We start from the raw sequence: 57,045 nt of genomic DNA, 5'->3' as shown, positions 1-57,045 counted from the left end.
GAAATGCAGAGCTTGCCAAGGATCTAGCTATGGCTAATTGCTGCTGGTGCAGCGTCTGGTTAGCCCCGCTATTGTTGGCAATCGTGTTTGCGACTATTTGGTTACCCAGCTTGTTGTACTGTTTCATGAGCCTCTGTGGGGAAGGCGGATTTTTTGATGGTTTTCTAAATGCAATCCGTGTAGGGGCGTTTCGTATGAATGCCTCCCCTGCATGTCCATCAGGGTCGCGCTGATTAACAGGATCATTCAGACAGTACACATAGCTATTACTCCCACCCTCTCCAAACGGGCTGAAGTTGTCCGGTGACAGAAAGCGCATGAGCACAGGGCTGAACGCACGATACCCATTGCCCAGCAGATAACTCGCCAACTCAACGGCAAGCCGCTCGCCATTGAAACCAAGCACTGTCCTTCTCGATGACCGTTCGGAATATCCGTATGCCATATAGACCTGTACCAAAATCATCGCCTCGCTTCAGGTAGGTGAGCCAGTTGCAGGCTCCTCAAACACAATTTTTCAGCCACAAGCAACTGCAACGCAACTGACAAAAATGCCAGCCAAGCGCGATGCATGTGCGAGCTGGCTTGCCAGCGATGGGCTGCGCAGCAGCCCCACGCTTGGGTTACCATACCGCCCTTTCCCCGCTTGCCCGACTCGACACCCACAGGTCATCCATGCGTCTGTTTCATACCTCCGACTGGCACCTGGGCCAAAGCCTGCACGGCCAGGAACGCGACTTCGAACACGCCTGCTTCCTCGACTGGTTGCTCGGCCAGCTGCGCCTGCGCCAGCCGGATGCGCTGCTGATCGCGGGCGATATCTTCGACACGGTCAACCCGCCGGTCAAAGCCCAGGAACGCCTCTACGACTTCATCGTCCGAGCCCACGAACAGCAGCCCAAGCTGGATATCGTGATGATCGCCGGCAACCACGACTCGGGCTCGCGCATCGAGTTGCCCGCCGCCTTGATGCGCCGCCTGCGTACCCATGCGCTGGGCCGTGTGCATTGGCTGGACGAAGGCCAGCTGGATGCCGAGCGCCTGTTGATTCCGCTGACCAATGGCCGTGGCAAGGTCGCGGCCTGGTGCCTGGCCCTGCCCTTCCTGCGCCCGGCCGAAGTGACTGGCCCGCACCTGGGTGACGACTACCTGCAAGGCATTACTCAGGTACACCAGCAACTGATCGCCGCTGCGCAAAAAAAACGCAAGAAAGACCAGGCGCTGATAGCCATCAGCCATGCGCACATGGCCGGTGGGGCGGTGTCGGAGGACTCCGAGCGCAGCCTGATCATCGGCAACGCCGAGGCGCTGCCGGCCAAGCTGTTCGACAAGGCCATCAGCTACGTTGCCCTGGGCCACCTGCACAAGCCGCAGAAGGTCAACCGCGAAGAACGTATCCGCTACAGCGGCTCGCCGATCCCGCTGTCGTTTGCCGAAATCAACTACCCGCACCAGGTGCTGGAAGTGGAGCTGGACGGCAGCGGCCTGGTCAGCGTCGAGCCGCGCCCGGTACCGCGCGCCGTGGCCCTGCAACGGGTTGGCCCGGCACCGTTGGGCGAACTGCTGCAGCAACTGGCTGACCTGCCGGTAGTCGACCTGCTCGAAGACCCCAACCGCCAGCCCTGGCTAGAAGTGCGGGTGATACTGGACGAGCCGCAACCCGACCTGCGCCAGCAGATCGAAACCGCCCTGGAAGGCAAAGCCGTGCGACTGATCCGCATCAGCGCCGAATACGCCGGCCGTACCCACGCCGAAGACGATGACCTGGCCTTTGTCGAACTGGCCCAGATGACCCCGCAAGACCTGTTCAGCCGCGCCTGGGAACAGGCCTACGGCAACCCCGCCGACGAACAGGCCCTGGCCGACTTTGCCCTGCTGTTGCAGGACGTGCAGCAGGAAGAAGAGCAGCCATGAAGATTCTCGCCATCCGCCTGAAAAACCTGGCATCGCTGGCCGGCCCGATAGACATCGATTTCACCGCAGAACCCTTGGCCAGTGCCGGCCTGTTCGCCATCACCGGGCCGACCGGGGCCGGCAAAAGCACCCTACTCGACGCCCTGTGCCTGGCGCTGTTCGGCACCGTGCCCCGGCTCAATGACATCGGCCGCGAGGCCAAGGTGCCGGACGCCGAGGGCGAAATACCCACGTCCGACCCACGCAACCTGCTGCGCCGCGGCACCGGCAGCGGCTTTGCCGAAGTTGATTTCGTCGGCATCGATGGCCGCCGCTACCGCGCCCGCTGGGAAGCCAACCGCGCCCGCGACAAAGCCAACGGCAAACTTCAGCTGAGCCGTCAGAGTTTCTATGACCTGGACAGCGAGCAAGTGCTGGCTAGCGCCAAGAACGAGTACAAGCAACTCATCGAAGCCCGCCTCGGACTGAACTTCGAGCAGTTCACCCGCGCCGTGATGCTGGCCCAGAGCGAGTTCGGGGCCTTCCTCAAGGCTGACGACAAAGAGCGCAGCGAACTGCTGGAAAAGCTCACCAACACCGCCATCTACACCCGCTTGGGCCAACGCGCCTTCAGCAAGGCCCGTGAAGCCGGTGAAGCCCACAACGCCCTGAAGGACCGTGCCAGCCACCTGCTGCCAATGGCCGCTGAAGCCCGCGCCGAGCTAGACCAGCGCCTGGTGCAAGCGCAGCAGCAGTTCAAGGCCGACCAGGCCGACGAGCGTCAGCTGGAGCAGCAGCGCAACTGGTTGAATGAACAACGCCAACTGCAGGCCCAGTACACCGAAGCCGGCACCGCGCTGCAGGCCGCCGAGCAGGACTGGCAGCAACTGGCCGAACCTCGCCTGGACCTCGTTCGCCTGGAGCGTTTGGCGCCGCAGCGTCACCAGTTCCATCGCCAGCAAACGCTGACCGCTCAACTGGCGCCAGTCGCAGCGACGATCGCTGAACAGCAACAGCAACAAACTGAGTTGCTACGGCGTACCCGTGAACTTGAACAGGCACTGGACAATGCCCGCCAAGCGCTGGCCGACAACCAGGCCCGGCACGGTGAAAACGCCCCGCGCCTGCGCCAGGCCTTTGCCGCCCAGGACAACCTGGCCCGCCTGGACCAGGAACTGGCCGCGCAGCGCAGCAGCAGCGAACAGGCCGCACAGCACGTTGCCGACGGCCAGCAACAGTTACAGCAGCTGGAGCACAACCAGCAACGCAGCGTGCAGCAACTGGCCCAGATCGACACCGCGCTCGCCGACAGCCAGCACCTGGCGGGCCTGGCCGATGCCTGGCATGCCTACCTGCCGCAACTGAAGCAGGTGATGCTGATCGGCGGCCGTCTGGCCAAGGGCCGTGAGGAACTGCCTGGCCTGCAAGCTTTGGCCAGCCAGGCCAATGCGCACTTGCAGGCCGAACGCGACACCTACGACCTGCTGTTCCGCGAAGCCAAGGCCGAACCGCACGCCCTGGCGGAACAGATCGACCTGCTGGGCGGCATGCTGCAGGACAACCGCAAGCAGCATCGCGCCGTTGAACAGCTGTCGCGCCTGCATGGCCGCGAAATGGAGCTGCGCCAGCAGCTGGACGCCGTGCGCGAGCGGCAACAGCAAGCCATGCAGCAGCGCCAGCAGCTGATTACCGAGGGCACCGCCGCCAAGGCCGAGCTGGAAGCCGCCGGACAGGCACTTGACCTTACCCGTCAGCTGCTGGAGCGCCAGCGTCTGGCGCGCAATACCAGCGTTGAAGAACTGCGTGGCCAGTTGCGCGATGGCGAACCCTGCCCGGTATGCGGCAGCGCCGAGCACCCGTTCCATCAACCCGAAGCACTGCTGCAAAGCCTGGGACGTCACGACCAGGCCGAGGTGGCCGCCGCGCAGAAGCAGGTGGAAACCCTCAACAGCAAACTGGTGGAGCTGCGCACCCAGTTGGGTGTGGTCAACGCCCAGCTCAAAGACTATCAGCAGCAACAACTGCAACTGGGCGAGCAACTGCAGACTCAAGTAGCCGAGGTGCAGGCACATAGCCTGTGGCCTGCTCTCGCCCCGCAGGACGACAAGGCCCGCAGCACCTGGCTCGACAGCCAGTTGCGACGCCTGGACGAAGAAATCGGCCAGGACGAGAAGCGTCAGAGCGCCCTGCTCGCCCTGCAAAAAGAGGCAGCCCGCCTCAATCAGCAACTGCAGGCCGCCCACGAAGCGCAACAGCAGGCCCAGCGCCACCTGGAGCAACAGCACCAGGCTCTGGCCAACGACGAGCAGCAACTGCAGCAAGGCCTCGACGACCTGGCCGGCGTATTGCCCGAAGAAGCCGTCAAGGCCTTGAGCGACGACCCGGCCAATGCCTTCCTTGCCCTGGACCAACAGATCGCCCAGCGCCTGCAACAACTGGAGCAACGCAAGGACGAACTGGAGGAACAGCAAGCCCGTCAGGCCCAACTGGACAAGCTGCGCGACCAGCAACAGGCACGTATACAAGGCCAGCAGCAGTTGCTGCAGACACTGACCGCCCTCGACGAGCAACGCCAGCAGGCCAAGGCCTCCCTCGGCGAACTGCTTGGCGAACACACCAGTGCCGAAGCCTGGCAGCAGCACATGGACACCACGCTGGAACAGGCCCGCGCCCTCGACGCCGACACCGCCCAACGCCTGCAAGCGTTGCGCACCCAGGGCGTGCAGCTGGCCAGCGAACTCAAAGCCAACATCCAGCAGCAACAGGCACTGGACACCGAGTGCCAGCAGTTGCAGGGCCAGATCAGCCAGTGGCGCAGCGAGCACCCGGAGCTGGATGACGACGGGCTGGATCGCCTGCTGGCCATGGATGACACGCACGTCCATGAATTGCGCCAACGCCTGCAAGGCGCGGAAAAGGCCATCGAACAAGGCCGCGTACTGCTGCAGGAACGTGCGCAACGCCTGCAACAGCACGCCGCGCACATGACCGTGGACACTTCGGCCGAAGCTCTGGAGCAAGCCCTGACCGCGCTGCGCGAACGCCTGGCCAACCACGAACAGCAGTGCGCCGAACTGCGCGCCCAGCAGGCCGACGACCAGCGTCGCCAGCAGGCCCATCAGGCACTGGCGGCCGAAATCGAACAGGCTCATCAGCAGTGGCAACGCTGGGCTCGCCTGAACGCGTTGATCGGTTCGGCCTCGGGCGATGTGTTCCGCAAGATTGCCCAAGGCTACAACCTCGACTTGCTGCTGCACCACGCCAACGCCCAGCTGCGTCAGCTAGCCCGCCGTTACCGCCTCAAGCGTGGCGGCAGCGCCCTCGGCCTGCTGGTGCTGGACACCGAGATGGGCGATGAGCTGCGCTCGGTACACTCGCTGTCGGGCGGGGAAACCTTCCTGGTGTCGCTGGCCCTGGCCTTGGGCCTGGCATCGATGGCCTCCAGTACCCTGCGCATCGAATCGCTGTTCATCGACGAAGGCTTCGGCAGCCTGGACCCCGAGTCGCTGCAACTGGCGATGGACGCGCTCGACGGCCTGCAGGCCCAAGGCCGCAAGGTGGCAGTGATCTCCCATGTGCAGGAAATGCACGAGCGCATTCCGGTACAGATCCAGGTGCGTCGCCAGGGCAATGGCCTGAGTGACGTGGAGGTGTGCGGGTGATCCTCTACTCGTTCCGCCGCTGCCCTTGGGCCATGCGTGCGCGCCTGGCCCTGCGCTATGCCGGCTGCGAGTTAGAAATCTGCGAGGTGGCGATGAAGAACAAGCCGGCAGAGCTGCTGGCCTTGTCGCCCAAGGGCACGGTGCCGGTGCTGGATACCGGTGCCGGGGTGCTCGAAGAGAGCCTGGACATCATGCGCTGGGCGCTGGCACAAAACGACCCGCAGGACTGGCGCTTGCAGGCAGCCCCTGCGGCGGCGCAGGTGGCTGACGGGCTGATTGCGCGGAACGACAGCACGTTCAAGGCGCAGGTAAACCTGTACAAGTATGCCGAACGTTACCCGGAGCATTCCCGCGAGCATTACCGTCAGCAGGCCGAAGCCTGGCTGGCGGAGCTTGAAGGCTTGCTTGAAGGCCGGCCTTACCTGTTGGCTGATCACCCGAGCCTTGCCGATGCCGCGTTGCTGCCCCTGATGCGCCAGTTTGCCGGGGTCGAACCGCAGTGGTTCGCCGAGGCGGCTTATCCGCGGGTGCGGAGCTGGCTGGAGGGGTGGCTGGCTTCGGAGTTGTTCAAGGCAATCATGGTTCGCTGAACAACCAATCGGCTGAAAATGGGGTACAGAGACCTCACATAGGCCGAATCAGTGATGCTGCTTGCTGCTGAGGGCCGCATGGAAGTTCGCGCTCTGGCGCAGGTACTGCTCGGTGTAGCTGTGAGTGACAGCAGCCTTGCCGCTGCTGTCGGCATGGGCATGGGCCGGCAGTACGACCGAAGCGGAAATGGCGGATGCGGCAATGACCGGGAAGAGATTGAAGTTCATCTGGGCTGACCTCGACGGCGGTGGTTTGACGGTGGCCCGTTTGGGCCTTGGGTCAAACTTACGCCGCCGAGGCCGAACGCAAAAATTCATTGCGGCAGTATCGATTATCACGCCGATCGATATCACTCGATGAACTTGAGGTCCGATGGGGCATCCTGTTTCAACGTCTGCACCGTCTCCAGCAGCTTGCCACTGCGCGGATCGCGACGTATCACCACGATCTGGTTGCTCTTCTGGTTGGCCACCAGCAGGAAGTTGTCACTCGGAGCGAGGGCAAATTCCCTGGGGTGATCGCCTTCCACAGAACGACGTTGCAGGAAGGTCAGCTGACCGTCCTGCTTGCCTACGCTGAACACCACGATCTCGTTGGCGGTGCCGCGGTTGCTGACGTACAGGAAACGACCGTCCGCCGAAAGGTGCAGGCCGCCCGCCGCCTTGGCCGCAGCTTCTTGCTGTTCGGTCAGCGGCAGGCGCTGGCGTTCGAGTAGGGCATCGTCCTTGACGTCGAACATCACCACTTCACCGCTCATTTCCAGCGTCAGGTAGGCATGCCGGCCCTTGGCGTCGAACAGCAGGTGGCGTGGCCCGCTGCCGGGTGGCAGGTCTACCGAGGCCGGAATGGCTGGGCTCAACGGCTGGTCCGGGCTGGCACCGTCGTAGCGGTAGATGAACACCTTGTCTGCGCCCAGGTCGCTGGCATACAGATGCTGGCCGTTGGGCGACAACACCAGCGAATGCACATGGGCCCCTGCCTGGCGTTCGGGGTTGACGCCACTTGGCTTGTGCCGTAGTTGCTGCACAACCTGCTTGAGCTTACCGTCCTTGGCCACCGAGATTACCACCAGGCTGCCACCCGGGTCGGGGTTGACCGCATAGTTGGCCACAAACAGGAAACGCTGGTCACGGCTGATACTGGCGTGCGTCGGCTCGTCGCCTTTGCTGGCCACCTGATTGAGCGGTTTGATCTCGCCCTTGGCACTGACAGTGAAACTGCTAGCGTGGCCACCCGGGGTTTCATTGACCGCGAACAGCAGGCGCTGATCGGCGGACAGCACCAGCCATGAGGGGCTTACGCTTTTCACCACCTGCTGCGGCGTGGGGTCGATGTGGCCGCGCTTGTCGTCGAACTGGTAGCGGTAGATACCCTGGCTGGCGCCATCGGTGTAACTGCCCACCAGCAAGGTAGCGGCGTGGGCGTGAATAGTCAGGCTCATCAGGCTAGCGGTCAGCAGGCTCGTCCAGATCCGGTTCATCTTGGTCGTCGTCCGGGGCACGAAAGGCACTCATACAGACTAGCCGATGCTCGCCATCGGCATCGTTGAGTTGCCATTCATCACCCGTCGCGATGGCGGCGGCGACTTGCTCGGGAGTGAAGGACCAGCGGCGCAGCTGACGGCCGTCCATGCATTCGACGGTGAGGCCGGATTCGTCGGCGGTGAAGTCGAAGGCGTGCAGGCCATCGATCAGGAGCATGTCGCAGGTTTGCAGGGCGGTGGCGAGGGGGGACATGGGGGTACCTGTGAGAGATGTGGCGCCATTATAACCCCGAGGCTGCTTTGCGGCCCCGTTCAATCAATGGGCGAAAATCGAGCCACCCTCCTTGCCCACCATTTTCTCCGGCTTGATCAGGAACCGCGCCAGCGCCGGCAGCAGCCACAACGCGCCAAACATGTTCCACAGCAACATGAAGGTCAGCATCAGCCCCATGTCCGCCTGGAACTTGATCGCCGAGAAGATCCAGGTGCACACGCCAATGGCCAGGCACAAGCCGGTGAACAACACGGCTTTACCGGTCGAACGCAGGGTCTGGTAATAGGCCTCCTGCAACGGCAGCCCGGCACGCAGGAAGCTTTCCAGGCGGCTGTAGATGTAGATGCCGTAGTCCACGCCAATACCCACACCCAGCGCCACCACCGGCAGGGTCGCCACTTTCACCCCGATGCCCATGTAGGCCATCAGCGCGTTGCCCAGCACCGAGGTCAACACCAAGGGCAACACAATGCACAGGGTGGCGGCAAACGAGCGGAAGGTGATCAGGCACATCACCGCCACACAGATGTAAACCAGGATCAGGATGGTCAGCTCGGCCGACTTGATCACTTCGTTGGTCGCCGCTTCAATCCCGGCGTTACCCGCCGCCAGCAGGAACTGAAGGCCTTCCTTGTTGTGGCTGTCGGCAAACGCCTTTGCTACGGCAGTGACCCGCTCCAGGGTCTCGGCCTTGTGGTCGTTGAGGAACACCAGCACCGGCGCCAGCGAGCAGTCGCCGTTGTACAGGCCATCGGCACGGGCAATGGAGTTGTTGAGGATGTCCGGGTTGCGCGACAGGGTCTCCCATTTCAGGCTGCCCTCGTTCATGCCCTTGATCACCTGCTTGGACACGGTCACCAGGGAAATCGCCGACTGCACGCCCGGGGTGTTCTGCATGGTCCACATCAGCTCGTCGATCGGTGCCATGGTCGAGTGGATCGAGCACTGCTCCGGCGGGGTCTTGACCATGATCACCAGCACGTCGGAGCTGGTGGAATAGTTGCTGATGATGAAGCTGTTGTCCTGGTTGTAGCGCGAATCGGGGCGAAGCTCTGGCGCGCCCTGGTCGAGGTCACCGATTTTCAGGTTCTGGCTGTACCACAGGCCACCGGCAAAGGCGACCAGCGCCAGCACCACCGACACCGGCGCCACCTTGGCACTGGCAAAGTTCGACAGCAGACGCCAGAACGGGTGTTCGCGGGTGGCGTCCTTCTTGCTGCGTTCGATGGCCTTCTTGCTGATGCCAACGTAGGAAATGGCCACCGGCAGCAGGATCAGGTTGGTGAACACGATCACCGCCACGCCGATGGAGGCGCCGATGGCCAGCTCGCGGATCACGCCAATGTCGATGATCAGCAGGGTGATGAAGCCTACGGCGTCGGCGAGGATGGCGATCATCCCCGGCAGGAACAGCTGGCGGAAGGTGCGACGCGCCGCCGTGAGGGCGTTATCCGCGTCGCTCGACTGCAAGGCAATGCCATTGATCTTCTGCACCCCGTGGGAAATGCCGATGGCGAAAATCAGGAACGGCACCAGCATCGAGTACGGGTCCAGGCCAAAGCCCACCGCATGCATCAGCCCCAGCTGCCACACCACTGCCACCAGGGTGGTGATGAGCACGGCGATGGTGCTGCGGATGCACCAGGTGAACCAGTACAACAGCACCCAAGTGATCGCCAGAGCAACGCCGAAGAACATTGCCACCATCACCAGGCCGTCGATCAGGTCGCCAACTTTCTTGGCGAAGCCGACGATGTGCACCTTCACGTTGGGGTTCTGGGCCTGGAACTTGTCACGGATCTTTTCTTCCAGCAGGTGCGAGAACTGCTGGTAGTCCAGCTTCACCTGCTTGCCCGGGTCTTGCGGGTCGGGGTAGCTCTCCAGCAGTGGCACGTCGACGATGCTGGACTTGAAGTTGTTGCCCACCAGCCGCCCCACCTGGCCGGACTTGAGCACGTTGTCGCGCAGGGTGTCGAGGCTGTCCTGCGAACCGTTGTAGGTGTTGGGGATCACCTCGCCACCGGAAAAGCCCTCTTCGGTAACCTCGCTCCAGCGCACGCTGGGGCTCCACAGCGATTTGAGCCCGGCACGGTCGACACCCGGGATGTAGAACACCTCGTCATGGACCTGGCGCAGGGTCTCCATGTAGTCCTTGTCGAAGATGTCGCCGTTCACTGCCTCGACCGAGATGCGCACGGTGTTGCCGAGGTTGGCCAGGTCGTTGCGGTGCTCCATCATCTGCTCGATGAACGGGTGCTGCAGCGGGATCATCTTCTCGAAGCTGGTGGAGGGGCGAATCTGCGTGGCCTGCCAGAACAGGAAAATGCTCACCAGTACGCACAGGGCGATGACCACGGGGCGGTGGTTGAAGATCAAGCGTTCAAGCAGCGTGGCCTTGTCCTGGTGGTGCGGGTGCATGGTAATGCTCTCCCTGCTGGTCATCGGCTTGCCCCCTCGGCCCCTTGGGCATCCGCCAGGTGTACACCGCCCTGCCCTACCAGCAGCAGGCCACCGTTGGCCAGGCCGCTGACGCCGGCCAGGGCGATACGGTCGGCACGGTTGTACACGCTGAAGGTCTGGCCGCCATCGGTGCTGCGCAGCACGCTGCCGCCGTTGCCGACCAGCACCAAGGTGCCATCATCGAGAAGCGTAGCGCTTGCCAGGCCGAATTCGAGGTTGCCGCGCGCGGCCTTGAGTTCGATCGGCTGCCAGCTGTCACCAAAATCGGTGGAACGGAACAGGTTGCCGCGCAGGCCGTAGGCCAGCAGGGTGTGCGGCTTGGCGGTGCCAATCACGCCGAACAGCGAGCCCTCGTACGGGCCTTCGACCTTGGCCCAGGTCTGGCCGTAGTCAGCGGAGCGGAACATGCCGCCCTGCTCGCCCACGATGAACAGGCCGGCATCACGCACTCGGGTAATGCCGTTCAGGTGAAGCTGGTCGGGGTTGTCCAGGCGCTCGGCCACGTCCTGCCAGTGCTGTCCGCCGTCGGTGGTTTCCAGCAAGGCGCCGTAGGCCCCCACGGCAAAGCCGTGCCGGGCGTCGAGGAAAGCGATATCGAGCAAGGGCGCTTCGCGGGCGAGGTCTTCAAACTGCTTGTTCCAGGTGGCCCCGCCGTCGCTGCTGGCGAGGATTTGCGAATCGTGGCCGACGGCCCAGCCGCGTTTGTCGTCGAGGAAGAACACGGCGGTGAGCAGTTGCCGGGTGGGCACGCGGGCCTGGGTCCAGGTGCTGCCCTGGTCGTCGGAGAACAGGATGTGACCCCGATCGCCCACCACCACCAGGCGTTTGCCGGCATGGGTGGCGCCGATCAACAGGCTTTGGCTAGCCTTGGCAGATTCGGTGGAGTATTCGTCGGCGGCGGCGGCCTGGACGCTGTCGGCCCACACCCCCAATGCCAGTGCCAGCACTGCGCTGGCTGCCCATGGCCAGGCACCGCGCCTGGCTGGCGCCTGTAGCTGTTCCCTCATGACTGCCCCCTGTTGTGTTCTTCTTGGTGGGTCAATGCACTGCAGGCACTGCGAAAAGCCTGATCTAGAGGCCTGCAATAGCTTGAGGGGATCGTAGCGGGGATGTTTGCGGGATTACAACGGGCGGGGTGTTATGTTTTGTTGTCGGCTTTGAACAGCTGGGGCCGCTGTGCGGCCCCAGGATCAACCAGGCTTACGCCAGGCTCTTGCTCACCACTTCATACACATCACTGGACAGCTCACCGGAAGCCAGAATCCGCTCTAGCTCGCCCTTCATCAGGGCCTGACGCGCAGCGTCATACTTGCGCCAGCGGGTCAGCGGTGCCAGTTGCCGCGAAGCAATCTGCGGGTTCAGTGCATTCAGCTCGATCACCAGGTCCGCCAGGAAGCGATACCCCGAGCCATCCGCCGCATGGAAGTTGACCAGGTTCTGCCCGGCAAAGGCACCCACCAGCGCACGGACCTTATTTGGGTTCTTCAGGGTGAACGCCGGGTGCTGCATCAGCGCCTTGACCCGCGCCAGCCCGCCCGGCAGCGCGCTGGCCGCCTGCACGCTGAACCACTGGTCCATGACCAGCGGGTTGTCCTTGAAGTGCTCGGCGAAGGTGTCCAGCGCCTTAGCGCGTTCGGCCTCGAACGGTGAGTTGACCAGCACCGCCAACGCCGTCAGGCGCTCGGTCATGTTGTCGCACTGGTCGAACTGCTCCAGGGTCGCTTCCAGCACTTGCGGCTTGCCACTCTGCATCAGGTACGACAGGGCGATGTTCTGCAGGCTGCGGCGTGCAAAGTGTTCGGCAGAGGCCACGTAAGCGGTGCTGCGCGATACTTCACGGTTGGCCTGGTAACGCGCCCACAGGGCGTCGAACAGCTGATCGGCGATCTGCTGGCGGGCGAACTCGCGGGCAGCGTGGATGGCGTCCACGTCGGCGACCTGGCTGATCTCGGTAAGGTACGCCTCACCCGGCAGCGAAAGCATTTCGGCCACCATGGCCGGGTCCAGCGCTTCGTTGCCCAACACGGTGCCCAGGGCGATGATCAGTCGCTGGTCGAGCTTGAGCGCTTCACCACGCTGGTGCTGGCCAATCAGCTCTTGCAGCACCTGCACCGACAGCTGCTGGCCCGCCTCCCAGCGGTTGAAGCCGTCGCTGTCGTGCTGCATCAGGAACATCAGCTGGTCGCGGTCATACGGGAAGCTCAGCTTCACCGGGGCGCTGAAGCCACGCAGCAGCGAGGGCAGCGGCTTGGCCGGAATGCCCTGGAAGGTGAAGGTTTGCTCGGCCTCGATCACCGACAGCACACGGCTGGTACCGCCAGCAGCCGCTTCACCGACAAGGCGCAGCGGCAGGTCATTGCCTTCGGCGTCCAACAGGCCCAGCTCCACCGGGATCACGAACGGCAGTTTTTCGGCCTTGTCCGGGGTTTGCGGGCAGCTCTGGCGGAAGGTCAGGCTGTAGGTCTGCGCAGCAGCGTCATAGGCTTCACTGACCTCCAGGCGAGGAGTGCCGGCCTGGCTGTACCAACGCTTGAACTGGGTGAAGTCGACACCATTGGCGTCTTCCATGGCCTTGATGAAGTCGTCGGTGGTCACCGCCTGGCCATCATGGCGTTCGAAGTACAGGTCGCTGCCCTTGCGGAAACCTTCGGCGCCCAGCAGGGTGCGGACCATGCGCACGACTTCGGCGCCCTTCTCGTACACGGTCAGGGTGTAGAAGTTGGAGATTTCGATGAAGCTGTCCGGGCGCACCGGGTGGGCCATGGGACCGGCGTCTTCGGCGAACTGGTGGGTACGCAGGTAGGCGACGTCTTCGATACGCTTGACCGTGCGCGAGTTCATGTCGGCACTGAACTCGGCATCGCGGAACACCGTAAAGCCTTCTTTGAGCGACAGCTGGAACCAGTCACGGCAGGTGACGCGGTTGCCCGACCAGTTGTGGAAGTACTCGTGGGCGACCACGCCTTCGACGCGCTGGTGCGCGGCATCGGTGGCGGTTTCGGCACGGGCCAGCACACAGCTGGAGTTGAAGATGTTCAGGCCCTTGTTTTCCATGGCGCCCATGTTGAAGTCGTTGACCGCAACAATCATGAAGATGTCCAGGTCGTACTCGCGGCCATAGACTTCTTCGTCCCAGCGCATGGACTTTTTCAGGCTGACCATGGCGTGGTCGCACTTGTCGATGTTCTCGGGCTCGACGTAGATGCGCAGGGTCACGTCCCGGCCAGACTGGCGGGTGAAGGTGTCCTCGACGCACCACAGGTCACCGGCTACCAGCGCGAACAGGTAGGCAGGCTTCATGAACGGGTCTTCCCAGGTCGCCCAGTGGCGGCCATCTTCTGCCGGCCCGCTGCCGATCGGGTTACCGTTGGACAACAGCACCGGGTAACGATGCTGCTCGGCGATCACCGTGGTGGTGAAGGTGCTCATGACGTCCGGGCGGTCGAGGTAGTAGGTGATCTTGCGGAAGCCCTCGGCCTCGCACTGGGTGCAGAACATCTTGCCCGACTTGTACAGGCCTTCCAGCGCGGTGTTGCTTTCGGGGTGGATCTTCACCGTGGTGTCGAGGGTGAAGCGCTCGGCCTTGGGGTGCACGGTCAGGCTGTCGACGTCCAGCTGATAGTCAGCCGCGTGCAGTTCCTGGTCATCCAGCGAAGCGCGCAGCAACTCCAGTTGCTGGCCATCAAGCACCAGTGGCGGCAGCCCGGCACCACGCGCCGGGTTGCGGCGCATCACCAGTTGCGCGTGAACCAGGGTGTGGTCCTCGAACAGCTCGAAGGTCAGGTGCGTCTCGTCGATCAGGTACTCGGGCGCCTGGTAATCCTTCAGGTAGATCACTTGCGGTTGTTCGGTACGCATGTAGAGGTCCTTTTACTGGAGCACGGCCAGCTGGTAGGCCGTGTACTTGCGAATATTGATCACACCGGTATCGAAGATCAGGTACTGGCCCTTGATGCCCAGCAGCGTGCCTTCGGCCACCGGGTCTTTGTCGAGGTTGAAGCTGACGATCTTTTTCGGGTAGGCCTCGACCGGGTAGTTCATCTGCACCACTTCGGCGTCGGGTAGCGACTGAATCGCCTGCAAGCCGAAACGCGCTTGCAGCTCACTCAAACCGTCGGCACAGGCATCGAAAATCTGGTCCCGAATGGCCGGCAGGTCGAGCACTTCGGCATCGCCCTTGAGCAGCGCACGCCAGTTGGTGCGGTCCGGCACCTGGCTGCGCAGCACGTCTTCGACCAGGCCGGATTGCTGGCGGGTGGCCACGCGCATGATCGGCAGGGCCTGGCTGGCACCCTGGTCGAGCCAGCGGGTGGGCAACTGGGTGGCACGGGTGATGCCGACCTTGATCCCCGACGAGTTGGCCAGGTAGACCACGTGGTCGGTCATGCAGAACTGTTCGCCCCAGGACGGTTCGCGGCAGGTGCCGGCGTCGTAGTGGCATTTTTCCGGGGCCATGATGCACACGTCACACTGGGCCAGCTTGGTCATGCACGGGTAGCAGTAACCCTGGCTGAAGCTGGTCTTGGTGCGCTTGCCGCAATGGCTGCAATGAATGGTGCCGAGGTATTCCAAACGCAGGCGCTGGCCGATCAACGGGTTGACCGCCACCTGCGTGTCATCCAGGCGGAAGCTGTATTGCACCACCGGTGCCTGCAGGCTTACCGCCATTTTGCTCAACGAGCCACGAGCGAGTTCGATCAATGTACCGAGTCCGACTTGAACAGAATGTTGGGGATCGGCGCGGACTTGGACGCACACTCCTGCGGGCCCATGTAGCCGGTGCGCTGGTCTTCAGGCAGGTTCTTGATCTCCCAGGCGATAACGGCCTGCAGCGACAGCTCTTTCTGCTCGGCAGTGAGCTTGCGGCCATCCGACCATTTGCCGATTTCCACGGCCAGTTTCAGGCTTTCGTAGATTTCCGGGGTAATGTTTTCGATCATTTGCGCGAAAGTGGACATAGTGTCTCCTGATTCAAGCCGACAGTTTACGCCGGGCCAGCGCCCCACCCAAGAGCCCGGTCAGGCATCCGATGAGCAGCCCGCCCACGTGGGCGGCGTTGGCGATCTGGCCAAGGCCAAGGGTGCCGACCACGCCGGTAAGGCATACCACCAGCCAGATCAGCATCATCACCAGCACGCCCTTGGGCAGGTTGAAGTAACGGTTGGGCGCCAGCCACTGGAACAACCACACATGCCCGAGCAGGCCATACAGCACGCCGGACAGGCCGCCGAACAGGCTCGGCCCGCTGGTGTAGTGCTGGGCCAGGTTGGACACCAGGCTGAACAGCAGGGTCAGGCCCAGCAACATCCACGGGCCCTGGCGCAGTTCGATGCGTTTGCCCAGCTCCCAGTACCACAGGCTGTTCATGGCCAGGTGCAGCACGCCGAAGTGCAGCAGCATGGGCGAGACCAGGCGCCACCACTGGCCTGCGTCCAGGGTTTGCGCCAGCGGGCTGAAGTACAGGTAATCGCCCTGGACGCGGAAGTCGAGGAAGGTGAACCAGCTGATGGTCGTGAAGTTGTCGCCCAGGCTGGTCAGGCCGGCGACGATGAAGCACAGCAGCAAGGTGATCGTCGTGACTTTGCAAGCTTTGGCCTGTTCCGTCAGGGAGGGCTGTGGTGGGGCATTCGCGGCGGTTCGGCGCCCCGACAAGCCCGCTCCCACAGGTTCCTCTGCTGCCTGGATGTCGGCGTTGCCATCCGGGTAGCGCTGGTAGAGTTGCAGCACGTCTTCGGCGAGGGTGTCGGGGGCCCAGAGCACCTGGGCATCACCCTCCTCGCTCACCCGATGCGGCACCTGCAGGCGCTGCAACAGGTGGACGAAGCCGCTGAGGTCGACCGACAGCGGCAGGCGCATCACTTCGATAATGTTCATTGGTTGGCCTGTGGGCGGTCGACGTCGACCCAGACGAACTTGTGCGGGTCGATGCGGGTTTCATCATCCAGCCGGTAGGCGACCAGCTTGCCGTAGAGCACAGCGCTGTAGTCCAGGCAGGCCAGGTTGGCGCGGATTGGCGCCGGGCGGCCGCTGCGCCAGTAGTGGCCGACGAACAGCAGGGGCTCGTCTTCGTCGTAGCGCAACAAGGCGTTCTTCTGACTGTGGCTGAGCGGGGTGCTGGCCACCTCTTCGGGCAGGGCATCGGGCTGGAACACGATGTCACCGTAGGTTTGCGGGTCTTCCTCCCAGAACTTGGTGCGGAAGAAGGCGCGGGTCAGGCCATCGCCGCCCGTCAGGGTCAGGCCGTCCGGCAGGCGCATGTCGGTGCCGCGCAGCAGGCGGTTGCACACGGTAGCGGCAAAGCTGTTGCTCACCGCCGAGGCCTGGATGAAGTGTTCATCGATGCGCCCGTCGGGGTACTGCTGGTGCAACGGCTCGATCAGTCGCGGGTCCCAGCAGGCATGCACCAGGCGGAAGCGCCCGGCATCGACGAACAGTGGAAGCGCGTAGAACCAGTTCACGAAGTCGTGCCAGTCGCCGGGGTGGTGGGCGAACTGGGTGAGGGTTTCGTCGATCAGCCGTGCGTGGCGTGGCGTGTGCTCGCGTACATAAGCCTTGCCGCTGCCGGGCAGCGCCGGGGTCACCCAGCCCAGGGCGTTGTACTCGTGGTTGCCCATGATGCACAACGCCTGGCCGGCCTCGACCATGTCGTGGACGATATGCAGCGCCTCGCGGATGCGTGGCCCACGGTCGACGATATCGCCCAGGAACAGCGCCATGCGCCGCGGGTGGCGCCACACGCCGGCCACGCGCTTGTAACCGAGGGCGTCGAGCAGGCGTTCAAGGGTCAGCGCACAACCGTGCACGTCACCGATGATGTCGAAACTTCGCGCCGGATCGAACATCAGTCGTCCCTGCTCCCCAGGCGGCTGCCCCAACCGAGCTTGGTGCGGCAGACCTCGTAGTAGTTGTGGTCCAGCGGGTGGATCAGGCGCAGCTTCTGCGGCTTCTTGCTGACCGTGATGGTGTCGCCGGGGGCGCAGGTGAAGTGGTTCTGGCCGTCACAGGACACTTGTGGGTAGATCTGCAGGTCCTTCGACACCACGATCTTCAGCTCGCTGTTGCCATCGACCACGATCGGCCGGCCCGATAGGGTGTGCGGGTACATCGGCACGATGACGATGGCATCGAGCTTGGGGTGCATAATCGGGCCGCCGGCCGACAGCGCATAGGCGGTGGAGCCGGTGGGGGTGGCGACGATCAGGCCGTCGGCCTTCTGGCTGCAGACGAACTGACCGTCGATGTAGATCTCGAACTCGATCATGCGCGTGGACTTGCCCGGGTGCAGCACCACGTCGTTCAGCGCATCGCCCTGGCCAATGGCTTCGTGGTGGCGGCGCACTTCGGCCTGCAGCAGGAAGCGGTTTTCCACCAGGTAGTGGCCGTCGAGCACCTCGGCGACTTTGTCTTCCAGTTCGTCGGGGCGGATGTCGGTGAGAAAGCCCAGGTTGCCACGGTTGATGCCCAGCACCGGAATGTTGTGACGGGCCAGGGCGCGGGCAGCGCCCAGCAGGCTGCCGTCGCCGCCGACCACGATGACCAGATCGCAGACTTCGCCCAGCAGCTTGCGGGTGGAGGTTTGCAGGCCATGGCCGGGCAGCACTTCGGCGATGGTGTCCTCGAGGATCACGTGCAGGTGGCGCTCGAGGAGGAATTTTTTCAGTCGGCGAATGGTGTCGAGCACCTGCGAGCTGCCAAGGCGACCGATGATACCGATATTGCGAAATTGCTCCATGGGGCTCCTGCGAGGCTCTGCGGCGGGTGACGATGGGCCGATTATGGGCGAAACCACCGGGTAGCGGCAAACCGGCTATGCTCGCTGGATGATGCCATTCGCCCTGCTCCACGACCTGCCCCGGCAATTGCGCCGCCCTGCCGTGCGCGACCTGGCCTGGGCCATGCTGTCGCCGCCCCTGCTCAGCGCCCCGCCCTGCCCCCAGCGCCACCCGCTGGCGGGCAGCCTGTGGGCGCAGCAGCCGCAGCACCTTGAACAGTGGTTGCGCGCGCTGGATGAAGATGACCGGCCATTGCAAGACTGGCTGGCGAAGCTGAGCAGCCGGCGGCTGGGGCATTACTACGAACGCCTGTGGCAATTCGCCCTGGCCCAGGCGCCGGGCATCGAGCTGCTGGCAGCCAACCTGGCGGTCCGAGATGCCGGGCGCACGCTGGGTGAACTGGATATGGTGTTGCGCGACCGTGACGGCGTGCACCACCTGGAACTGGCGATCAAGCTGTACCTGGGGCCGGAAGGCGCCGGGCACGACCCGCATGCCTGGCTGGGGCCTGGGTGCCATGACCGGCTGGGGAGCAAGCTTGCGCACCTGGCGGGGCATCAGCTGCCCATGTCGAACGGAGCGCACAGCCGCGAGCTGTTGACCGGGTTGGGGGTTGGCCAGGTGCAGGCCCATATTTGGCTGGGAGGCTATCTGTTCTACCCATGGCCGGGGCATGCCGAGCCACCGACGGGCGCCAACCCGCAACACTTGCGTGGGCGCTGGGTACGGAGGCGGGACTGGGTCATGGCTGAGGGTGAGCATTGGCAACCATTGCAGCGGCATGCCTGGTTGGCACCGGCGCGGGTCGAGGTAGGTGAGTGCTGGGCGGTGGAGCAGTTTGCCGCGTGGTTGCATGTGCTGGAGCGCCAGGCTCCGGCGCAGTTGCTGGTGAGGTTGGAGCCTGATGCAGATGGCGCCTGGCAGGAAATGGAGCGGGTGTTTCTGGTGGCTGAAAGTTGGCCATTTTCACCCGAAGATTAAAGTCGCCTGTTCCGGCCTCTTCGCGGGCAAGCCCGCGCCCACAGGTACTGCACAGCCTTTGAAATCTGCGCAGTACCTGTGAAGGGCCGGCACAGGCAACACAATTTTCACAGACCTAGCGCAAAGATTTGTTCCCGGTAGCCATTAAAGTGATACCTGAGCGCCAGCAAGAGCGCCATTCCGACCTGATGACGAGGACCGATCATGGTTTCATCCACCCCCGCGACCCACTACGCTCGCCTGTCCATCGCCCTGCATTGGCTGATGCTGGTGCTGCTGGCCGCTGTCTACGCCCTTATCGAACTGCGCGGCCTGTTCCCTAAAGACAGCGTTGAACGCAACCTGATGAAAGACCTGCACTTCATGCTCGGGCTCAGCGTGTTCGTGCTGGTCTGGCTGCGCCTGGCCGTGCGCCTGAGCCGCCCGACCCCGCCGATCGTACCCAAGCCGCCGGCCTGGCAAACCGGGCTTGCGCACCTGATGCACCTGGCGCTGTACTTGCTGATGATCTGCCTGCCGCTGGCCGGCTGGCTGATCCTCAGCGCCGCCAACAAACCGGTACCGTTCTTCGGCCTGGAACTGCCACACCTGATCGGCCCGGACCCGGACCAGGCCAAGTTCATCAAGGGCTGGCATGAACGGGTTGGCAGCTGGGGTTACTGGCTGATCGGCCTGCACGCGCTGGCCGGGCTGTACCACCACTATGTGCAGCGGGACAACACGCTGCTGCGCATGCTGCCTTACAAGTAACCGCGCCGGCCCTGCAGGCCACCGGTGTGCACGACGATCAGGCGGGTGCCGGGCGCGAACAGCCCAGCCCCGACCTGCTCACGCAAGGCCAGCAGGGCCTTGCCGGTGTACAGGGCTTCGAACGGTACGCCGCTGCATTGCTCGCACTCGGCGATAAAGGCCAGCAGGTCATCGTCGAACGTGCCGAAGCCGCCACGGCAGGCGTCGTGAAGCTGGTAGCCGTGGCCGCCGGCCAAGGCTGCCATCGTCGCGGGTACACCGTGGTCCCGGGGTACGGCCAATGCGCCATGTACGGCATGCGCGCCCCCCTCGGCCAGTACCAGGCCGGCCAACGTGGTACCGGTGCCAGCGGCCAGCCACCAGGCGTCGTAATCCGACCAGCCAAGTAGCGCGATTTGTGAGCGCGCCTGCTCCATGATCAGGGCACATCCTTGTGCGCCGGCCAGCCCGCCGCCGCCTTCCGGGATGCAGTGCCAGCCGGGATAGCGGGCCTGCCACGGGGTCCAGAAGTCTGGTTCGTTGCGCGCGCGGTAGCCACCATAGCCCAGCCAGTGCAGTTCCATGCCCAATGCCTGAAGGTCACGCACAGTGGGTGTGTCCTGGGCGTGCCCCCGTAGCAGGCCGGCGGTGGCGAAGCCGAAGCGCTTGCCGGCGGCGGCCAGGGCGTGCAGGTGATTGGAATGGTTGCCACCCAGGCTGATAAGACCCGGGGCTTTGCTGGTTCGCGCTTGCTGCAGGTGATGGCGCAGCTTGAACCACTTGTTGCCGCTGATCAGTGGGTCGATCAGGTCCAGGCGCAGGATGGCGGCTTCGACATTCGCTTGTTGCAGCCAAGGCAGGCTCAGAGGATGTAGGGGGGCTTGGGGGAGGTCTAAAAGCATCGTGCGAGTTTATCAGTGAAATCCTGGGGCCGCTGTGCGGCCCCGGCAATTTCAGAGTTCAGCCGCTAATCTCGACCCCTGGTTGATTGCCCGCTTGGCATCCAACTCAGCCGCTACATCCGCACCACCAATCAGGTGCACCGACTGCCCCGCCGCCACCAGCCCGTCCTGCAACTCGCGAAGCGGATCCTGCCCGGCACAGATCACCACGTTGTCCACCGGCAACACCTGCGGCTCGCCATCCGCCACACGAATGTGCAGGCCGGCATCGTCGATACCCAGGTACTCGACACTGTTCAGCATCTGCACCTGCTTGTTCTTCAGCCCGGTGCGGTGAATCCAGCCGGTGGTCTTGCCCAGGCCATCACCCACCTTGGACTTCTTGCGCTGCAACAGGTACACCTGCCGCGCCGGGGCATGCGGCTCGGCCTTGACTCCCGCCACGCCACCGCGTGCTTCCAGGTGGGTATCGATGCCCCATTCTTTCCAGAACGCCTCACGGTCCTGGCTGGTGGCCACGCCCTGATGCACCAGATACTCGGAAACGTCGAACCCGATACCACCCGCGCCAATCACCGCCACCGCCTTGCCCACAGGCTTGCGATCAAGCAGTACGTCCAGGTAACTGAGCACCTTGGCATGCTCTACCCCAGGAATGGCGGGCGTGCGTGGGGCAATACCGGTGGCCAGGATGATGTCATCGTAGCCACCGTCCACCAATGCCTGCACATCGACACGGGTATTCAGGCGCAAGTCCACGCCCGTGGTTTTCACCTTGTTGCGGAAGTAGCGCAGGGTTTCAAAGAACTCCTCCTTGCCCGGCACCCGCTTGGCGACGTTGAACTGCCCGCCAATCTCGCTGGCAGCGTCGAACAGGGTGACCGAATGGCCACGCTCAGCCGCCACGGTGGCCGCTGCCAGGCCCGCCGGGCCAGCCCCCACCACGGCAATGCGCTTCACGTCCCGTACAGGCAGGTAATTGAGCTCGGTTTCGTGGCAAGCACGGGGGTTGACCAGGCAACTGGTCAGCTTGCCACCGAAGGTGTGGTCCAGGCAGGCCTGGTTGCAGCCGATGCAGGTGTTGATCTCGTCGGCACGCCCGGCTGCCGCCTTGTTGACGAAATCCGGGTCGGCCAGGAATGGCCGGGCCATCGAGACCATGTCGGCATCGCCCTCGGCCAATACGGCCTCGGCCACCTCCGGGGTATTGATACGGTTGGTGGTGATCAGCGGAATGCTCACCGCGCCACGCAGCTTGGCGGTGACCTTGCTGAAGGCTGCACGCGGCACTTTGGTGGCGATGGTCGGGATACGCGCTTCGTGCCAGCCGATGCCGGTGTTGATCAAGGTCGCGCCAGCCTGCTCGATGGCCTTGGCCAATAGCTCGATCTCGTCCCAGGTGCTGCCACCTTCCACCAGGTCGAGCATCGACAGGCGGAAGATGATGATGAAGTTCGGCCCTACCGCACCACGAGCCCGGCTGACGATGTCCACCGCCAGGCGCATACGGTTTTCATAACTACCGCCCCAACGGTCGGTACGGTGGTTGGTATGGGCAGCAAGGAACTGGTTGATGAAGTAGCCTTCCGAGCCCATGATCTCGACGCCGTCGTAACCGGCACGCTGGGCCAGCACCGCGCAGTTGACGAAGTCAGCGATCTGCTTCTCGATGCCCGCCTCATCCAGCGCTTTGGGCTTGAACGGGTTGATCGGCGCCTGGATCGCACTGGGTGCCACTTGCCGTGGGCTGTAGGCATAGCGCCCGGCATGCAGGATCTGCAGGCAGATCTTGCCACCCGCGGCATGTACGGCTTCGGTGACGATACGGTGCTTGTCGGCCTCCTCCTCGGTGCTGAGCTTGGCCGCACCGGAATACACCCCGCCTTCATCGTTGGGCGCGATGCCGCCCGTTACCATCAGGCCAACGCCACCACGGGCGCGCTCAGCAAAGTACGCCGCCATTCGCTCGAAACCGCCGGGGCGCTCTTCGAGGCCGGTGTGCATCGAGCCCATCAGGGTGCGGTTGCGCAAGGTGGTGAAGCCCAGGTCCAGCGGGGCAAGCAGGTGCGGGTAGCGGTCGGCGGCCATGAAAAGGTCCCCTGGTGGCGTGATCACGGTATGCAGGCACCTCACCGGTCAGCGGGGCCTGTCGTTTGTCTGTCAGCGACATTAAACAGCCGTTTGAATTGGCTCAATGATCGAAACTGACAAGTTATTGATCCTGGCATACAGCGGGACTACCCTAGAGAACCCTCGCAACCAAGGCGCAGCCCTGCTTCATGCGAAAACTCCTGGCAAGCGCCTTGGCGCTGGTGATGATCGCCGCCCTCTTTGGTTATGGCTTCTGGACCCAACAGCGTCCGGAAGGCCACTACCTGTCCGACCTGCGCATCGAGCTGGCACTGAACCACGGCGTGCCAGGCGAACACGGCAACCTGCTGGGCGTCGAGCCGCTGCTGTACCCGGGTGACTACCAGAACCTGCAGCGCCTGCACCGCAAGCTCGCGGCTTACCTTGAGCAGGCTCGCGCACAAGGACTGATAAGCCCGCGCACGGTGGTGGTGCTGCCAGAGCACATCGGCACCTGGCTATGGGCGCGCGGTGAGAAAAACGAACTGTATCAGGTGACCCAGAGCCGCGAGGCCCTGCAATGGCTGGAGCTGAGCAACCCGCTGCGCTACGGCCTGGCCATGCTCGGCGCCGACGGCGATGACCGGCGCGCCGATGCGCACCTGCGCATGAAGGCCGAGCAAATGGCCGCAGACTATCAGCAGTTGTTCGGCGGCCTGGCCAAGGAATTCGGCGTTACCCTGGTGGCCGGCTCCATCGTGCTGCCTGCGCCTTACGTGAAACAGGGCGTGCTGCACGCCGGTAGTGGCCCGCTGTTCAATAGCAGCATGGTGTTTGCTGGCGATGGCTCGCTACTGGGCGAGCCACAACACCAGCAGTTCCCTGACAGCGAAATGCGCCGCTACGTCCACAATGGGCGCAAGCACCCGTTGCAGGTCGTGCAAACGCCTGCCGGGCGACTGGGTGTCCTGATAGGCAGTGACAGCTGGTACCCGGAAAACCATCGGCAACTGGCACAACAAGCGGTACAACTGGTCGCCAACCCGGTGTTTCTCAGCGGCAAGAGCAGCTGGGAAGCGCCATGGCGTGGCAACCGCCACCAGCACGCCACCGCCGGACTGCCCCTGCAGCGCGGCGAAGTTAGCGAACAGACCGCCTGGCAACGCCTGACCGAGGCGGCCGGGGCCAGTGTCAGCAGCATGAGCGTGTTCATGCGTGGGCAGTTCTGGGAGCAAGGCAGTGATGGCCAAGGCTTCGCCCACCAGGCGGGTGCGTTGCTGGTGGGCACCCCAAGCCCGGGTGCTCGCCTGCTGAACCTGTGGCTGTAACACCATGGCCCGCCCCCGCGTGCGCCTGGGCGACCTGTCGGTTGGCTTTGTTCAACCGCTGAGCGAGGCCCTGCGCGAACTTGGCCACGCCCCCGAACCGCTGCTGCTGCGCTATGGCCTGGATGGGCCGCGCCTGGCTGAAGCCGGCGCGCGCTTGTCGATCCCCCGCTACATGCACCTTGGCCACGCCGCCATCGAACTGTGCGGCGAGCCCGCCCTGGGCCTGCACATGGGGCGCCTGAGCCGCCTGGCTCATGCCGGCCTGGCCGGGGTCACCGCCGCCCAGGCCCCTACCCTTGGCGAGGCGGCGCGCACCCTGCTGCACTTCGAACCGCTGTACGCGGCCAACTACCGTGGCCACTCCAGCTTTCACGAAGACGCCCAGGGCGCCTGGCTGCGCTTCTACTCCATCAGCCCCTATAACGCCTACAACCGCTTCGTGGTCGACTCGCTGCTCGCGGGTTGGCTAGCCCAGCTAGCCGACCTTGCAGGCACTCCGGTGCAGGCCGAACGCCTGGACATCGAATTTGCCGCACCCGCGTATGCCGCGCGCTACCAACCGCTTTGCAGCACACCCGTGCAGTTCGCCGCCGACGGCAACCGCCTGCGCCTGAGCCGCGCCACACTGCAACTGGCCAACCCCAGGCATTGCCCGAGCACTTGGCAGCACCTGTTGCAGCTGTGTGAGGCCGAAATGCTGCAGCGCACGCGGGTGCGCAGCCTGGGTGAGCGCATCACCCACCTGCTGGGCCCGCTGCTCAATGGCGGCCGAGAGCCCGACCTGGAAGAAGTGGCGCTGCACCTGCAGTTGCCAACCTGGACACTGCGCCGCAAGCTGGCCGAGGAAGGCACACGCTTTCGCGACTTGCTCAATGAAACACGGCGCGACCTGGCCGAGACCTATATCCGCGATACAGCGCTGGCCTTTGGCGAGATTGCCTATCTGTTGGGGTTTGCATCGGCCGAGGCCTTCCAGCGCGCGTTCAAGCGCTGGACGGGCCTTACACCGGGAGAGTTCCGCCGCAGCCAGCGGCGGGTGAGCTAAAGCTCGGTGGCGTCATCAGCCGGTTCCGGGGTGTCCAGTTCGTAAGCCTGGGTTTCGAGTAGTTCTTCCTGGTATTCATCCATAGCCCTGCGTCCTCTTTACTCATTTGTCTTCGTCGGTGTCACCTTCAACCTAAGCAGGTGGGATGAAGGAATGATGACAAGCGTATGAGTGGTAAACGTAGCAGGTGTTCAGGAAGTTATCGCAGCGCTTCTGTAACAGGGGATGTGTCTAACCTGTACCGGGCCTATCGCCGGTACAAGTGCCCATTAAAGAGAGGGTGACGCCGCTTCGGCAGGCTGCGCATCCTGCTGCACCTGAATCGGCGCAGCCTCTACCGGCGGTGCCACCGGCTGCGAGCCCTGACTGTCATTCACCGCTGGCGCTGCCACCGCTTCACTGGCCGGGGCAACGGCCGCAGGCGTGGGCACAACCTCAGCCGCCGGTACGGGTGTCGGGGCAACAGGGTTAGCCGCTGCCTGCTCTGGCAACCCCAGGTCAACCGCCGGCTTTTCAACCTTGGGCGCTTCGGCCTTGGCCTTGCTCACCTTCTTCGGCTTGGGCAGGTAACTCTCCACCAGGGCGAAGTAGCGGTCATAGAACTGCGCGGCCGTTACCGTCTCGCTGGCCACTTTGACCATTGAATCGTCACTGGAGCCAATCGGCATCGACACCGAACCCAGCACGCCCACCCCTAGGCTGGCAGAGGTGTTGGATTTTTTCAGCGCATAACGGTCCTGCAGCGCGTTGGCGAACATGGTCGAGCGCTGCTCGTCGCTCACATCCGGTGCACAGGTAACGTTGAAGCTGATTTGCAGGTGGTTCTCGCTGTTCTGCTGGAAGCTTTTGTTGCCCACCACCTGGTTGGCGCCACTGCTGGTGATGATATACCCCTGGCTGAGCAAGGCACGCCGCGCGGCCTCGCAAGAGCCGGCATCGCTTACAGGGAAGCTGCGCGAGAAGGTACCCGAGTCGTCGAAGTTCTCGTGCTCGTAGATGGCGGCCTTTTTCGAGGAACAACCGGTCACGCCCGCCAGCACCAGGGCCAGCCCGAGCGCACCAAAGACGGAAGATCTGGTCATTGCGAATTCCGGGTATGTCGAGAAGGTGCCTATTGTGCAACACAGCAGGCAGGCACAGGAACCACTGGTCGGTGAAGAACCTGTCAGGTTGGTGTAAATGTGAGTAAAGGCCGGGAATGCTTGCCCGTAGAAACGAAAAAAGCGACCCAAAGGTCGCTTTTTTGTGCTTCAAGGCGTTCAAGGGGCCTTGAGGCGAAGATGGCGCAGCGGACGGGACTCGAACCCGCGACCCCCGGCGTGACAGGCCGGTATTCTAACCGACTGAACTACCGCTGCGTATCGTTCAGGCTTGCGCCCGATTGAAACCTGGGTCTACCCTTCCGGCGCATTGGCCTCAGGGCAGGCACAAAAAAAGCGATAACATGATCGCTTCTCTTGTGTTGCTGCAAGGTGTTCTAGGGACCTTGAAGCGAAGATGGCGCAGCGGACGGGACTCGAACCCGCGACCCCCGGCGTGACAGGCCGGTATTCTAACCGACTGAACTACCGCTGCGTATCGTTCAGGCTTGCGCCCGATTGAAACTGGGATCAGCCAAAGGTTTTTACCTTGTGGCTTCAGACCGGTGCCAGGCACCCATCTGTTACTGAAAAATGGCGCAGCGGACGGGACTCGAACCCGCGACCCCCGGCGTGACAGGCCGGTATTCTAACCGACTGAACTACCGCTGCGCAGTGCGCTCCTCTCTGGCTTTCGGTTTCTTGCGAAACCTGAAGCGTCAGGAACATCTCAGGAAGTGGTGGGTGATGACGGGATCGAACCGCCGACCCTCTGCTTGTAAGGCAGATGCTCTCCCGGCTGAGCTAATCACCCTCGCGATGTTGCTTGTTGCGTTTGCTTCGCTGAGGCCGCGAAATTTACGCAGATGGCGAAGCTAAGTCAATAGCCCCATTGAATTTTTTTTTCAAAGCAGCTGCAAGCCTCAAGCTTCAAGCCGCAAGAAAAAGTCAGCTGTGGTCTGTTCGATTTTGGAACCTTCAAAATGACGAAGGGGCCTCGCGGTCCCTTCTTGCAGCTTGCAGCTAGAAGCTTGCCGCTCAGGTGTAGATCATCTTGCGAGTCATGCCGCCATCGACCACAAACTCCTGGCCGGTGACGAAGGCAGCCTGACGCGACAGCAGCCAAGCCACCATCGCCGCCACATCCTCCACCGTCCCTACCCTGCCCGTCGGGTGCTGGGCATGGTCGGCTTCGGTCAGCGGTTCGGCACGGCGCTGCGACGGGTCACGGGCATCGATCCAGCCCGGGCTCACCGCATTGACGCGAATCTCCGGGCCCAGGCTCATCGCCAGGGCATGGGTCAAGGCCACCAGGCCACCCTTGCTCGCGGCGTAGGCCTCGGTATCGGGCTCGGACTGCCGCGCCCGGGTAGAGGTGAGGTTGACGATCGCCCCATTGTGCGCACGCAAGTACGGCGCGCAATGCTTGGCCAGCAGCATCGGCCCGTTGAGGTTGACCGCCAGTACCCGATTCCACTGCGCCAGGCTCAGGCTTTCCAGCGTCTGGTTGTGCGGATTGGCAATCGCCGCATTGCACACCAACGCGTCCAGCCGACCAAACTGCCCCAACACCTCGGACACCCCGGCACTGACCTGAGCCTCGTCGGCAACGTCCATGGTGATGAACCAGGCGTTGTCACCCAGGGCCTTGGCCACCTTTGCACCGCGCTGGCGGTCAAGGTCGCTGAGTACCACCTGCCAACCTTCGCAGATCAGCCAGGCGGCAATGCCCAGGCCGATGCCGCGCGCGGCACCGGTTACCAGGGCTACCCGGCCGTTGTGGCCTGGCACACTGCCGCCGATTTCGATCACAGTGCCGCCAGCCCGCGTGCCAGGTCTGCCTGCAGGTCGGCCACGTCTTCCAGGCCCACGGCAACGCGGATCAGGCTGTCGCGGATGCCTGCAGCTTCACGCTCCTGCGGCGACAGGCGGCCGTGGGAGGTGGTGGCCGGATGGGCGATGGTGGTCTTGCTGTCCCCCAGGTTGGTGGTGATGGAAATCACCCGGGTCGCATCGATGAAGCGCCAAGCGCCCTCTTTGCCGCCCTTGACCTCGAAGCTGACCACCGCACCAAAGCCGCTCATCTGACGCTTGGCCAGTGCGTGCTGCGGGTGGCTAGGCAGACCGGCGTAATGCACCTTCTCCACGCCATCCTGCTGCTCCAGCCACTCGGCCAGGGCCTGGGCGCTTTCACAGTGCGCACGCATACGCAGGCGCAGCGTTTCCAGGCCCTTGGTGAAGATCCAGGCGTTGAACGGGCTGAGGGTCGGGCCTGCGGTCCGCAGGAAGCCCACCACTTCCTTCATCTGCTCGGCACGGCCGGCAACCACGCCGCCCATGCAGCGGCCCTGGCCGTCGATGAACTTGGTGGCCGAGTGGAACACGATGTCGGCACCCAGCTTCAGCGGCTGCTGCAGCGCGGGTGTGCTGAAGCAGTTGTCCACCACCAGCATGGCACCGTGGGCATGGGCGATTTCACTGAGCGCAGTGATGTCGACCAGCTCGGCCAGCGGGTTGGACGGCGACTCGACGATCAGCAGCTTGGTGTTGGCCTTGATGGCCTTTTCCCAGCCAGCAAGGTCGACCAGTGGCACGTAGTCCACCTGCACGCCAAAGCGTTTGAAGTACTTCTCGAACAAGCTGATGGTCGAGCCGAATACGCTCTGCGACACCAGCACATGGTCACCGGCGCTGCACAGCGACATCACCACGGCCAGGATCGCCGCCATGCCGGTGGACGTGCCCACGGCCTGCTCGGCACCTTCCATCGCCGCCAGGCGCTCCTCGAAGGCACGTACCGACGGGTTGGTGTAGCGCGAGTAAACGTTACCCGGCGTTTCACCGGCAAAGCGCGCAGCAGCATCGGCCGCCGTGCGGAACACGTAGCTGGAGGTCAGGAACAGCGCTTCGCTGTGCTCGCCCTCGGGTGTACGGTGTTGACCGGCGCGCACCGCCAGGGTGTCGAAACCGACACCCTCGAGGTCACTGTCCAGTCGTCCGGCATCCCATTGATCCGTCATGCCGTCGCTCCCGAAATCAGTTGTTGTAGAGGTCGATGATCGCGCTGACGGCCTGGTTCTTGACCTTGGCCAGGTCGTTACGGGCCTGCTCGATGCGGTCGAGGTAGGCTTCGTCGATATCCCCGGTGACGTACTCACCGTTGAATACCGCGCAATCGAAGTGGTCGATCTTGATCTTGCCGCCACCGACCGAGTCGATCAGGTCCGGCAGGTCCTGGTAGACCAGCCAGTCGGCGCCAATCAACTCGGCCACTTGTTCGGTGGTACGGTTGTGGGCGATCAGTTCGTGAACACTCGGCATGTCGATGCCGTAGACGTTGGGGTAGCGCACCGCAGGGGCTGCGGAGCAGAAGTAGACGTTCTTGGCGCCGGCTTCGCGGGCCATCTGGATGATCTGCTTGCAGGTGGTGCCGCGCACGATCGAGTCGTCCACCAGCATCACGTTCTTGCCGCGGAACTCCAGCTCGATGGCATTGAGCTTTTGGCGTACCGATTTCTTGCGCGCGGCCTGGCCGGGCATGATGAAGGTACGGCCGATGTAGCGGTTCTTGACGAAACCTTCGCGGAACTTGACGCCCAGGCGGTTGGCCAGTTCCAGGGCCGCGGTGCGGCTGGTGTCCGGGATCGGGATGACCACGTCGATGTCGTGCTCGGGGCGCTCGCGCATGATCTTGTCGGCCAGTTTTTCACCCATGCGCAGACGGGCCTTGTACACCGACACGCCATCCATGATCGAGTCCGGGCGGGCCAGGTAGACATGCTCGAAGATGCACGGTTGCAACTTCGGTGCTTCGGCGCACTGCTTGGTGTACAGCTGGCCTTCTTCGGTGATGTATACCGCTTCACCCGGCGCCAGGTCGCGGATCAGGGTAAAGCCTAGCACGTCCAGGGCCACGCTTTCCGAGGCGATCATGTATTCCACGCCTTCGTCGGTGTGACGCTGGCCGAATACCACCGGGCGGATGCCATGGGGGTCGCGGAAGCCGACGATACCGTAGCCGGTGATCATCGCCACCACGGCATAACCGCCGACACAGCGACTGTGCACGTGGGAAACCGCAGCGAACACGTCTTCTTCGGTCGGTTGCAGCTTGCCGCGTACCGCCAGCTCATGGGCGAAGACGTTCAGCAGCACTTCCGAGTCGGAGTTGGTGTTGACGTGGCGCAGGTCAGACTCGTAGATCTCCTTGGCCAGCTGCTCGACGTTGGTCAGGTTGCCGTTGTGTGCCAGGGTGATGCCATACGGCGAGTTGACGTAGAACGGCTGGGCCTCGGCCGAGGTCGAGCTGCCCGCTGTCGGGTAACGCACGTGGCCAATGCCGATGCTGCCCACCAGGCGCTGCATGTGGCGCTGCTGGAACACATCGCGCACCAGGCCATTATCCTTGCGCAGGAACAACCGGCCGTCATGGCTGGTCACGATACCGGCAGCGTCCTGGCCGCGGTGCTGGAGGACCGTAAGCGCGTCATACAGCGCCTGATTGACGTTCGACTTACCGACGATACCGACGATGCCACACATGCGACGCAACCCCTACTTTGACGAAACTTGAGTGAATAGCGCTCAGGGCTTGGACGGCCTGAGCAACTGTTCCTTGAACGGAAGATCAGCCGGAGCGCTGATCAGCCCACTGGGCGTCCACTGGCCGGTGAAACCCAGAATCAGGTTTTTCGACCAGTCGGCGACCAAGAGAAATTGTGGTATCAGGCGTGATTCCTGCCACCAGGTGTCTTGTTGAACCGGCCCCAGGCTGATCAGGCCTATGGCCACCACTACCAGCAAGGCCCCGCGCGCGGCCCCGAAGGCCATGCCCAGGAAACGATCGGTACCGGACAGCCCGGTGACACGGATCAGCTCGCCGACCAGGAAGTTGACCATGGCCCCCACCAGCAAGGTGGCGACGAAAAGAATGGCGCAGCCCGCAATGACGCGCATCGATGGCGTCTGGATATAGCTTTCAAGATACACCGAGAGCGAACCGCCGAACATCCAGGCAACCGCACCGGCAATGATCCAGATGAGCAAGGACAAGGCTTCCTTGACGAAGCCGCGCTTGAGACTGATCAGTGTGGAGACGGCGATGATCGCGATGATCGCCCAATCAACCAAGGTAAATGCCACGGTGCTGCCTGCAGACGTTTGAGGCGGCGCATTTTACCAGAGCGGCGGGCTGGGAGTAAGCGGAATGTCAGGTGGATTAGCGTTAAGCCATTCGCGGGCAAGCCCGCTCCCACAGGGACTGCGCCACGGCATGGGCCACGCTTCACTGTGGGAGCGGGCTTGCCCGCGAATGGCTTGTTCAGCTGCGTTCTGGCTGGAAACGCACCACAAAGCCCTTGAGGCTGTTCTGGCGATTGATAGCATCACGCGTGCGCTCGGCTTCGGCCCGCTCGATCAGCGGCCCCACGTACACCCGGTTCATCCCACCCGCCGAACGGATATAGGCGTTATAGCCCTGGCTACGCAGGGTTTGCTGCAACTTCTCGGCACCCGCGCGGTTGGACAGGCTGGCCAACTGGATCGACCAGCTAACTGGCAGGCCATTGACGTCGATTTTCGATGGCGCAGCAGGCTTGGCCACCGGTGCGGCCGGCTCAGGGGTAGCGGCAGGCTTCGGTTCGACCTTGGGCGCCTGTGGCTTGACAGGCTGAACCTGCGCCTGGGTCTGCGGCGATGGCGTGATCGGCTGGCTTGGCGTGCTGGCTGGCGCCGTGGACTCGTCAACCACCACCGGTGGTTGCTGCGGGTCTTCCGGAATGGCCTGCGGCTCCGGCACAGCGACAGGCTCCACTTTCACTTCCGGCAGGCTTGGCATGGCCGGTGCCTGCGGGGCTTCTACATGCACCTGGCGCATCTCGTCCTCGCGGGTGAACAGCATCGGCAGGAAAATCACCGCCAACGCCACCAGCACCAGCGCACCCACCATGCGCTGTTTAATCCCTTTATCCAGCACTGCCATCTACTTCACCCTCCTGGGTGTGCCGCTGCAGCCATTCCAGCGCCTGGGCGACACAGAAAAACGAACCGAACAGCAGGATCTGGTCATCCGCCGTCGCCTGCGCGCATTGCCCCTCAAGGGCCGCGTCGACGCTGGCATAAGACTTCACCGCAGCGCCGAGGTTCGTCAAGGCCGTGGCCAGTTCTGCAGCCGGGCGGCTACGTGGGGTATCCAACGGCGCCACGGCCCAGTCATCGACCAAGCCCTTCAGCGGCGCGACAACGCCGTCTAGGTCCTTGTCGGCGAGCAGGCCGAACACTGCCAGACGGCGCCCCTTGAGCGGGCGAGCCGCCAGCCGACGGGCCAGATACTCCGCTGCATGGGGGTTATGACCGACATCCAGCAGCAGTTCTACCGACTTACCCTGCCACTGCAGCACACGGCGGTCGAGACGGCCAGTGATGCGGGTCGCCAGCAACGCCTGGCGCACCTGCCCTGCATCCCAGGGCAGGCCCATCAGCAGGTAGGCCTGCAGGGCCAGCGTGGCGTTCTCCATGGGCAGGTCGAGCAATGGCAAGTCACGCAACTCTACCTGCGCGCCATCTGCTGCGGTACCCCGCCAGTTCCACGCGCTATCGGTAGTGGTCAGGTCGAAATCACGACCGCGCAGGAACAGAGGCGCAGCCAATTCGGCGGCCTTGTCCAGCAATGGCTGTGGCGGATCCACGTCGCCACACAGAGCCGGCTTGCCCGGGCGGAAGATGCCGGCCTTTTCGAAAGCCACCAACTCACGGGTATCACCCAGGTAGTCGACATGGTCGACACCGATGCTGGTCACCAGGGCCAGGTCGGCATCTACCACGTTCACGGTGTCCAGGCGGCCACCAAGGCCCACTTCCAGCACCACGGCATCCAGTTGCGACTGGTAGAACAACCAGAACGCAGCCAGCGTGCCCATCTCGAAGTAGGTCAGGGAAATGTCGCCCCGCGCCGCCTCGACGGAGGCGAAGGCGTCGCACAGGCGCTCATCGCTGGCCTCTTGGCCGTCGATCAGCACCCGCTCGTTGTAACGCAACAGGTGCGGCGAGCTGTACACGCCGACCTTGAGCCCCTGGGCGCGCAGCAGCGAGGCCACGAAGGCGCAGGTGGAACCCTTGCCGTTGGTGCCGGTTACCGTCACCACGCGTGGCGCCAGCTTGCCCAGCGCCAGCCGGGCAAGCACCTTCTGCGACCGCTCCAGGCCCATGTCGATGGCCGAGGGGTGCAACTGCTCGAGGTAGGCGAGCCACTCGCCCAGGGATCGTTGTTTCATCACGCGACGGCTGCCGCCTCACGCGCTTGCTCCGGGGTGTCCTGGCCGGTCATCTGCGCCAGCAGGCGGGCCAGACGCGGGCGCAGTTCGCCACGGGAGATGATCAGGTCGATGGCACCGTGTTCCAGCAGGAACTCGCTGCGCTGGAAGCCTTCTGGCAGCTTCTCGCGTACGGTCTGCTCGATCACGCGTGGGCCGGCGAAGCCGATCAGGGCTTTTGGCTCACCGACAATGACGTCGCCGAGCATCGCCAGGCTGGCGGAAACGCCGCCGTACACCGGGTCGGTCAGTACCGAGATGAACGGGATGCCTTCTTCGCGCAGGCGCGCCAGCACGGCCGAGGTCTTGGCCATCTGCATCAGCGAGATCAGCGCTTCCTGCATACGTGCACCGCCCGAAGCGGAGAAGCAGACCATCGGGCAGCGGTGCTCCAGGGCGTAGTTGGCCGCACGCACGAAGCGTTCGCCGACGATGGCACCCATGGAACCGCCCATGAACGAGAACTCGAAGGCGCTGACCACGATCGGCATACCCATCAGGGTGCCGCTCATGGAGATCAGGGCGTCTTTTTCGCCGGTTTGCTTCTGGGCGCCGGCCAGGCGGTCCTTGTACTTCTTGCCGTCACGGAACTTCAGGCGGTCGACCGGCTCCAGGTCGGCACCCAGCTCGGCACGGCCTTCGGCGTCGAGGAAGATGTCGATGCGCGCACGTGCGCCGATGCGCATGTGGTGGTTGCACTTGGGGCAGACATCCAGGGTCTTTTCCAGCTCCGGACGATACAGCACGGCCTCGCAAGCCGGGCACTTGTGCCACAGGCCTTCAGGCACCGAGCTCTTCTTCACCTCGGAACGCATGATCGAAGGGATCAGTTTGTCGACTAACCAGTTGCTCATGCTTTCTTTCTCCAGTATTGGCAGGCGGGGGCCGGTGTCGCCGGCCCTGCCCTGCCCTTGAGCTCAAAATCTTTTATCAAACGATGATGGACCGGCCGCCGGGGCTTCCAGCGCACCGCTCCACCGCTAATGTGTTGTTCTGCCACCTTTGCAGGTAGCTGCCCAGCAGGGCTGCGAAAGTTATGGACGATGGCGCGCAGCCAGCCGTCACATCTGCCATCACGCCTGTTTAACGGCCCGCATGAACGCCTCGATCTTCGCGGCATCCTTGATGCCCTTGGCCTGCTCGACGCCACCGCTGACATCCACCGCGTAAGGCCGCACCTGGGCAATGGCCTGGCCGACGTTATCGGCCGACAGCCCGCCCGCCAGGATGATCGGTTTGCTCAGGCGCTCCGGCACCAGAGACCAGTCGAACGCCTCTCCGGTTCCCCCCGGCACTCCCGCCACGTAGGTATCCAGCAAAATGCCGCGCGCGCCCGCGTACTGCTGGCAGGCCGCCTCCAGGTCGTCCCCCGGACGAACACGCAGGGCCTTGATCCAGGGGCGGTGGTAGCCTTCGCAGTCCTGTGGCGTTTCGTCGCCGTGGAACTGTAGCAGGTCCAGCGGAACCACTTCGAGGATCTCGTTCAGCTCGCAACGCGAGGCGTTGACGAACAACCCGACCGTGGTCACGAACGGTGGCAGTTCTGCAATGATCGCACGCGCCTGGCGCACGTCCACGGCGCGAGGGCTCTTGGCATAGAAGACGAAACCGATGGCATCGGCCCCCGCTTCGGCAGCGGCCAGTGCGTCTTCGATACGGGTGATCCCACAGATCTTGCTGCGAACATTGCTCATGGACAGCGAACCCTGGTTATTCCGGTGAAAGGCCGGATGTTAGCAAATGACTTTTCGCCCGTCAGTCTGCCAACGCCTCATAGCCGGTCAAAAAGTGTGGACCGATGTAACGCTGGGGCAGTGCATATTCCTCGGGGTACTCGACCTGCACCAGGTACAGCCCGTATGGATGGGCCGTGACCCCGGCTTCACGGCGGTCGCGCCCTTCCAGCACTTCACGCGCCCAGGTAACGGGGCGCTCGCCGGCACCGATGGCCATCAGCACACCGGCAATGTTGCGCACCATGTGGTGCAGGAACGCGGTGGCGCGCACGTCCAGCACAATCATCTGGCCATGGCGGGTAACGCGCAGGTGGTAGATGTGCTTGACCGGCGACTTGGCCTGGCACTGGCTGGCGCGGAAGGCACTGAAGTCGTGAGTGCCGAGCAGGAACTGCGCAGCCTCGGCCATGCGCTCGACATCCAGCGGGCGGTGGTTCCAGGTGACTTCCTCGGCCAGGTGCGCCGGGCGGATCGGGTCGTTGTAGATGACGTAGCGATAACGCCGGGCACAAGCCTTGAAGCGTGCATGGAAATCGGCCGGCATCGGCCGCGACCAGACCACACTGATGTCGTGCGGCAAGTTGAAGTTGGTGCCCATGGTCCAGGCGCGCTCGTCGCGCACAGCGCGGGTGTCGAAGTGCACGATCTGCCCGCAGCCGTGGACACCGGCGTCGGTACGCCCGGCGCAGATCACCGAAATCGGCTCGTTCGCGACTTTGGACAATGCTTGCTCCAGGGCCTGCTGGACACTTGGCACGCCGCTGGCCTGGCGCTGCCAGCCGCGGTAGCGCGCGCCTTTGTATTCGACGCCCAGGGCGATGCGGGAGTAGCCTTCGGCCGCGGATTCGGTGGTGGCGGTGTCGATAATGTCCAAGCGTTTGAAACCTGTGGGGTGTACGGAATGGCGGGGAGTATAACGACAACGGCAGCCGTGTAGGGCTGCCGTTGATGTGCACTTCATTTGAGGACGATATCAAACCAGGCGAGAGAGCATGTCCTCGGCTTCCTGGCGCTGACCGTCGTCGCCGTCCTTGACCACTTCATCAAGGATGTCGCGCGCACCCTGGCTGTCGCCCATGTCGATGTAGGCGCGGGCCAGGTCGAGCTTGGTGGCCACTTCGTCACTGCCGGAGAAGAAGTCGAAGTCCAGGTCGTCCAGTGGCGGCTCGGGATCCGGCTGCGCAACCGCGTCTTCTGCAGTGAAATGCGGCTCCAGAGAGGGCGATTCCAGGCTCTGCGACAGCTTGTCCAACTCGGCGTTGACGTCGTCGAGCTCCGAGGCAAAGCGCTTGGCCGCCGGCGAATCATCTTCCAGCGACAACGACAGGTCAAAGTCCGACGGTAGGTCGAAATCGGAGACTGGTTCGAATGCCGGCTCACTGTCGAAGGCAGCCAGTTCGGCGGCAACATCCACCGGGGCCGCTTCAACGGCATCTGGCGCGGCCGGGGCAACCGGCTCACTGACATCAAGGTCGAAGTCAGACAGGTCCACGGCTGGCTGCGGCTCGGCCTGGTCCAGCATGGCCTCGAAATCGGCGTCAGCGTCGGCTTGCAGTTCGGCATCTACGGCAAACGGCGGTTCTTCTGGCTGAGCCTCTTCAAACGCAGGCTCATCCAGCACAGGCTCGGCAATGACCAACTCGTCAGGTACTGGCTCCTGCTGCACGGACTCGTCCAGCAGCGGCGCGGCCAGCGGGTCTTCTTCGGGCAGGTCTTCACCCAGGCTCAAGTCGAAGGCACTGTCCAGATCCTGCTCATCGAGGCCATGCGCTTCCAGGCCCGACACATCAAGGGTCGGCACATCATCGAAGGCATCCAGCTCGGTTTCTGGCTCGAACACGGCTTCAGGCTCCGCTTGCGCGACGACCTCTGGCTCAGCCTCCACTTGCGGCTCGAATTCAGGCACTTCTTCAGGCACCACGTCGGCAACCACTGGTGCCTCGGCCTCATCGTGCAGCAACTCCTGCACGTACTGCTCATCCATCTCGGCAGCCAGTGCCGCCGCGCCCAGCCCGGCAGCGGCCAGGCCAAGCATGGCGGGGTAACGTTCTTTCAACCCGGCGACTTCGGCAATGTTCTGCTCGCTGGCCGGCAGCTTGCGCTCCTGCTCGGCGAACGCGCTCTGGTCACCCTGGCGGGCGTACACGTCCATCAGCTTCAGGCGCAGGTCGTCACGTTCCGGCGCACCAGCCACGGCGGGCTCAAGCAGGTCAGTAGCGCGGTTCAGGCGGCCTTCGGCCAGGCATTGGTCAACCTCCGCCAACAGCGCGGCATGCGGGTCGGCTTGCGGCTCAGCTTCCGGCGCCGACTCGGCAGAAGGCTCAGCCACTTTTTCCGCAGCAACGGCAGCGGCGGCTGAAGCGGCGACCACGGCTGGCGACAGGATAACGCTCGGCTCCGAAACTTCGACACCATCGAGGCTCTCGGTATCGGTGTCGAAGCCTGTGCCCTGCTCTTCCTCCAGCGCCCGTGCCATACGCAGGTGCTTTTCAGCTTCTTGCTGGGCTTTACGCTTGCGCGCCAGCAGCCACAGCAGCAGTGCCAGCACCAGCAGGCTGGAACCGGCAATTATCCCGATCAGCCATGGGTTGCCCAGGATCTGGTCGAGCGCGCCATTCGGCTGCCCGACAGGCGCAGGCTTGGCTGCCGGCACCGGCTTGGGCGCGGTATCGACGGCAGCCGGTGCGGGCTTAGCCGCCGGCTGGGCAGTTGCCGCCGGCTGAGCCGGCTTGGCGGCAGCGGCAGCCGTAGCCGGCGCTGCCACACCCTGGGCCTGAAGGCGGGCCAACTGGTCATTCTTCAGGTCGATCAGACGCTGCAGCTTGTCCAGCTGGCTCTGCAGGTCGGACATGCGGCTTTTCAGTTCTTCGTTGTCGCGCCGGCTGGTATCCAGGCTTTCCTGGGCCACCGCCAGCTTGTCATTCAACGCCTTGGTCTGACCGGCCTGGTTGCCCGGGCTGACCAGGCGCAAGTTGTCGCCCTGGGCGATGCGCGCCGGCGCAGCCTCGGCGGCACCACGGCGGGTAGCGTCGAGCTGGCGGGCACGCGGCCCCAGGCGCCGGCCTTCACGCCAGGCGGCATACTGCTCGGCCACTTCGCTGTTGGCCTCGCCCTTCGGAATGTTCTGGATCTGCTGCTGGTCGGGCAGGCGCAGTACCTGGCCCACCTTCAGCTGGTTGATGTTGTTGCCGATGAAGGCATCCGGGTTCAGCGCCTGGATTGCGATCATGGTCTGCTGGATCGAGCCACCTTGCGTGTTGCGCGCGGCAATCTGCCACAAGGTGTCGCGGCGCTGGGTGGTGTAGCTGCTGGCACCGGTTGTGGCCGGTGTCACATTGCCTGCAGCCGGCTTGTCGCCCTGGGCCTTGGCCTGGTCAAGCAGCACGCTGTAGTCGCGCAGCAGGCGGCCTTGCGGCCACATCACCTGAACCAGGAACTTGACCACCGGCCCCGGCAGCGGCTGGCTGGAGGTAACCCGCAGCACACTTTTACCGTTGGGGTTGATCACCGGTGTGAAGGTCAGGTCTTCGAGGTAGGTCGGAAACGCCACCCCGGCCTTGCTGAACTCTTCCGGTGGCGCCAGGCTAGGCGCCACTTCGGCGGCTTTGAGGTCGCGCACATCGAGCAATTCGATCTCGGCGTCCAGCGGCTGATTCTGTGCCGACTTCAGGGTCAGCTCCCCCAGGCCCAGCGCATTCGCCATGCCAGACGACAGCGCCGATGCTGCAGCCATGGCCAGAACCAGTTTGCGAATTCGAAGCATGACCTCTTCCCTTGTATGAATCGTCCCGAAACCTGCATGCGGAGCAGGACAAAAGTGCTCGCCAGTATCTTTTACGGCATGTGTTTAATCAACAATTGCGCCACTTGCACGGCATTGAGCGCGGCGCCTTTGCGCACGTTGTCGGTGGTCAGCCAGAGATTGAGCTGCTGGTCTTCATCAACACCGTGACGTACACGACCAACATAGACCACGTCTTGGCCTACTGCGTCACCAACCGGGGTCGGATAATCATCACGTTCCACCCGCTCTACGCTGTCGGCTGCGTCCAGGGCCTGGTTGACCGCTTCAAGGTCGACCGGGCGACGGCTCTGCACGGCCACACTGAAGCTATCGCCGAAAAACACCGGGACTTGAACGCAGCTCACGGAAATCTTCAGCTCAGGCATGCCAAGCAGCACGCGCAACTCGTTGACCAGCCGGCGTTCCAGCGCCGTGTGGCCTTGTTCGTCGGCCGCGCCAACCTGGGCCAGCAGGTTGAAAGCCACCTGGCGGTCGAAGAAGCGCGGCTCCAGCGGCCGGGCATTGAGCAGCTCTGCCGTTTGACGGGCCAGCTCGCTGACCGCCTCACGGCCTTGTGCAGACACCGCCAGCGATGCCATTACCTGCACCCGGTCTATGTCCAGCAGGCCCTTGAGCGGTGCCAGCGCGACAGCCACGGCAACGGCGGCCGAGCACGGACTGACAATGCGTGCCGGCAGCGCCAGGCCAGCCAGCCGTTCGGCGTTGGCTTCGGGTACCAGGGCCAGGGCGTCGTCCAGGCCGCCGGACAGGTCAATGACGGTGCAACCTGCTTGCAGTGCCTTGCCGGCAAAGCTGCGGCTGACTGCGGCACCTGTGGCGAAGAAGGCCAGCTTGACCTGGGCGAAGTCGAAGCTGTCCACCTCGCGCACCTTGAGTTTCTTGCCGGCGAACATCACGCTGCTGCCCGCCGACTCCATGCTGGCCAGCAGGTGCAAGGTGCCGACCGGGAACGCCAGTTCTTCGAGCACCTGTACCAGGGTTTCACCGACGCTGCCGGTGGCGCCGACGACGGCGATATCGAATGTAGGGTTCATTGTTGCAGGCTGCCTCTGGCGAAACGGGAGCGGCACTTTACTCGCATTGCCCGGGCGAGGCCAATATCGCCTGCATCCCTGCACAGTACCTGAGGGGCCGGCTTGACGGCGAACGGCCAATGGCAAAAGCACAAAACCTTCAGGCAAAAAAAACCGCGCTGTTGCGAGCGCGGTTTTCTGCTCAAACCAGAACGATCAACGCTCCAGCAGGATCCGCAGCATGCGGCGCAGCGGTTCTGCCGCACCCCACAGCAGCTGGTCACCCACGGTGAACGCGCCCAGGTACTGCGAACCCATGTTCAGCTTGCGCAGGCGGCCAACCGGGATGTTCAAAGTGCCGGTGACCTTGGTCGGGGTCAGTTCCTGCATGCTGATTTCACGCTGGTTCGGCACCAGCTTCACCCAAGGGTTGTGCTGGCTGATCATGCCTTCGATGTCGGCGATCGGTACGTCTTTGTTCAGCTTGATGGTCAGCGCCTGGCTGTGGCAGCGCATGGCGCCGATGCGCACGCAGATGCCGTCGACCGGGATCGGGCTCTTGAAGCGACCGAGGATCTTGTTGGTTTCGGCCTGGGCCTTCCACTCTTCGCGGCTCTGGCCGTTCGGCAGTTCCTTGTCGATCCACGGGATCAGGCTGCCCGCCAGTGGCACACCGAAGTTCTCGGTCGGGAATGCATCACCGCGCATGGTCTCGGCAACTTTGCGGTCGATATCGAGGATGGCGCTGGCCGGGTTGGCCAGGTCATCGGCCACGGCGGCGTGGGTGGCCCCCATCTGCTTGATCAGCTCGCGCATGTTCTGCGCGCCGGCACCCGAGGCTGCCTGGTAGGTCATGGCGCTCATCCATTCCACCAGGCCGGCTTCGAACAGGCCGCCCAGGCCCATCAGCATCAGACTGACGGTGCAGTTGCCGCCGATGTAGTTCTTGGTGCCCGCGTCCAGCTGCTGGTCAATGACCTTGCGGTTGACCGGGTCGAGGATGATGACCGCGTCATCCTGCATGCGCAGGGACGATGCGGCGTCGATCCAGTAACCCTGCCAGCCGGCTTCACGCAGCTTGGGGAAGACCTCGTTGGTGTAGTCGCCGCCCTGGCAGGTCAGGATCACGTCGAGGGTCTTGAGTTCTTCAATCGAATAAGCGTCCTTGAGCGGCGCTGTATCCTTGCCCACGTTCGGGCCCTGGCCGCCAACATTGGAGGTAGTGAAGAACACCGGCTCGATAAGGTCGAAGTCCTGCTCCTCCAGCATCCGCTGCATGAGCACGGAACCGACCATACCGCGCCAACCGATCAGACCTACACGTTTCATCGCAACTACACCTTTGCTAAAAGTGGGCCGCCACCGGAAATTTGGGGTGGCGGGCCAGAGAGATTACAGATTCCGCAGCGCTGCGACTACTGCGTCGCCCATTTCCTGCGTACCAACTTTGCGGCAACCTTGCGAATAGATGTCGCCGGTGCGCAGGCCCTGGTCCAGCACCAGGCTCACGGCCTTCTCGATCGCTTCGGCGGCAGCCGACTGATTGAAGCTGTAACGCAGCATCATCGACACCGACAGAATGGTCGCCAGCGGGTTGGCAATGCCCTGGCCTGCGATGTCCGGCGCCGAGCCGTGGCACGGCTCGTACATACCCTTGTTGTCGGCATCCAGCGACGCCGAAGGCAGCATGCCGATGGAACCGGTGAGCATGGAAGCTTCATCCGACAGAATGTCACCGAACATGTTGTCGGTCACCATCACGTCGAACTGCTTGGGTGCACGCACCAGTTGCATGGCGGCGTTGTCGACGTACATGTGGCTCAGTTCCACATCCGGGTAGTCCTTGGCCACGTCTTCGACCACTTCACGCCACAGCTGGCTGGAAGCCAGTACGTTGGCTTTGTCTACCGAGCACAGCTTCTTGCCACGCACGCGGGCCATGTCGAAGCCGACACGGGCAATGCGGCGCACTTCGCTTTCGCTGTACGGCAGGGTGTCGTAGGCCTGGCGCTCGCCACCTTCCAGCTCGCGCTGGCCACGCGGGGCACCGAAGTAGATGCCGCCGGTCAGCTCACGGACGATGAGGATGTCCAGGCCCGAGACGATTTCCGGCTTCAGCGACGAGGCATCGGCCAGTTGCGGGTAGAGGATGGCCGGGCGCAGGTTGGCGAACAGGCCCAGCTGCGAACGGATTTTCAGCAGGCCACGCTCCGGGCGGATGTCGCGCTCGATCTTGTCCCACTTCGGCCCGCCCACGGCGCCCAGCAGCACGGCATCGGCCTTGCGCGCACGCTCCAGGGTTTCGTCGGCCAGCGGCACGCCGTGCTTGTCGATGGCGGCGCCACCGATCACGTCGTGCTCCAGGCTGAAGCCAAGCTGGAACTTGTCGTTGGCCAGCTCCAGCACCTTGACCGCTTCGGCCATGATTTCCGGGCCGATACCGTCACCTGGGAGAATCAGAATCTGCTTGCTCATGCTTTCCTCTATCCATTCACGCGGTGCGACCAAACGGGCCCCACCGAAAAGTGCTTAACGCTCGGCCCACAGCACCAGCACATCGGTGCTGAACGAGCCATCGGCCTCGATCTGGTAATACTGCCGTACTTCTTCGCCCATGGCTTGCTGCAATTGGCGGATGGCCACGCGCATTGGCTCGGGAGTGCGCATGCGCTCCACCCAGCTGCCGAACTCCAGGCGCAAGGGCTGGCGGGTGTGACTGCGCACATGCAGGCCAGCCTCGCTGACCTGACGCTGCCATTCGGCGGCGGAGTAGTCACGCACATGGCTGGTGTCGCGCAGCACTTCGACCGTTTGCAGGTAGGTGTCGAGCAGCGGGCTGCCCGGTGACATCACATCAATGAACGCTGCCACGCCACCCGGCTTTAGTACCCGGCGCACCTCGCGCAGGGCCAGGCCCAGGTCGCTCCAGTGGTGGGCCGAGTAGCGGCTGAAGACGAATTCGAACGAGGCATCGGCGAACGGCAGGCGTTCGGCGGCACCGCGCTCGGTGGTGATATTGGCCAGGCCGCGCTCGGCGGCGGCGCTGGCGACCACGTCAAGCATGGATTGCGACAGGTCGTAGGCGACCACTTCGCTCACCAGCGGGGCAACGTGAAAACTGACATGACCGGCACCACAGCCCAGGTCCAGCACGCGGGCATTGCCCTGCCCTGCCAGCTCGGCCTGCAGCAGGGCGAATTCACTGCCCTGGGCATGCACGGCACTGCTGAGGTAGGCGCTGGCCTGTTCGCCGAACTGGCGTTGGACCACGTCGGTATGGTTGGTGCTGGTCATGTCTCAATCCTTTTGGATTTGTTTCGCCTGTTCCGGCCCTTTCGCGGGCAAGCCCGCGAAGAGGCCGGTACTGCCATCTACCAATAATCAGGCATCCCGGAACAGCCAAGGCTGCCCGGCACGGTGCTTGCCTTCGAAGGCCTTGATCGCATCGCTGTCCTGCAGGGTCAGGCCGATGTCGTCCAGGCCGTTGAGCAGGCAGTGCTTGCGGAACGCATCGATCTCGAAGTGCAGCACCTTGCCGTCCGGCCGGGTCACCGCCTGCGCTTGCAGGTCGATGGTCAGCTGGTAGCCCGGGTTGGCTTCGACCTGCTTGAACAACTCGTCCACTTCTTCATCGCTGAGGATGATCGGCAGCAAGCCGTTCTTAAAGCTGTTGTTGAAGAAGATGTCGGCAAAACTCGGCGCGATGATGCTGCGGAAACCGTACTCGTCCAACGCCCAAGGGGCGTGCTCACGGCTGGAGCCGCAACCGAAGTTTTCCCGCGCCAGCAGCACGCTGGCACCTTGGTAGCGTTCGTGGTTGAGCACGAACTCCTGGTTCACCGGGCGCTTGCTGTTGTCCTGGTAGGGCTGGCCCACGTCCAGGTAACGCCATTCGTCGAACAGGTTAGGGCCAAAGCCGGTGCGCTTGATCGACTTCAAAAACTGCTTGGGGATGATCTGGTCGGTGTCGACGTTGGCACGGTCCAACGGCGCGACGAGGCCAGTGTGCTGGGTAAAGGCTTTCATGCTGCGCTCCCTTGGATCAACTCGCGGACATCGATGAAGTGGCCGGTTACCGCAGCAGCGGCGGCCATGGCCGGGCTGACCAGGTGGGTACGGCCACCGGCGCCCTGACGGCCTTCGAAGTTGCGGTTGGAGGTGGACGCGCAATGCTCGCCGCTCTCCAGGCGGTCAGGGTTCATCGCCAGGCACATCGAGCAGCCTGGTTCACGCCATTCGAAACCGGCTTCGAGGAAGATCTTGTCCAGGCCTTCACGCTCGGCCTGTGCCTTGACCAGGCCCGAACCCGGCACGACGATGGCTTGCTTGACGGTCGCGGCCACCTTGCGGCCCTTGGCGATCTCTGCCGCGGCACGCAGGTCTTCGATACGCGAGTTGGTGCACGAGCCGATGAACACGCGGTCCAGCTGGATGTCGGTGATCGCCTGGTTGGCGGTCAGGCCCATGTACTTCAAGGCGCGCTCGATCGAACCACGCTTGACCAGGTCGGCTTCGGCGGCCGGGTCCGGTACGCGCTGGTCTACGGCCAACACCATCTCGGGCGAGGTGCCCCAGCTGACTTGCGGCTTGATCTGGCTGGCATCCAGCTCGACCACGGTGTCGAACACGGCGTCGTCATCCGACACCAGGTCTTTCCACGATTCGACTGCCTGCTTCCATTGCTCGCCCTTCGGCGCGTACGGGCGGCCTTCGACATAGGCAACGGTGGTGGCGTCGGTCGCCACCAGGCCCACACGGGCACCGGCTTCGATGGACATGTTGCAGATGGTCATGCGGCCTTCCATCGACAACCCGCGGATGGCGCTGCCCGCGAACTCCATGGCGTGGCCGTTGCCACCGGCGGTGCCGATCTTGCCGATCACGGCCAGCACGATGTCCTTGGCGGTTACGCCGGCCGGCAATTGGCCTTCCACGCGTACCAGCATGTTCTTCATCTTCTTGGCGACCAGGCACTGGGTGGCGAGCACGTGCTCGACCTCGGAGGTGCCGATGCCATGGGCCAGGGCACCGAAAGCGCCGTGGGTGGAGGTGTGCGAGTCGCCGCAGACCACAGTCATGCCGGGCAAGGTGGCCCCCTGCTCCGGGCTGATGACGTGAACGATGCCCTGGCGCTCGTCGTTCATCTTGAATTCGACGATGCCGTATTCGTCACAGTTTTCGTCGAGGGTCTGCACCTGCAGGCGCGACACCTGGTCGACGATGGCCTCGATACCGCCCTTGCGCTCTGGCGTGGTCGGCACGTTGTGGTCGGGCGTGGCGATGTTGGCGTCGATGCGCCACGGTTTGCGGTTAGCCAGGCGCAGGCCTTCGAAGGCCTGGGGCGACGTCACTTCGTGAATGATGTGGCGGTCGATGTAGATCAAGGACGAGCCGTCATCACGGCGCTTGACCTCATGGGCTTCCCAGAGTTTGTCGTAGAGCGTTTTGCCAGCCATCAGACTGTTCCTCATCAGCGTCTTTCTATGCCAAAGACCCCTTGGCTTGTACGGACGATGCTATGGGGTTAGATTGAATAACTCAAATTCATAATTTTTATCCTTTGCATAACCAAGAGGAATGCAACCCTTGGACCTGGCCAACCTCAGCGCCTTCATCGCCATTGCCGAAACCGGCAGCTTCTCCGGGGCGGCTGAACGCCTGTTCCTGACCCAGCCCGCCATCAGCAAGCGCATCGCCGGGCTGGAGCAGCAGCTGGATGTGCGCCTGTTCGACCGCCTGGGCCGCGAGGTGACCCTGACCGAGGCCGGACGCGCCCTGCTGCCCCGGGCCTACCAGATCCTCAACGTCCTTGATGATACCCGACGTGCGCTGACCAATTTGTCGGGGGAAGTGAGCGGTCGCCTCACCCTGGCCACCAGCCACCACATCGGCCTGCACCGCCTGCCCCCGCTATTACGGGCGTTCACCCGCCAGTACCCGGCCGTGGCGCTGGATATTCAGTTTCTCGATTCAGAACAGGCCTACGACGAGATTCTGCATGGTCGCGCCGAAATCGCCGTGATCACCCTGGCGCCCGAGCCGCATCACTTGGTCAAGGCGGTGCCCGTGTGGGACGACGCCCTGGATTTTGTCGCCGCCCCCGAGCACCCGCTAGCCAACAATGCGGTCGGCCTGGCCGATGTGGCCCGTCACCCGGCGGTTTTCCCCGGCGGCAACACCTTTACCCACCACATCGTCCAGCGCCTGTTCGAAAGCCAGGGCCTCACGCCGAACATCGCCATGAGCACCAACTACCTGGAAACCATCAAGATGATGGTGTCGATCGGCCTGGCCTGGAGCGTGCTGCCGCGCACCATGCTCGACGAACAGGTTGCACCCATCGCTTTGCCCGGCATACAGCTGTCGCGCCAGCTAGGCTACATTTTGCACACCGAGCGTACGCTATCGAACGCGGCCAGGGCATTCATGGCCCTGCTCGACAGCCACGCAGGGTCCGCCTGACCGGCCGTCAGCCAGGTATTTCCGAATCCAAGGACGCGTCATACGCCAAAGGTCTGGTACCGATGCCCAAATCAGCAAACCGCTTTTTGCGCCTGCCGCGTATTTCTGCGGCCGACCCCCAGGAGTCCGAACAGGCCTGGCAGAACGCCCCACAACTGCTGGCCGCGCTGAACGGCGCCCGGTTGGGGGCATGGCTGTGGGATATTGAAAGCGGCCGTGTCAGCTGGTCACGGGGCACCCAGGCCCTGTTCGGCTTCGACCCGCAGCGCCCACTGCCTGCCGATGTCGACTACCTCGACCTGCTGCCCGAAGAAGACCGCGCCCGCACGCGCCAGGTGTTCCAGGCGGTGTTCAACGGCGAGCCGGTGGAACAGGCCATGCGTCATCGCATCCGCTGGCCGGACGGCAGCCTGCACTGGCTGGAGATCAACGGCAGCCTGACCCACGACCCGCATGGCCGGCCGCAGATGATCGGGGTAATCCGCGAAATCACCCGCCAGCGCGAGCGGGAAACCGCCCTGATCAATTCGGAAAAGCGCTTCGCCACGCTGTTCCACCTCAGCCCCAACGCCATTTTGCTCACCCGCCGCCACGACGGCATGATTTTCGAGGTCAACCAGCACTTCGAAGACATGTTCGGCTGGCCTGGCAGCCAGGTGATCGGCAAGACCAGCCTGGAGCTGGGCCTGTGGGTCAACCCCGAACAACGCCACCAGGTGATGGAGTCGACCCGTGCCAACGGCGGCCCGTTGATCATGGAGGTGCAGTTCCGCGCCACCAGCGGCAAGGTGCATGACGGCATCCTCTGCACCCAGGGCATCGAACTGGAAGGCGTGACCTTTCTGATCAGCACCTTCGTCGACACCACCGAGCGCAAGCGCGCCGAGCAGGCCCTGAAGGACAGCCAGGAGCGCCTGGACCTGGCCCTGGATTCGGCGCAGCTGGGCACCTGGGACTGGCATATCCCCAGCGGCATGCTCTACGGCTCCGCCCGGGCCGCGCAGTTGCACGGCCTACCGCCCATCCCCTTTCATGAATCGTTCGATGCTTTTTTCGAGGGGGTACCGGAGCAGGAGCGCAACTCGATGCGCCAGGCCTACCGCAGCCTGCGCGAAGGGCCCGCCGGCAACTACCAGATCACTTACCGGGTGCAACTGGAAAACGGCATTTCGCGCTATATCGAAAGCCGCGCACGCCTGTACCGCGACGAACAAGGCAACCCGCTGCGCATGGCCGGCACCCTGCTCGACATCACCGACCAGGTGGAGCGCGAGCAGCGCCTGAGCGCCTCGGAAGAGAAGTTCGCCAGCCTGTTCCAGGTCAGCCCCGACCCGATCTGCGTCACTCGCCAGGACACCGGTCAGTTCATCGAGATCAACCCGGCGTTCACCCAGACCTTCGGTTGGGGCAGCGAGCAGGTGCTTGGCCGCACCGCAGAGGAAATCGGCCTGTGGGCCGAGTCCATCGAGCGTGCGCAACGCATCGAGCGGGTGATCCGCGAACAGGCCCTGAGCAACGTCGCCGTGGTGGTCAACCACCGCAATGGCGCCCCCCTGACGTGCGTGATTTCCAGCCGCCTGATCACCGTCGATGACCAGCCGTGCAGCGTGACCACCCTGCGCGACATTACCCAGCAGCAACGCGCCGAAGCCGCACTGAAGTCCAGCGAGGAGAAGTTCGCCAAGGCCTTCCACTCCAGCCCCGACGCCATCACCATCACCGAACGCCATAGCGGGCGCTACCTGGAAATCAACGATGGCTTCTGCCGCCTGACGGGTTACAGCGCAGCCGAGGTGGTCGGCCACACGGTGTACGAGATCGGTATCTGGGCGGACGACAAGCAGCGCAGCGCGCTGCTGGCCGAGTTACGCGAGCGCGGCCGCGTGCATCACCGGGAAATGCTCGGGCGCAACAAGCGCGGCGATATCCTTACCGTGGAAGTCTCGGTCGAGCCGATCACCCTCAACGAGGTGGACTGCCTGCTGCTGACCGCCCGTGACGTCAGCCAGCTGAAGAATGCCCAGGCGCAGATTCGCCACCTGGCCTACCACGACCCGCTGACCAACCTGCCCAACCGCGCCCTGCTGATGGACCGCCTGAGCCAGCAGATCGCCCTGCTCAAGCGTCACAACCTGCGCGGCGCCCTGCTGTTCCTCGACCTCGACCACTTCAAGCACATCAACGACTCGCTGGGCCATCCGGTGGGCGACACGGTGCTGAAGATCATCACCGCCCGCCTGGAGGCCAGCGTGCGCCTGGAAGACACCGTGGCGCGGCTGGGGGGCGACGAGTTCGTGGTCCTGCTCAGCGGCCTGGAAGGCAGCCGCGAACAGGTCGAGGAAAAAGTGCGCGAACTGGCCGACACCCTGCGCGAACTACTGGCCGAACCGATGTCGCTGGATGGCCAGCGGCTGCAGGTAACGCCCAGTATCGGCGTGGCGCTGATCCCTGACCACGGCGCTACCCCGGCCGATTTGCTCAAGCGTGCCGACATTGCCCTGTACCGGGCCAAGGACTCCGGGCGCAACACCACCCAGCTGTTCCACACCACCATGCAAAAGGCCGCCAGCGAGCGCTTGCGCATGGAAAACGACCTGCGCCTAGCCTTGGCCCGTGGTGAACTGGCCCTGCACTTCCAGCCCCAGGTGGATGCCCGCGACAACCGCATCGTCGGGGCTGAAGTGCTGCTGCGCTGGCACCACCCGCAACTGGGTCAGCAACCACCCGGGCAGTTCATCCAGGTGCTGGAGGAAAGCGGCCTGATACTGGAAGTTGGCAGCTGGATCCTCGATGAAGCGTGCGATGCTTGCGCACGCATGCTGACCGACGGGCTGATCGACGCGGATGATTTCAGCCTGTGCGTGAACATCAGCCCGCGCCAGTTCCGCCAGAACGATTTTGTCGGCCGGGTACTGCGCAGCCTGGACGACTATCGCCTGCCTCGGCACATGCTAAAGCTGGAAATCACCGAAGGCATCGTGATCCAGAACCTGGAAGACACCATCAGCAAAATGCGCGAACTCAAGCGTTTCGGGGTGAGCTTTGCCATGGATGACTTCGGCACCGGTTATTCCTCACTCACCTACCTCAAGCGCCTGCCGGTGGATGCGCTGAAGATCGACCAGACCTTCGTGCGCGACGCGCCGGTCGACCCCAACGACGCGGAAATCGTGCGCGCCATCGTTGCCATGGCCCGCAGCCTGGACCTGGCCGTGATTGCCGAAGGGGTAGAACTGACCGAACAACTGGAGTTCCTCGAACGGCTGGGCTGCCACTTGTACCAGGGATACCTGCACAGCCGGCCATTGCCGTTGCCAGAGTTTCGGCAGATGTTGCTGGAGGCGCCGGCGGGTTACTGATCCGGCCTGCAAACGCAAGAAGGGCACCCGAGGGTGCCCTTCTTCACTACAGCGCGATCAGTTCAGCGCTGGCTTGTCGCCATTGATCGGAATGCGCTTGGCCTTGGCTTCTTCAGGCACGATGCGCAGCAGGTCGATGCTGAGCAGGCCATTAGCCAGGCCGGCGGCCTTCACTTCGATATGGTCGGCCAGGCGGAACGACAACTTGAAGGCGCGTTGCGCGATACCCTGGTGCAGGTAGGTCACTTCAGCGGCGCCATTGTCGTGCTTGCCACCGGTCACCGTCAGGACGCCTTTTTCGACTTGCAGGTCGAGGTCCTGCTCCTGGAAACCGGCTGCGGCAACCACGATGCGGTAGTGGTCATCGCCATGCTTTTCCACGTTGTAGGGCGGGTAGCTGCTACCGGCCTCGTTACGTGCCGCAGATTCGAACAGGTCGTTGAAACGGTCGAAACCTACGGAATGGCGGAACAGGGGTGCGAGAGAGAAAGCGGTGGTCATGGTCATAAACTCCTGAGATTCAGCAAGTAAGTCATTACGCGACCCGACTTCGGCATCGCGTACTCAAGAGATATGGTCTGGGGAAATGCTTTCAAGGGGAAAATAGAAAAAATCTGAAATCAGTGCCGCCCTTTTCGCGGGCACGCCCGCTCCCACAGGATCGCCACAGGCCTCAAGACCGGCGCAAGACTTGTGGGACGGGCGTGCCCGCGAAAGAGCCGAATCAGGCAACGCAAGCCTCGAAGGGCGCAGCCTCAACCCCCAGCAACCGGCTGATCCGCGCGCAATCATCCTCCCGCCGCAGCTCGGCAAACAGCACCACCGCCTCGGGATAACTGCGCGTCAGCATCGCCATCCACTGCTTCATCCGCCCCGGCGCATAGCGCGGCGACAGCTTGTGCTGAGCCTGGCGCCAGAACTCACGCAGCAACGGCAGCAAATCGTTCCAGCTCATCGGCTGATAGTCGCGCCCGTCACGCGCGGCCGCAATCTGCAATCCCAGGTCGGGTCGCGACACCAGCCCACGGCCCAGCATGATGTCTTCGGCCCCACTGACCTCCCGGCAACGTCGCCAGTCGTCGACAGTCCAGATCTCGCCATTGGCGAACACCGGCACCTTCACCACATCCTGCACCCGCGCCACCCACTCCCAGTGCGCCGGCGGTTTGTAGCCTTCGACCTTGGTCCGTGCATGCACCACCAGGTGCGCCGAGCCGCCTTCGGCCAGCGCCGTGGCACACTCCAGTGCACCATCAGGGCTGTCGAAGCCCAGGCGCATCTTCGAGGTCACCGGGATATCTGCCGGCACGGCACGGCGCACTTCGCGCACGATGGCGTGCAGCAGTTCCGGCTCTTTGAGCAGCACGGCACCACCCCGCGACTTGTTCACGGTCTTGGCCGGGCAGCCAAAGTTCAGGTCGATCACCGGCGCGCCCAGCTCGCAGGCCAGCGCGGCGTTTTCCGCCAGACATACCGGGTCCGAACCCAGCAACTGCACACGCATGGGCACCCCGGCAGCCGTGCGCGCGCCCTGGCGCAGCTCGGGCGCCAGCTTGTCGAACGAAGAAGGCGGCAGCAGGCGGTCGCACACACGAATGAACTCGGTGACGCACCAGTCGATGCCGCCCACGCGGGTCAGTACGTCGCGCAGGATGTTGTCGACCAGCCCCTCCATGGGGGCCAGGGCAATTTGCATGTCGGGGTCTCGGCGGAAAAAGCCGGCAGTCTAACAAAAAATGCCGGGGTTTCAGGCGCCGATCAGCGCCGGGCCGTAACCGTCAAGGAATTCTGCCGGCATGCGTTTGGGCTTACCGCTGGACAGCTCGATGCAGGCGAAGGTGGTTTGCGCACGCAGCAAGGTCACGCCGTCACGCGGGCGCTTGAGCTGGAAACGGCGGGTCATGCGCAGGCGCTGGTCCCAATCGATGATCCAGGTGGCCAGTTGCAGTTCATCGTCCTCGTAGGCAGCGGCCAGGTAGTCGATTTCGTGACGCACTACCGCCATGGCGCGGTCTAGCCGACGGTATTCGGCCAGGTCCAGGCCCAGGCGCTGGGAGTGGCGCCAGGCGCAGCGCTCCAGCCAGGTGACGTACACCGCGTTATTGGCGTGGCCGAGGCCATCAATATCCTCGCTGCCGACACGCAGGTCGATGACGAAGGGTGTTGCCAGGTCCCAGCTCATGTTCGCTTCCTTGGCGGAAAAAGTGAATTTAGCCGTGACCGGTGAGTGAATGTCCAGCCCTGCTGCCCGTCAGGCGCTTTGACGCGCCGGTGCAGCAGCGCGGGCGAGCAATTCGAGCACTGCCTCACCCAGCCGCGGGTCGGACAGTACACGCTGATGCCCACCCGCCTCCAGCAGCATCAGGCGGCTGTCGAACCACGCTTTATGGATAACCTGAGCCTCATCGGCAGCCACCAAGGCGTCATCAGCGGCATGCACCACCAACCCCGGCAGTTCCAGCTGATAACCCGTCACATCCAACCGCGCAATCTGCATGCCCACATCTCGCTCAATCTGCCGAATGAACGCCGCCCGCGCCCGTGCTGGCAGCCCCAGGCGATGGGCAAAACCACGCAACACACCCAACAGCCGCGCCGGGGCCGCAATGCTGACAGCAGCCTCTGTACGCAGCCCCATCTGCAAGGCCAGCAACACACTGGCACCACCCATGGAATGGCCAATGACCGCACGCAGCGGCGGCAGCTCGGCGGCGGCCTCCAGCAGGGCCCGGGCAAACAGCACCACATTGGCCTGCTCGCCAGGCGAACGCCCATGCCCCGGCCCCTCCAGTGACACCACCGTGTGCCCGGCCTGGACCAAGGTTTCGATCAACGCAGCAAACTGGGTCGGGCGCCCTTCCCAGCCGTGCATCAGCAGCACGGTCGGCCCATTACCCCAGCGCAGGGCCGACAAGCCGAAGCGCAGGGTAATGCGCTCGGCACGGGCCAGCACGGGCAGCTCCCAATCCCGCGGCGGCAAGTTGCGCGGTGTCATGAAGGCACGGCGCATCTTGCCCGCGACATGCTCGGGGGCCAGGCGGCCCAGGGTGCCATTGACACCACGAATCCAGCTCAGGGTAGTCATTGCCATGCTCCAGGGTTAAAGCACCGCCGATTTGGCGGCGCGCAGAATACGGTCTGACAACTCGCTGGTACCCAGGGCGCGGGCCAGGGCCAGGCCACCGACCATCAACGCCAGATCGGCCAAGGCTTTGTCGGCATCCTCGGGGCGATCGACCATGGCAGCGGTCATCAGCTCGATGTGTTCGGCCAATACCTCACGGAAGACTTCCGGCAAGCGCTGCATCTCGCCCAGCGAATTAGGCAGCGGGCAGGCGTGCACTTCGGCATCCCGGTGTTTGCGCGACAGGTAGAAGGCACTGGCCAGCGCACGCCGCCCCGCACCATCGAGACTGGGGTCGATCTGGGCGAGCAAGGCGCGGCGCTCACCCAACAGCTGGCGGAACGCCTCTAGCATCAGCTCGTCCTTGCTGTCGAAGTGGGCATAAAAACCACCGACGGTCAGGCCTGCGGCGCCCATTACCTGGCTAACGCTAGGCTCGGCCGGGCCGTGCTGGATCAGCGCACTGCGTGCGGCTTCCAGGATGCGTTCGCGGGTTTTGCTCTTCTTGTCGCTCATCTGAACATTCGCCGGACAAAATATGATGACCAAAATATTATTCTCATCATATTTTTTGGCAAGCAGAATTTCTTGCCGCCTGTCGGTTGCGAATTTTTCGGGAGAGTGAAAAACAAAAGGCCCATTCAATAATCGAATGAGCCTTAAAGGTCCCGCAAAACGCGGGTAAAAATGGCGTCCCCTAGGGGACTCGAACCCCTGTTACCGCCGTGAAAGGGCGGTGTCCTAGGCCACTAGACGAAGGGGACGTAACCTTCGCGAAGATCCACTTGCGTGAACCCTGGCAGAAATGGTGGAGCTAAGCGGGATCGAACCGCTGACCTCCTGCATGCCATGCAGGCGCTCTCCCAGCTGAGCTATAGCCCCGAAACAAAAGACTCATCAATATACGACGAGCCTTTTTAAGCCCTGCAAAACGCAGGAAAAAGTGGCGTCCCCTAGGGGACTCGAACCCCTGTTACCGCCGTGAAAGGGCGGTGTCCTAGGCCACTAGACGAAGGGGACGTAACCTTCGTGCTGATCCGCTTACGCGAACCGCGGCAAAATTGGTGGAGCTAAGCGGGATCGAACCGCTGACCTCCTGCATGCCATGCAGGCGCTCTCCCAGCTGAGCTATAGCCCCGGATTTCTAGCCTCTCGGCCCAGCGACATCGTGAAACATCGCTTGTGCAAAACTGGCGTCCCCTAGGGGACTCGAACCCCTGTTACCGCCGTGAAAGGGCGGTGTCCTAGGCCACTAGACGAAGGGGACGAACCTTCTTACCTTCAAGACCCGGTTGCTGGACCCGGTCTTGCTCGACAGCCTTGACTGCCAAGCGGAATTTGGTGGAGCTAAGCGGGATCGAACCGCTGACCTCCTGCATGCCATGCAGGCGCTCTCCCAGCTGAGCTATAGCCCCACAATGTCGCTCTGAACAGAATCGCTGGCTGGGTGGCTGGCGTTTCGTTTTCGTTCATCGCTGTGGACGGGGCGCATATTAAGATCGGATTGCAGGGCTGTCAAACTAATTTTTTAAAATAATCAAAAAAATTTTCACAGATAACAATCACTTACCGCCCTGCCCGAGCAAAACCTCGGCATCGAACCCTGTGGGAGCGGGTTTAACCGCGAATGCGGCAGTGCAAGCGCCATCGTATTCGCGGGTGAACCCGCTCCCACAGGTTTCAGCTACAGGCTGGGAAACACTGTCAGGCGATCGAGGCCAGCAGCTTTTCCCACTCTTTGTTTTCTTTCTTCGACACGCCACCCAGCAAGTCCAGGGCCTGGCGCAGGCGGTAGCGGGTCAGGTCCGGGCCAAGGATTTCCATGGCATCCAGTACCGAAACCGAGCTGGCCTGGCCAGTGATGGCGGCGAACATCAGCGGCATGGCGTCACGCAGCTTCAGCTCCAGCGCCTCGACCACGGCCTGGATGCAGCCGGTGATGCGCTCTTTTTCCCACTGACGCAGGCTTTCGAGCTTCCACAGGATCAGCTGAATCACCTGACGCACCTGGTCGGCCGACAGCTTCTTGCTTTCGAACAGCTTGGCATCCAGCTTCAGCGCGCCTTCGAAGAAGAACCCGCCCAGCGGAGCAACCTGGCTGAAGGTTTCGACGCGGCCCTGCACGTGCGGGGCGATCTTCATCATGTAGTCGCTGTTGAATGCCCACTTCTGCAGGCGTGCCGCGAATTCCTCGACCGGCAGCTCGCGCAGCCACTGGCCGTTGAGCCAGGACAGCTTCTCGATGTCGAAGATCGGCCCTCCGAGCGAGATGCGCGACAGGTCGAAGTGTTCGACCATTTCAGCCAGCGAGAACTTCTCGCGCTCGTCCGGCATCGACCAGCCCATGCGGCCCAGGTAGTTGAGCATCGCCTCGGGCATGAAGCCCATGCGCTCGTAGAAGGTGACCGAGGTCGGGTTCTTGCGCTTGGACAGCTTGGATTTGTCCGGGTTACGCAGCAGCGGCATGTAGCACAGCTTTGGCTGTTCCCAGCCGAAGTACTCATACAGCTTGATCAGCTTGGGCGCCGACGGCAGCCACTCTTCGCCACGCAGCACGTGGGTGATGCCCATCAGGTGGTCGTCGACCACGTTGGCCAGGAAGTACGTCGGCAGGCCGTCGTTCTTCATCAGCACCTGCATGTCCATACGGTCCCACGGGATTTCAACATCGCCGCGCAGCATGTCCGGGACCACGCACATGCCTTCGCTCGGCACCTTCATGCGGATCACATGCGGCTCGCCAGCGGCCAGGCGGCGCTCTACTTCCTCGGCGCTCAGCAGCAGTGCGCGACCGTCGTAGCGCGGGGTCTCGCCACGGGCTTGCTGCTCGGCACGCATCTGGTCCAGCTCTTCAGCGGTACAGAAGCAGTAGAAGGCGTGACCGGCGTCGACCAGTTCCTTGGCGTACTTGGCGTAGATCTCGCCACGCTCGCTCTGCCGGTACGGGCCGTGCGGGCCGCCGACGTCCGGGCCTTCGTTCCATTCGATGCCGAGCCAGCGCAGAGCGTCGAAGATCTGCTGTTCCGACTCGCGCGTGGAGCGCAGCTGGTCGGTGTCTTCGATGCGCAGGATGAACTCACCGCCGTGCTGCTTGGCAAAGCAGTAGTTGAACAGGGCGATGTAGGCAGTGCCGACATGGGGGTCGCCGGTAGGCGATGGCGCGATACGCGTGCGTACGGTGGTCATGGAAGGTCTCGAACGAAAGATGAAACAAAGGCGGGATGTTAGCAGGAGGCAGGCACCGGGCTCCAGCAATGGCGCGAACGTCACTTGTCGACAGACCCTGTGGCGCTGTTAAATTTATTTACATTTCTGGAACGATAGTCCCCATGCCCGCCCAACTCAAACGCCGCCTGCTGGTCTTTTTCACCCTCGTGGCCCTCATCGCCCTCGCCTTCCTGGCCCACTGGTACTTCAAAGGCCGCTTCTACGAGAGCACTGACAACGCCTACGTGCAGGGCGAAATCACGCGCATTTCCAGCCAGCTGGGCGCCCGCATCGACACGGTGCCGGTCGAGGACAACCAGCACGTCAACAAGGGCGACCTGCTGGTGCGCCTGGAAGCCGACGACTTCGAGCTGGCGGTTGAGCGCGCCCACGCCGCCCTCGCCACCCGCGAAGCCGAGTACGCACAGGCGCAAAGCCGCCTGACCCAGCAAGGCAGCCTGATTGCTGCCGGCCAGGCCCAGGTGGCGGCCAACCAGGCCACTTTCGACCGTTCACGGCTGGACCTGAGCCGCGCCGAGAAGCTGCGCAAGCCTGGCTTTGTATCCGAAGAACGGGTCACCACCCTGTCGGCAGACAGCCACGTCGCCGGCTCCCAGGTCGACAAGGCCCGCGCCGACCTGCAAAGCCAGCGCCAGCAAGTCAACGCGCTGAACGCCGACCTCAAACGCCTCGATGCGCAAATCGCCAATGCCCGCGCCGACCTGGCCCAGGCTGAGCTGAACCTGACCCGCTGCGAGAT

General features: G+C 63.5%; 47 protein-coding genes and 10 tRNA genes (2 of these 57 only partly in view). 10 read left to right on the top strand and 47 right to left on the bottom strand.

The genetic code is table 11. The features are described from left to right. On the bottom strand, window positions 1–466 hold the 5' portion of the coding sequence (locus ACF8R4_RS20000) for an RHS repeat-associated core domain-containing protein (protein ID WP_200929192.1). It extends 269 nt beyond the left edge of the window; 466 of the gene's 735 nt are visible here — the first part of the coding sequence; its start codon is at window positions 464–466; the stop codon falls past the left edge of the window. A 209-nt stretch (window positions 467–675) separates the two neighbouring features. On the opposite strand from ACF8R4_RS20000, the gene ACF8R4_RS19995 reads away from it, so the two are divergent. Genes ACF8R4_RS19995 through ACF8R4_RS19985 form a run of 3 tightly spaced genes read left to right on the top strand, consistent with a single transcriptional unit; the run spans window position 676 to window position 6,145 of the window. Next, window positions 676–1,914: an exonuclease SbcCD subunit D C-terminal domain-containing protein gene (locus tag ACF8R4_RS19995; protein WP_060498808.1), complete on the top strand. Its 1,239-nt coding sequence runs from the start codon at window positions 676–678 to the stop codon at window positions 1,912–1,914. Further along, window positions 1,911–5,555 (top strand): AAA family ATPase, encoded by a 3,645-nt coding sequence (locus ACF8R4_RS19990; RefSeq protein WP_392493295.1) that lies wholly within the window; start codon window positions 1,911–1,913, stop codon window positions 5,553–5,555. Before ACF8R4_RS19995 ends, ACF8R4_RS19990 begins: the two co-directional genes overlap by 4 nt. Then, window positions 5,552–6,145 carry a glutathione S-transferase gene (locus ACF8R4_RS19985; protein ID WP_164524247.1) on the top strand — a complete coding sequence of 198 codons (594 nt, stop codon included), beginning with the start codon at window positions 5,552–5,554 and terminating at the stop codon, window positions 6,143–6,145. The genes ACF8R4_RS19990 and ACF8R4_RS19985 overlap by 4 nt, the downstream gene beginning before the upstream one ends. 48 nt (window positions 6,146–6,193) lie before the next feature. On the opposite strand, the gene ACF8R4_RS19980 is transcribed toward ACF8R4_RS19985, so the two are convergent. The 11 genes from ACF8R4_RS19980 to ACF8R4_RS19930 form a co-directional block, all read right to left on the bottom strand. Beyond that, the gene (locus tag ACF8R4_RS19980; RefSeq protein ID WP_060498805.1) at window positions 6,194–6,373 is read right to left on the bottom strand and encodes a hypothetical protein; all 180 of its coding nucleotides are present in this window, start codon (window positions 6,371–6,373) and stop codon (window positions 6,194–6,196) included. Window positions 6,374–6,495: 122 nt separating this feature from the next. Next, window positions 6,496–7,626 carry a lactonase family protein gene (locus tag ACF8R4_RS19975; RefSeq protein ID WP_104835279.1) on the bottom strand — a complete coding sequence of 377 codons (1,131 nt, stop codon included), beginning with the start codon at window positions 7,624–7,626 and terminating at the stop codon, window positions 6,496–6,498. Then, window positions 7,592–7,882 (bottom strand): DUF5629 family protein, encoded by a 291-nt coding sequence (locus ACF8R4_RS19970; protein WP_016714876.1) that lies wholly within the window; start codon window positions 7,880–7,882, stop codon window positions 7,592–7,594. Before ACF8R4_RS19970 ends, ACF8R4_RS19975 begins: the two co-directional genes overlap by 35 nt. A 63-nt stretch (window positions 7,883–7,945) precedes the next feature. Next, entirely contained in the window at window positions 7,946–10,321 is a 2,376-nt protein-coding gene (locus ACF8R4_RS19965; protein ID WP_060498803.1) for an RND family transporter, read from the bottom strand. Between the two features lie 20 nt (window positions 10,322–10,341). Continuing rightward, entirely contained in the window at window positions 10,342–11,370 is a 1,029-nt protein-coding gene (locus ACF8R4_RS19960; protein WP_156867055.1) for a YCF48-related protein, read from the bottom strand. A gap of 193 nt (window positions 11,371–11,563) precedes the next feature. Continuing rightward, window positions 11,564–14,221, bottom strand: coding sequence for an aminopeptidase N (pepN, locus tag ACF8R4_RS19955; RefSeq protein WP_392493291.1), 2,658 nt, complete (start codon window positions 14,219–14,221; stop codon window positions 11,564–11,566). 12 nt (window positions 14,222–14,233) lie between these two features. Further along, window positions 14,234–15,064, bottom strand: a complete 831-nt coding sequence (locus ACF8R4_RS19950) for a DUF2797 domain-containing protein (protein ID WP_060498800.1) — start codon at window positions 15,062–15,064, stop codon at window positions 14,234–14,236. Next, window positions 15,061–15,321, bottom strand: a complete 261-nt coding sequence (locus ACF8R4_RS19945) for a YeaC family protein (RefSeq protein ID WP_016714809.1) — start codon at window positions 15,319–15,321, stop codon at window positions 15,061–15,063. Before ACF8R4_RS19945 ends, ACF8R4_RS19950 begins: the two co-directional genes overlap by 4 nt. Before the next feature lie 13 nt (window positions 15,322–15,334). Then, entirely contained in the window at window positions 15,335–16,237 is a 903-nt protein-coding gene (locus ACF8R4_RS19940; protein ID WP_060498799.1) for a rhomboid family intramembrane serine protease, read from the bottom strand. Then, on the bottom strand, window positions 16,234–17,205 hold the full coding sequence (locus ACF8R4_RS19935) for a metallophosphoesterase (RefSeq protein WP_060498798.1): 972 nt from the start codon (window positions 17,203–17,205) through the stop codon (window positions 16,234–16,236). Before ACF8R4_RS19935 ends, ACF8R4_RS19940 begins: the two co-directional genes overlap by 4 nt. Further along, complete coding sequence (locus tag ACF8R4_RS19930; RefSeq protein WP_060498797.1) at window positions 17,205–18,095, bottom strand: NAD(+) kinase; 891 nt, start codon at window positions 18,093–18,095, stop codon at window positions 17,205–17,207. Before ACF8R4_RS19930 ends, ACF8R4_RS19935 begins: the two co-directional genes overlap by 1 nt. A gap of 88 nt (window positions 18,096–18,183) precedes the next feature. On the opposite strand from ACF8R4_RS19930, the gene ACF8R4_RS19925 reads away from it, so the two are divergent. Then, entirely contained in the window at window positions 18,184–19,116 is a 933-nt protein-coding gene (locus ACF8R4_RS19925; RefSeq protein WP_060498796.1) for a DUF1853 family protein, read from the top strand. Between the two features lie 204 nt (window positions 19,117–19,320). After that, window positions 19,321–19,866, top strand: coding sequence for a cytochrome b (locus tag ACF8R4_RS19920; protein ID WP_392493287.1), 546 nt, complete (start codon window positions 19,321–19,323; stop codon window positions 19,864–19,866). Here ACF8R4_RS19920 and ACF8R4_RS19915 read toward each other — a convergent pair. Together ACF8R4_RS19915 and ACF8R4_RS19910 are read right to left on the bottom strand one after the other, a co-directional pair. After that, on the bottom strand, window positions 19,857–20,747 hold the full coding sequence (locus tag ACF8R4_RS19915) for a 1-aminocyclopropane-1-carboxylate deaminase/D-cysteine desulfhydrase (protein ID WP_392493285.1): 891 nt from the start codon (window positions 20,745–20,747) through the stop codon (window positions 19,857–19,859). The two genes, ACF8R4_RS19920 and ACF8R4_RS19915, sit on opposite strands and share 10 nt — an antisense overlap. Window positions 20,748–20,798: 51 nt before the next feature. Continuing rightward, window positions 20,799–22,835, bottom strand: coding sequence for an FAD-dependent oxidoreductase (locus ACF8R4_RS19910; protein WP_392493283.1), 2,037 nt, complete (start codon window positions 22,833–22,835; stop codon window positions 20,799–20,801). A gap of 191 nt (window positions 22,836–23,026) precedes the next feature. On the opposite strand from ACF8R4_RS19910, the gene ACF8R4_RS19905 reads away from it, so the two are divergent. Beyond that, the gene (locus ACF8R4_RS19905; RefSeq protein ID WP_060498792.1) at window positions 23,027–24,145 is read left to right on the top strand and encodes a carbon-nitrogen hydrolase family protein; all 1,119 of its coding nucleotides are present in this window, start codon (window positions 23,027–23,029) and stop codon (window positions 24,143–24,145) included. A gap of 4 nt (window positions 24,146–24,149) precedes the next feature. Beyond that, window positions 24,150–25,190 (top strand): AraC family transcriptional regulator, encoded by a 1,041-nt coding sequence (locus tag ACF8R4_RS19900; RefSeq protein WP_060498791.1) that lies wholly within the window; start codon window positions 24,150–24,152, stop codon window positions 25,188–25,190. Window positions 25,191–25,459: 269 nt separating this feature from the next. Here ACF8R4_RS19900 and ACF8R4_RS19895 read toward each other — a convergent pair whose 3' ends face one another. The 21 genes from ACF8R4_RS19895 to leuC form a co-directional block, all read right to left on the bottom strand. Next, window positions 25,460–26,272, bottom strand: coding sequence for a DUF2242 domain-containing protein (locus ACF8R4_RS19895; protein WP_392493281.1), 813 nt, complete (start codon window positions 26,270–26,272; stop codon window positions 25,460–25,462). Window positions 26,273–26,471: 199 nt separating this feature from the next. Then, window positions 26,472–26,548 (bottom strand) — tRNA-Asp (locus ACF8R4_RS19890). Window positions 26,549–26,688: 140 nt separating this feature from the next. Continuing rightward, window positions 26,689–26,765: transfer RNA gene (locus tag ACF8R4_RS19885), tRNA-Asp, on the bottom strand. Window positions 26,766–26,864: 99 nt separating this feature from the next. After that, window positions 26,865–26,941: transfer RNA gene (locus ACF8R4_RS19880), tRNA-Asp, on the bottom strand. A gap of 66 nt (window positions 26,942–27,007) precedes the next feature. Continuing rightward, window positions 27,008–27,083 (bottom strand) — tRNA-Val (locus ACF8R4_RS19875). Window positions 27,084–27,307: 224 nt separating this feature from the next. Continuing rightward, on the bottom strand, window positions 27,308–28,081 hold the full coding sequence (locus ACF8R4_RS19870) for an SDR family oxidoreductase (protein ID WP_019096779.1): 774 nt from the start codon (window positions 28,079–28,081) through the stop codon (window positions 27,308–27,310). After that, window positions 28,078–29,289 (bottom strand): O-succinylhomoserine sulfhydrylase, encoded by a 1,212-nt coding sequence (locus ACF8R4_RS19865; RefSeq protein WP_060498788.1) that lies wholly within the window; start codon window positions 29,287–29,289, stop codon window positions 28,078–28,080. Before ACF8R4_RS19865 ends, ACF8R4_RS19870 begins: the two co-directional genes overlap by 4 nt. Before the next feature lie 16 nt (window positions 29,290–29,305). After that, window positions 29,306–30,811, bottom strand: coding sequence for an amidophosphoribosyltransferase (purF, locus tag ACF8R4_RS19860; protein ID WP_060498787.1), 1,506 nt, complete (start codon window positions 30,809–30,811; stop codon window positions 29,306–29,308). A gap of 42 nt (window positions 30,812–30,853) precedes the next feature. Continuing rightward, on the bottom strand, window positions 30,854–31,411 hold the full coding sequence (locus ACF8R4_RS19855) for a CvpA family protein (protein ID WP_060498786.1): 558 nt from the start codon (window positions 31,409–31,411) through the stop codon (window positions 30,854–30,856). A 178-nt stretch (window positions 31,412–31,589) separates the two neighbouring features. After that, window positions 31,590–32,249, bottom strand: a complete 660-nt coding sequence (locus ACF8R4_RS19850; RefSeq protein WP_104835287.1) for an SPOR domain-containing protein — start codon at window positions 32,247–32,249, stop codon at window positions 31,590–31,592. Beyond that, the gene (folC, locus tag ACF8R4_RS19845; RefSeq protein ID WP_060498784.1) at window positions 32,233–33,540 is read right to left on the bottom strand and encodes a bifunctional tetrahydrofolate synthase/dihydrofolate synthase; all 1,308 of its coding nucleotides are present in this window, start codon (window positions 33,538–33,540) and stop codon (window positions 32,233–32,235) included. Before folC ends, ACF8R4_RS19850 begins: the two co-directional genes overlap by 17 nt. Then, the gene (accD, locus tag ACF8R4_RS19840; protein ID WP_060498783.1) at window positions 33,540–34,433 is read right to left on the bottom strand and encodes an acetyl-CoA carboxylase, carboxyltransferase subunit beta; all 894 of its coding nucleotides are present in this window, start codon (window positions 34,431–34,433) and stop codon (window positions 33,540–33,542) included. The genes folC and accD overlap by 1 nt, the downstream gene beginning before the upstream one ends. Before the next feature lie 219 nt (window positions 34,434–34,652). After that, window positions 34,653–35,273 carry a phosphoribosylanthranilate isomerase gene (locus tag ACF8R4_RS19835; protein ID WP_060498782.1) on the bottom strand — a complete coding sequence of 207 codons (621 nt, stop codon included), beginning with the start codon at window positions 35,271–35,273 and terminating at the stop codon, window positions 34,653–34,655. Window positions 35,274–35,334: 61 nt separating this feature from the next. Further along, entirely contained in the window at window positions 35,335–36,189 is an 855-nt protein-coding gene (truA, locus tag ACF8R4_RS19830) for a tRNA pseudouridine(38-40) synthase TruA (protein ID WP_060498781.1), read from the bottom strand. Between the two features lie 99 nt (window positions 36,190–36,288). After that, window positions 36,289–39,078: a FimV/HubP family polar landmark protein gene (locus ACF8R4_RS19825; RefSeq protein ID WP_060498780.1), complete on the bottom strand. Its 2,790-nt coding sequence runs from the start codon at window positions 39,076–39,078 to the stop codon at window positions 36,289–36,291. Between the two features lie 71 nt (window positions 39,079–39,149). Further along, window positions 39,150–40,154 carry an aspartate-semialdehyde dehydrogenase gene (locus ACF8R4_RS19820; protein ID WP_060498779.1) on the bottom strand — a complete coding sequence of 335 codons (1,005 nt, stop codon included), beginning with the start codon at window positions 40,152–40,154 and terminating at the stop codon, window positions 39,150–39,152. A 195-nt stretch (window positions 40,155–40,349) separates the two neighbouring features. Then, window positions 40,350–41,462: an aspartate-semialdehyde dehydrogenase gene (gene asd / locus ACF8R4_RS19815; protein ID WP_060498778.1), complete on the bottom strand. Its 1,113-nt coding sequence runs from the start codon at window positions 41,460–41,462 to the stop codon at window positions 40,350–40,352. Window positions 41,463–41,525: 63 nt separating this feature from the next. After that, window positions 41,526–42,608, bottom strand: coding sequence for a 3-isopropylmalate dehydrogenase (leuB, locus tag ACF8R4_RS19810; protein WP_104835290.1), 1,083 nt, complete (start codon window positions 42,606–42,608; stop codon window positions 41,526–41,528). A 54-nt stretch (window positions 42,609–42,662) separates the two neighbouring features. Then, window positions 42,663–43,427: a class I SAM-dependent methyltransferase gene (locus ACF8R4_RS19805; RefSeq protein WP_060498774.1), complete on the bottom strand. Its 765-nt coding sequence runs from the start codon at window positions 43,425–43,427 to the stop codon at window positions 42,663–42,665. Window positions 43,428–43,514: 87 nt separating this feature from the next. Beyond that, the gene (gene leuD, locus ACF8R4_RS19800) at window positions 43,515–44,159 is read right to left on the bottom strand and encodes a 3-isopropylmalate dehydratase small subunit (protein WP_104835291.1); all 645 of its coding nucleotides are present in this window, start codon (window positions 44,157–44,159) and stop codon (window positions 43,515–43,517) included. After that, a complete protein-coding gene (leuC, locus tag ACF8R4_RS19795; protein WP_060498772.1) occupies window positions 44,156–45,589 on the bottom strand; it encodes a 3-isopropylmalate dehydratase large subunit in 1,434 nt (477 codons plus the stop codon). The genes leuD and leuC overlap by 4 nt, the downstream gene beginning before the upstream one ends. Window positions 45,590–45,719: 130 nt before the next feature. Between leuC and ACF8R4_RS19790 the strand changes: the two genes are divergently transcribed. Both ACF8R4_RS19790 and ACF8R4_RS19785 read left to right on the top strand, forming a co-directional pair. Further along, complete coding sequence (locus ACF8R4_RS19790; protein WP_060498777.1) at window positions 45,720–46,595, top strand: LysR family transcriptional regulator; 876 nt, start codon at window positions 45,720–45,722, stop codon at window positions 46,593–46,595. A gap of 62 nt (window positions 46,596–46,657) precedes the next feature. Then, window positions 46,658–49,954, top strand: a complete 3,297-nt coding sequence (locus tag ACF8R4_RS19785; RefSeq protein WP_104835292.1) for a PAS domain S-box protein — start codon at window positions 46,658–46,660, stop codon at window positions 49,952–49,954. Between the two features lie 57 nt (window positions 49,955–50,011). Here the strand turns inward: ACF8R4_RS19785 and ACF8R4_RS19780 are convergent, their stop codons facing one another. The 12 genes from ACF8R4_RS19780 to gltX all read right to left on the bottom strand — a co-directional run bounded on the left by ACF8R4_RS19780 (window position 50,012) and on the right by gltX (window position 56,264). Continuing rightward, window positions 50,012–50,455 (bottom strand): Hsp20 family protein, encoded by a 444-nt coding sequence (locus ACF8R4_RS19780; RefSeq protein WP_060498770.1) that lies wholly within the window; start codon window positions 50,453–50,455, stop codon window positions 50,012–50,014. A gap of 223 nt (window positions 50,456–50,678) precedes the next feature. Next, window positions 50,679–51,650 carry a tRNA-dihydrouridine synthase gene (locus ACF8R4_RS19775; protein WP_060498769.1) on the bottom strand — a complete coding sequence of 324 codons (972 nt, stop codon included), beginning with the start codon at window positions 51,648–51,650 and terminating at the stop codon, window positions 50,679–50,681. Between the two features lie 51 nt (window positions 51,651–51,701). Continuing rightward, window positions 51,702–52,136 carry a thioesterase family protein gene (locus ACF8R4_RS19770; protein WP_015269427.1) on the bottom strand — a complete coding sequence of 145 codons (435 nt, stop codon included), beginning with the start codon at window positions 52,134–52,136 and terminating at the stop codon, window positions 51,702–51,704. 69 nt (window positions 52,137–52,205) lie between these two features. Continuing rightward, window positions 52,206–53,039: an alpha/beta hydrolase gene (locus ACF8R4_RS19765; protein ID WP_060498768.1), complete on the bottom strand. Its 834-nt coding sequence runs from the start codon at window positions 53,037–53,039 to the stop codon at window positions 52,206–52,208. Between the two features lie 15 nt (window positions 53,040–53,054). Beyond that, window positions 53,055–53,594: a TetR/AcrR family transcriptional regulator gene (locus tag ACF8R4_RS19760; RefSeq protein WP_016715158.1), complete on the bottom strand. Its 540-nt coding sequence runs from the start codon at window positions 53,592–53,594 to the stop codon at window positions 53,055–53,057. Window positions 53,595–53,766: 172 nt separating this feature from the next. Continuing rightward, window positions 53,767–53,842 (bottom strand) — tRNA-Glu (locus ACF8R4_RS19755). A 42-nt stretch (window positions 53,843–53,884) separates the two neighbouring features. Further along, window positions 53,885–53,960: transfer RNA gene (locus tag ACF8R4_RS19750), tRNA-Ala, on the bottom strand. A 62-nt stretch (window positions 53,961–54,022) separates the two neighbouring features. Next, window positions 54,023–54,098, bottom strand: a tRNA-Glu gene (locus ACF8R4_RS19745). A 42-nt stretch (window positions 54,099–54,140) separates the two neighbouring features. Then, a tRNA-Ala gene (locus tag ACF8R4_RS19740) sits at window positions 54,141–54,216 on the bottom strand. 53 nt (window positions 54,217–54,269) lie between these two features. Next, a tRNA-Glu gene (locus ACF8R4_RS19735) sits at window positions 54,270–54,345 on the bottom strand. 72 nt (window positions 54,346–54,417) lie between these two features. Continuing rightward, a tRNA-Ala gene (locus ACF8R4_RS19730) sits at window positions 54,418–54,493 on the bottom strand. Between the two features lie 289 nt (window positions 54,494–54,782). Beyond that, window positions 54,783–56,264, bottom strand: coding sequence for a glutamate--tRNA ligase (gene gltX, locus ACF8R4_RS19725; RefSeq protein WP_060498767.1), 1,482 nt, complete (start codon window positions 56,262–56,264; stop codon window positions 54,783–54,785). Between the two features lie 143 nt (window positions 56,265–56,407). Here gltX and ACF8R4_RS19720 point away from each other — a divergent pair, with 143 nt between their 5' ends. Next, a protein-coding gene (locus tag ACF8R4_RS19720) for an HlyD family secretion protein (RefSeq protein ID WP_392493271.1) crosses the window boundary here: on the top strand, window positions 56,408–57,045 show its 5' portion. The gene runs 418 nt beyond the window's last position; only the first 638 of its 1,056 coding nucleotides appear in the window; it begins with the start codon at window positions 56,408–56,410; its stop codon lies beyond the right edge, outside the window.

It is taken from the genome of Pseudomonas sp. FYR_2 (assembly GCF_043106425.1).
GTDB classification, from domain to species: domain Bacteria; phylum Pseudomonadota; class Gammaproteobacteria; order Pseudomonadales; family Pseudomonadaceae; genus Aquipseudomonas; species Aquipseudomonas monteilii.
Note: the sequence above shows the minus strand (reverse complement) of the source record. Positions and strands in the feature narration are given on the sequence as shown.

Coding starts and splice junctions, on each gene's coding strand:
- ACF8R4_RS19895 (WP_392493281.1), bottom strand. CDS start 26,272: ATGACCAGATCTTCCGTCTTTGGTGCGCTCGGGCTGGCCCTGGTGCTG.
- ACF8R4_RS19965 (WP_060498803.1), bottom strand. CDS start 10,321: ATGCACCCGCACCACCAGGACAAGGCCACGCTGCTTGAACGCTTGATC.
- asd (WP_060498778.1), bottom strand. CDS start 41,462: ATGAAACGTGTAGGTCTGATCGGTTGGCGCGGTATGGTCGGTTCCGTG.
- purF (WP_060498787.1), bottom strand. CDS start 30,811: ATGTGTGGCATCGTCGGTATCGTCGGTAAGTCGAACGTCAATCAGGCG.
- ACF8R4_RS19920 (WP_392493287.1), top strand. CDS start 19,321: ATGGTTTCATCCACCCCCGCGACCCACTACGCTCGCCTGTCCATCGCC.
- ACF8R4_RS19760 (WP_016715158.1), bottom strand. CDS start 53,594: ATGAGCGACAAGAAGAGCAAAACCCGCGAACGCATCCTGGAAGCCGCA.
- ACF8R4_RS19940 (WP_060498799.1), bottom strand. CDS start 16,237: ATGAACATTATCGAAGTGATGCGCCTGCCGCTGTCGGTCGACCTCAGC.
- ACF8R4_RS19825 (WP_060498780.1), bottom strand. CDS start 39,078: ATGCTTCGAATTCGCAAACTGGTTCTGGCCATGGCTGCAGCATCGGCG.
- ACF8R4_RS19930 (WP_060498797.1), bottom strand. CDS start 18,095: ATGGAGCAATTTCGCAATATCGGTATCATCGGTCGCCTTGGCAGCTCG.
- ACF8R4_RS19765 (WP_060498768.1), bottom strand. CDS start 53,039: ATGACTACCCTGAGCTGGATTCGTGGTGTCAATGGCACCCTGGGCCGC.
- ACF8R4_RS19980 (WP_060498805.1), bottom strand. CDS start 6,373: ATGAACTTCAATCTCTTCCCGGTCATTGCCGCATCCGCCATTTCCGCT.
- ACF8R4_RS19770 (WP_015269427.1), bottom strand. CDS start 52,136: ATGAGCTGGGACCTGGCAACACCCTTCGTCATCGACCTGCGTGTCGGC.
- ACF8R4_RS19960 (WP_156867055.1), bottom strand. CDS start 11,370: ATGAGGGAACAGCTACAGGCGCCAGCCAGGCGCGGTGCCTGGCCATGG.
- folC (WP_060498784.1), bottom strand. CDS start 33,540: ATGAAACAACGATCCCTGGGCGAGTGGCTCGCCTACCTCGAGCAGTTG.
- ACF8R4_RS19775 (WP_060498769.1), bottom strand. CDS start 51,650: ATGCAAATTGCCCTGGCCCCCATGGAGGGGCTGGTCGACAACATCCTG.
- pepN (WP_392493291.1), bottom strand. CDS start 14,221: ATGCGTACCGAACAACCGCAAGTGATCTACCTGAAGGATTACCAGGCG.
- ACF8R4_RS19995 (WP_060498808.1), top strand. CDS start 676: ATGCGTCTGTTTCATACCTCCGACTGGCACCTGGGCCAAAGCCTGCAC.
- ACF8R4_RS19820 (WP_060498779.1), bottom strand. CDS start 40,154: ATGAACCCTACATTCGATATCGCCGTCGTCGGCGCCACCGGCAGCGTC.
- leuC (WP_060498772.1), bottom strand. CDS start 45,589: ATGGCTGGCAAAACGCTCTACGACAAACTCTGGGAAGCCCATGAGGTC.
- ACF8R4_RS19785 (WP_104835292.1), top strand. CDS start 46,658: ATGCCCAAATCAGCAAACCGCTTTTTGCGCCTGCCGCGTATTTCTGCG.
- ACF8R4_RS19975 (WP_104835279.1), bottom strand. CDS start 7,626: ATGAACCGGATCTGGACGAGCCTGCTGACCGCTAGCCTGATGAGCCTG.
- ACF8R4_RS19925 (WP_060498796.1), top strand. CDS start 18,184: ATGATGCCATTCGCCCTGCTCCACGACCTGCCCCGGCAATTGCGCCGC.
- ACF8R4_RS19935 (WP_060498798.1), bottom strand. CDS start 17,205: ATGTTCGATCCGGCGCGAAGTTTCGACATCATCGGTGACGTGCACGGT.
- ACF8R4_RS19835 (WP_060498782.1), bottom strand. CDS start 35,273: ATGAGCAATGTTCGCAGCAAGATCTGTGGGATCACCCGTATCGAAGAC.
- leuB (WP_104835290.1), bottom strand. CDS start 42,608: ATGAGCAAGCAGATTCTGATTCTCCCAGGTGACGGTATCGGCCCGGAA.
- ACF8R4_RS19910 (WP_392493283.1), bottom strand. CDS start 22,835: ATGGCCGCCGACCGCTACCCGCACCTGCTTGCCCCGCTGGACCTGGGC.
- ACF8R4_RS19850 (WP_104835287.1), bottom strand. CDS start 32,249: ATGGCAGTGCTGGATAAAGGGATTAAACAGCGCATGGTGGGTGCGCTG.
- gltX (WP_060498767.1), bottom strand. CDS start 56,264: ATGACCACCGTACGCACGCGTATCGCGCCATCGCCTACCGGCGACCCC.
- ACF8R4_RS19865 (WP_060498788.1), bottom strand. CDS start 29,289: ATGACGGATCAATGGGATGCCGGACGACTGGACAGTGACCTCGAGGGT.
- ACF8R4_RS19990 (WP_392493295.1), top strand. CDS start 1,911: ATGAAGATTCTCGCCATCCGCCTGAAAAACCTGGCATCGCTGGCCGGC.
- ACF8R4_RS19900 (WP_060498791.1), top strand. CDS start 24,150: ATGGCCCGCCCCCGCGTGCGCCTGGGCGACCTGTCGGTTGGCTTTGTT.
- ACF8R4_RS19905 (WP_060498792.1), top strand. CDS start 23,027: ATGCGAAAACTCCTGGCAAGCGCCTTGGCGCTGGTGATGATCGCCGCC.
- ACF8R4_RS19805 (WP_060498774.1), bottom strand. CDS start 43,427: ATGACCAGCACCAACCATACCGACGTGGTCCAACGCCAGTTCGGCGAA.
- leuD (WP_104835291.1), bottom strand. CDS start 44,159: ATGAAAGCCTTTACCCAGCACACTGGCCTCGTCGCGCCGTTGGACCGT.
- ACF8R4_RS19780 (WP_060498770.1), bottom strand. CDS start 50,455: ATGACCACCGCTTTCTCTCTCGCACCCCTGTTCCGCCATTCCGTAGGT.
- ACF8R4_RS19915 (WP_392493285.1), bottom strand. CDS start 20,747: ATGCTTTTAGACCTCCCCCAAGCCCCCCTACATCCTCTGAGCCTGCCT.
- ACF8R4_RS19945 (WP_016714809.1), bottom strand. CDS start 15,321: ATGTCCACTTTCGCGCAAATGATCGAAAACATTACCCCGGAAATCTAC.
- accD (WP_060498783.1), bottom strand. CDS start 34,433: ATGAGCAACTGGTTAGTCGACAAACTGATCCCTTCGATCATGCGTTCC.
- ACF8R4_RS19970 (WP_016714876.1), bottom strand. CDS start 7,882: ATGTCCCCCCTCGCCACCGCCCTGCAAACCTGCGACATGCTCCTGATC.